Source organism: Mycobacterium alsense (assembly GCF_002086635.1).
Lineage (GTDB): Bacteria > Actinomycetota > Actinomycetes > Mycobacteriales > Mycobacteriaceae > Mycobacterium > Mycobacterium alsense.
In genome coordinates this window covers 1-56,108 of sequence record NZ_MVHD01000036.1, presented here as the reverse complement: position 1 = coordinate 56,108, position 56,108 = coordinate 1, and the positions used below count along the sequence as shown (strand labels likewise).

Here is a 56,108-nt window from a genome sequence, read left to right as displayed (position 1 = left end):
CCCCGTGACAATGGTGACCGTGGCGACGGCGCGGGCTGGGGGGCCGCATTGCCCGGGCCGTGCGCGTCGGCGGGCCGCTCGCGACCGGGTGTCGCGAGGCGCGCCGTCGCCGCTTCCGTCGGCTGGCGCGGCGGGGCCTGCAGCCGCGCGGTGCCGGCGCCCGACGGCGCGCCCGGGGCCGGCTCGCGCGCGGGCCTGGGTTCCGGCGGGCCGGGGCGCACGGGCCGCGGCGGTTCCAGCGCGCCGGGGTGGGTGGGGTCGTGCGGCGCGCGTGGCTTCGCGGCGACCAGGCTGGCCGCGGCGACCGGCGGCCGGGCGGCCCGCCCGTTGAGGGTGGGTCGCTTGCGCTCGTCGGGCAGGTCGATCTCGCCCAGCCCCAGCTTGTTCTGCAGGCGCCTGGCCCAGCGCGGGGCCCACCAGCAGTCGTCGCCGAGCAGCTTCATCACCGAGGGCACCAGGAACATCCGGACCACCGTCGCGTCCAGCAGCAACGCCGCCATCAATCCGAACGCGAGGTACTTCATCAGCACCAGGTCGGAGAACACGAACGACGCGGCGACCACCGCGAGCACCAGCGCGGCGGCGGTGATCAGGCGGCCGGTGGTCGCGGTGCCGATCCGGATGGCCTCGGCGGTGGACATGCCGCGTTCGCGCGCCTCCACCATGCGCGAGACCAAAAACACCTCGTAGTCGGTCGCCAGGCCGAATCCGACCGCGACCACCAGCGCGATCAGCACCACCATCAACGGCGTCGGGGTGAAGTTCAGCCACGTGGCGAAGTGCCCGTCGACGAAGATCCACGTCAGGATGCCCAGGGTGGACCCGAGCGTCAGCGCGCTCATCACCACGGCCTTGATCGGCAGCACGAACGAGCCGAAGGCGAGGAACATCAGCACCGTCGTGGCGCCGAGCAACAGCACCAGCATCAGCGGCGCCTTGTCGAAGAGGCTGTGGATGCTGTCCTGCTCGAGCGCGGGCGTCCCGCCCACCAGCAGGTTGAGGCCCTTCGGCGGGTTTGTGGCGCGCAGTTCGGCGATCTTCTTGGCGGCGTCATTGCGGTTGGACAACCCGTTCTGGATCACCCGCACCGAGTCGTCCTTGGGCTGCGACGTCCCGTTCGGCCCGTTGACGCAGGGGTTGCCGGCGATGGTCGGGCACGGCCGCTCCTGCCAGGTCTTGTCGGTGAACCCGGTGATCGGCGCGAGCCGGTTGCGGATGTCGGCCACCTGCTGATCGGTGACCTTGGTGTGGTTGTCGCTTTCGATCACGACCGTCAGCTGCTCGGTCCGGTAACCGGGGAAGAGCTTGTCGAAGTGCTCCTGCGCCAGGCGGACGGAGTTGTTCGGCGGCAGGTACTTTTCGCTCATGCCGCCGAACGACAGGTTGCCCAGGGGAATGACCAGCAGGATCATGCCGACGGCGATCGGGACGGCGAACGCCAGCGGTCGCTTCATCACGAAGTTGACGAGCTTGCCCCAGAAGCCGGCCTCGACCTCTTCCCGGGTCTTGGTCTTCTGCAGCCGGTCCGCGAGCCAGTTGAGGTAGGCGCGCGACACCTTCCAGTTCCGCAGGAAGGGAACGCGGAACGCGGTCCGCACGCCCAGGGCGTCGACGTGGCGGCCGAGGATGCCCAGGCTGGCGGGCAGCAGCGTGATCGACAGCAATGCGGCGAGTCCGACCGCGGCGAAGATGGCGTAGGTCAACGACTTCACGAACCCCTGCGGCAGGACCAGCAGGCTGGCGCTGGAGGCGATGATCAGCACCGCCGAGAAGGTGACGGTGCGCCCGGCCGTCATCACGGTTCGCCGCACGGCGGCCTCGGTGTCGTAGCCTTCGGCGATCTCCTCCCGGAACCGGCTCACCACGAAGAGGCCGTAGTCGATGGCGATACCGAGGCCGATCAGCGAGACCACCGGCTGGGCGAAGTAGTGCACCGGCCCGAACAGGGCGACGAACCGCAGGATGCCCAGCGCGCCCGCGATGCTCAGCCCGCCCACCATCACGGGCAGGCCGGCGGCGATCGCGCCGCCGAACACCAGGAACAGCACCACCGTGACCGCCGGCAGCGCGAGCACCTCCATGCGGCGCTGGTCGGTGGCGATCGTGCCGGTCAACGCGTTGGCGATCGGCTCGAGGCCGGCGAGTTGCACGGTGCCGCCGTCGAGCTTCTGCAGGTCGGGCGCGATGGCCTTGTAGTTGTTGAGGATCGTGTCGTCGTCGTCTCCCTTCAGCGGGATGGACACGAACGTGTGCTTCTTGTCCTCGGTCGCCATCCCCTTGATCAGCGGGGGCGCGTCGGCGGGGTTGGACACCGCCAGCCAGCCCGCCCAGCCGACGACCTGGCCGGGGTGGTCTTTCTTGAACTTGTTGAGCTCGTCGACGACCTTCTGGCGCCACGTCGGGTCGTCGACGGTCTTGCCGTCGGGGGCGGTGAAGGTGGCGACGATGTGGCTGGTGCGGTCGCGGCCGTAGGTCTGGTCCCCCAGCACCGAGGCCTTGACCGATTGGCTGCCGTCGTCGTAGAAACCGCTCTGCGTGACGTGCTTACCCAGGCTCATCCCGAACAGGCCGCCGCCGAGGCACAGGGCCACCATGACCCCAATCACGATGTACCGGTAGCGGTACACGGTTCGACCCCACCAGGCGAACACGTAAGCTCCTTACTGGATCAGTAGCGACCCGCGCATCGGATTCCCAGTCTCACACACGCGTGGTCAACAAGGCGGACAGCGGCCGGAACGGCTGCAGCCATGCCCCCTGGTCAGGCAGCGAATCTAGGCCGATCCTCGGCAACGGCTCCCGGAACACACCGGCGATGTCTTCCAGGTCGACGAACTCCAAGGTATCCGACGCTAGCGCCCAACTGGCATGTTCGCGAAATCCGATCACCTGAACGGGCACGCCGGCGCGTGCGATTTCCTCCAGCGGTTGACGGAAGGCCTGACCGTCGGCCGAAGCCACCACCAGCGCCGCCAGGCCCTCCTGATGCCGCAGCGCGATGTGGGCGAGCATGTCGCGGTCGACGTCGCTGTCCTCGTCGATCTTCGGCTTGGCGAAGACCGCGAACCCCACGTTGCGCAAAGCGTCCACCCACGGCCGGACGACCTCGGCGCTGCCCGGGGCGATGTTGGTGAAGACGGTGGCCTCGGGTTCGATCACGACGCCCGGGCGGGCGGAGCTGACCTCCGCCGTGCGCCCCAGCAGCCAGCGGCCCAGGGCGTCGAAGCGCGGGCGCTCCAGCCCGGTGGGCCGACGGCCCAGGATGGATCCCAGCCCCATGTCCAGGTTGGGGGCGTCCCAGACCAGCAGCACGCGCCCGGCCGGTGCTTGAAAGCTGCCGAGGCCCTCGGCCGACAGCACCGCCGGCGAGTCCAGGGGTGGTGCTTCTGAGGTCGCGGCTTCTTCCGTCAGGCTCATCCCTTTGCCTTTTCCAGCTTTTGCCAGATGAATTCGTTCACGACGCTGCCCGCGTCGCGAGCCTTGGACTCGTACTTGGTGGCGGGGCGCGCGACGGAGACCGGCAGCCGGTCGCCGGGCCGGGCGCGACGCAGCCTCGGTTCGGCGTCCCCGACCTCGCCGATGTGTTCGGCGTAGCCGGGATGATCCGTCGCCGCGTGCAGGACACCACCAGGGAGTAGCCGGTCGGCGATCAGACCAATCGTGCCCGGTTGCAAGAAGCGGCGCTTGTGGTGACGGGCCTTGGGCCAGGGGTCGGGAAAGTAGACGCGGACGCCGGTCAGCGTGCCCGGCCCGATCAGGTCCAGCACGTCGATCGCGTTCCCCCGGATCAGCCGGATGTTGCCGACCCGGTCGCGGTCGATCGCGCTCAGCAACTGCGCCAGGCCGCGCCGGTAGATTTCCACCGCGATGACGTCGACCCCCGGCTCGTCCTTGGCCATCGCCAGCGTGGATGTGCCGCTGCCGCAACCGATTTCGAGCACCACCGGCGCCTGGCGGCCGAACCATGCGCGGGTGTCCAGCCGCTCCGGGCGCTGGTCCGGCCCCAGCGTGAGGCCCAGCTCGGGCCACAGCCGCTCCCACGTCTCGCGCTGGGCCCCGGACAGCCCGGAACGCCGCGAGCGGAAGCTCGAGGCCGGGAGGTGGCGCGGTTGGGGGGTCGGGACCATGGCGCCTCCATTTTGTGGTCCAGTTTGTGGTCCGGTTTCTGGCCCGGCTCCTGGTCCCGTTTTTGAGGCACCCTCCGCTCGCGCATCGGGACACGTCCCGACCCCGGGTAGCGCATGCATTTGTCCATCGTGGCGCATGAATCGCCGATGTAGCCGCCCCAGGTCCAGATTGATACCCAACAGTTGCCTTCGGCCGGTAACGCACGCATGGTGGCTCGCATCTCGGCGACGTAGATGCCACGATTCGATAGGTTTCGCGTCCGGTGGGGGACCGGACGGTAGCTGCCGGTGACTGCAGGAGGGCACGAATTTTCGTCGACGAGCTGGCGCGCTTCGCCGCCGACCGCGCCGACCCGCGTCTGGCGGCGGTCGCCGAGCGGGCGGCCATGCCGTTGCGGGTGGCCGTTTGCGGGCGCCGCGGAGTCGGTCGCCGCACGGTGGCGCGCGCCCTGGGCCGCGCCCCGGCGATCTCGGTAACGGGCCGCCCCGAGGCCGACGTGGCCGACGTGGCCGACGTGGCCGACCTGGCCGACGTGGCCGTTTACGTCACCACCGAGGTCGTCAAACCCGAGGACACCGAGGCGATCGCGGCGGCGGCCGCCACCGGGTGCCCGGTGCTGGTCGCGCTGAACAAGTCCGACCTGGCCATGCTGCACCGGGCGGACCCGCGGGCGCGCTGCGCGGACTTCGCGGCGCGGGTGGGCGCGCCCGTCGAGCCGATGAGCGGCCTGCTCGCGGTCGCGGCGCTCGACGGCCTGGACGCCGCGGCCTGGGCGGCGCTGCGGGCCGTCGCCGCCGCTCCCGGCGGCGCCACCTGCCTCGACGGTTCGGCCGACGGGTTCCTGGCGGCCCGCCTCCCGGTCCCCGCCGACACAAGGCGGCGCCTGCTCGACGGCCTGGGCGTGTTCGGCACCGCCCTGAGCGTCGCCGCGCTCCAGCGGGGTGGGACGCCGGCGCGGGTGTGTGCGCTGCTGCGCCGGTGCAGCGGCGTCGACGCCGTCCTGAAGGGGATCGCGGTCGCCGGCGCGGGGGCGCGGTACCGGCGGGTGCTGCGGGCGGTCGCGGAACTGGAGGCCCTGGCCGTCCGCGACGGGACCGTGGGCGACTTCTTGGCCCGCGACGACACCGTCGTCGCCCGCATGGCCGCCGCCGTCGAGCTCGCCGAAGCCGCGGGCCTCGGCCCCCTCGACGGCGGCGATCCGGGCGCGCACCTGCCCCGCGCGCTGCGCTGGCAGCGCTACGGACGCGGGGGTGCGCTCGGTGCGCTGCACCGCGCCTGCGCCGCGGACATCACCCGGGGATCGTTGCGGCTGTGGTCGCGGGCCCACGCGCCGGGGGGGTGCGAGTGAGCGCCAAAGATCCCGCCGCCGAGGTGGACGCGCTGGTCGCCGCGATCGGGCCCCACCTGGACCCGCCCGCCATCCACCGGCGCGACGTGGTGCTGGTGACGGGGCCGTGGCTGGCCGGCGTCACCGCGGTGGCCACGGCGCTGCGCGAGCGGCTGCCGCAACACAAGTTCGTCGAGTCCACGGATCTGGGGCCGGGCGACGCGCCGACCGCGGTGGTGTTCGTGGTGTCCGCGGCGGCGCAGCTGACCGGGTCCGACTGCGCGCTGCTGGATGCCGCCGCCGACCACACCGACGTCGTCGTCGGCGTGGTGTCCAAGACCGACGCACACCTCAACTGGCGCGAAGTGCTCGCCGCCAATCGCGAAACCCTGGCCGCGCACGCGCCCCGCTACGGCCGGGCGCCCTGGGTCGGCGCGGCCGCCCGCCCCGACCTCGGCGAGCCGGACGTCGACGAGCTGGTGCGGACGGTCGCGGCCCGGCTGGACGACGCCGACAACCCGCGGCGAAACCGGTTGCGCGCGTGGGAATCGCGTCTGCGGACCGTCGCGCGGCGTTTCGAGCGCGACGCCCAGGGCGCCGGCCGGAGGGCGCGGGTCGACGCGCTGCGCGAAGAGCGCAGCGCGGCCCTGCGGCGGCGGCGCCAGTCGAAGACCGAGCGCACCATCACGCTGCGCGGCCAGATCCAGCAGGCCCGGGTCCAGTTGTCCTATTTCGCCCGCAATCGGTGCTCGTCGCTGCGCGGCGAGCTGCAGGAGGACGCGGCGGGCCTGTCGCGGCGCAACATGGCCGCCTTCGAAGAGCACGCCCGCGGACGGGTCGACGAGGTGGTGGCCGAGGTGAGCGACGGGACCGCGCACCACCTCGCCGGCGTCGCCGAGGTGTTGGGCGTTCCGGAGGCGCTACCCGCGGTCGAAGGCGCCGGGCCGGCGCCGACGGTCGAGGTCCTCCCGCTGCCGCTGAAATCCCGGCGCCACGAAACCTGGCTGATGATGGTGCTGGGCGCCGGCTTCGGGCTGGGCGTGGCGCTGACCCTCAGCCGGCTGGTCGGCGGGCTGACCTCCAGGCTGAGCCCCGCGGTGGCGGTGGCCGGGGCCGCGGGGTGCGTGGCGATCGGGCTGGCCGTCACGTTCGTGGTCGTCCACATCCGCGCCCTGCTGCTCGACCGCGCGCTGCTGGACCGCTGGGCGGGCGACGTGACCTCGTCGCTGCGCTCGGCGGTGGAGGAGTTGGTGGCCACCCGGGTGTTGGTCGCCGAGTCGGCGCTGAGCACCGCGCTGCTCGCCCGCGACGAGGCCGAGAACACCCAGGTGGCCGACCAGGTGTCGGCCATCGACAGCGAACTTCGCGAGCACGCCATCGCCGCGGCGCGGGCGGCGGCCGCGCGGGACCGGGAGATGCCGACTGTCCTGGCGGCGCTGAATGCCGTGCGTGCAGAACTCGGAGAACCGGGTATTCCCCCACCCGACGACCCCGGCCCGGAAACGGATGGGGACGAAACGGAAAAACACGCTTCGAGGAGCGCGAATGGCGATGCCGACTGACGTTCGGCCGGGTTTCTGAATCGTTGTTGTGAGAAGGCTTATACCCGCCCGAGACCTCCCCGACAAGTCGATCACGATAACCTGTTGTTAACGCCACCAAGTAAACAGTGTGTGGGCCGAGGCATACCGAGACGTACTCAGATATACGAGGCACTACCAACCACGAGCCGAGTAAGCAGGCAGAAGAAACCAGGAGAGTTCGATGACTTCAGCGACCGTTCCGGGTCTGGACACCGCGCCGACGAAACACCAGGGGCTGCTGTCGTGGGTGGAGGAGGTCGCCGAGCTCACCCAGCCGGACCGGGTCGTCTTCGCTGACGGTTCCGACGAGGAGTGGAAGCGGCTCACCGACCAGCTCGTCGAGGCGGGCACCTTCAAGCGGCTCAACCCCGACAAGTACCCCAACTCGTTCCTGGCCCTGTCCGACCCGTCCGACGTCGCCCGCGTGGAGTCGCGGACCTTCATCTGCTCCGAGCGCGAGATCGACGCCGGGCCGACCAACAACTGGATGGACCCCGCCGAGATGCGGTCCACCCTGACCGACCTGTACCGCGGCTGCATGCGCGGCCGCACCATGTACGTGGTGCCGTTCTGCATGGGCCCGCTCGGCGCCGACGACCCCAAGCTCGGCGTCGAGATCACCGACTCCGAGTACGTCGTCGTCTCGATGAAGGTGATGACCCGGATGGGCAGGGCCGCCCTGGAGAAGATGGGCGACGACGGGTTCTTCGTGAAGGCGCTGCACTCCGTCGGCGCCCCGCTGCAGCCCGGGCAGAAGGACGTGCCGTGGCCCTGCAACGACACCAAGTACATCACCCACTTCCCCGAGACCCGCGAGATCTGGAGCTACGGCTCCGGCTACGGCGGCAACGCGCTGCTGGGCAAGAAGTGCTACTCGCTGCGGATCGCGTCGGCGATGGCCCACGACGAGGGCTGGCTCGCCGAGCACATGCTGATCCTCAAGCTGATCTCCCCGGAGAACAAGGCGTACTACTTCGCCGCGGCGTTCCCGTCGGCGTGCGGCAAGACGAACCTGGCCATGCTGCAGCCGACCATCCCGGGCTGGCGCGCCGAGACCCTCGGCGACGACATCGCCTGGCTGCGGTTCGGCAAGGACGGCCGGCTGTACGCGGTCAACCCCGAGTTCGGTTTCTTCGGCGTCGCGCCGGGCACCAACTGGAAGTCCAACCCCAACGCGATGCGCACCATCGCCGCCGGCAACACCGTCTTCACCAACGTCGCGCTCACCGACGACGACGGGGTGTGGTGGGAAGGCCTGGAGGGCGAGCCGGACCACCTGATCGACTGGAAGGGCAACGACTGGGTCATCCGCGAGACGGAAACCAAGGCCGCGCACCCGAATTCGCGCTACTGCACGCCGATGTCGCAGTGCCCGATCCTGGCGCCGGAGTGGGACGACCCGCAGGGCGTGCCGATCTCGGGCATCTTGTTCGGCGCCCGCCGCAAGACGACGGTGCCGCTGGTGACGGAGGCCCGCGACTGGCAGCACGGCGTGTTCATGGGCGCCACCATGGGCAGCGAGCAGACCGCGGCCGCCGAGGGCAAGGTCGGCACGGTGCGCCGCGACCCGATGGCGATGCTGCCGTTCCTGGGCTACAACGTCGGCGACTACTTCCAGCACTGGCTCGACCTGGGCAAGAACTCCGACGAGTCCAAGCTGCCGAAGGTGTTCTTCGTCAACTGGTTCCGCCGCGGCGAGGGCGGCAAGTTCCTGTGGCCGGGCTTCGGTGAGAACAGCCGCGTGCTGAAGTGGATCGTCGACCGCATCGAGCACCGGGCCGGCGGCCAGGACACCCCGATCGGTGTCGTGCCGACCCCCGCGGACCTCGACCTGGATGGCCTGGACGTCGCCGGCGAGGACGTGGCCAGGGCGCTGGAGGTCGACGCCGACGAGTGGCGCCAGGAGCTGCCGCTGATCGAGGAGTGGTTCGAGTTCATCGGCGAGAAGCTGCCCACCGGCGTCAAGGACGAGTTCGAGGCGCTCAAGCAGCGGCTGGCCGAATCTCAGTAGCGCGGCCGGCGGTCGGCAGCTAACCCGAACCGCTTGACACCCGTCAATTTTCGTGGCGGTACAGTCTGCGCATGCAGATTCGCGAGTATCTCGGCTCCGCCAAGCCCGCCGTCATCCTCCATCCGTCCGGCACGGTCGTCACCTTCGACGAGCTGGAGGCCCGCGCCAACCGCCTGGCGCACTACTTCCGGCGGGCCGGGCTGGTCGAGGGCGACGCCGTCGCGATCCTCATGGAGAACAACGAGCACATCCACGCGGTCATGTGGGCGGCGCGCCGCAGCGGCCTGTACTACGTGCCGATCAACACCCACCTGACCGCGGCCGAGGCCGCCTACATCGTGGACAACAGCGCCGCCAAGGCCATCGTCGGCTCGGCGGCGCTGCGCAAGACGTGCGAGAACCTGGGCGAGCACCTGCCCGGCGGCCTGCCCGAGCTGCTGCTGATCGCCCTGGACGAGGAAGACGCCGATTTGGACGGCTGGCAGCGCTACCCGGAATGCGTTGCGGATCAACCCGATACACCCATCGACGATGAGATCGAGGGCGACCTGCTGCAGTACTCGTCGGGCACCACCGGCCGGCCCAAGGGCATCAAGCGCGAACTGCCGCACGTCTCGCCGGCCGAGGCGCCCGGCATGATGTCGGCGCTCGTCGGCTTCTGGATGACGCCCGACTCGATCTACCTGAGCCCGGCCCCGCTCTACCACACCGCGCCGTCGGTGTGGTCGATGACCGTGCAGGCCGGCGGCATCACCACGGTGGTGCTGGAGAAATTCGACCCCGAGGGCTGCCTGGCCGCCATCCAGCGCTACCGGGTCACCCACGCCCAGTTCGTCCCCGCCCACTTCACGCGGATGCTGAAACTGCCTGCGGAGGTGCGGGATTCGTACGACGTCTCGTCCCTGCGGCGGGTGATGCACGCGGCGGCGCCCTGCCCCGTGGAGATCAAGCAACGGGTGATCGAGTGGTGGGGGCCGATCGTCGACGAGTACTACGCCTCCTCGGAGGCGCACGGCTCCACGCTGATCAGCGCCGAGGAATGGCTGGCTCACCCGGGGTCGGTCGGCAAGCCGATGGCGTGCGTGGTGCACATCCTCGACGAAGAGGGCAACGAGCTGCCCCCGGGCCAAGCCGGCGAGATCTACTTCGAGGGCGGTTACGCCTTCGAGTACCTCAACGACCCGGACAAGACGGCCAAGTCGCGCGACAGGCACGGGTGGGCAACCGTCGGCGACGTCGGCTACGTCGACGAGGAGGGCTACCTCTACCTGACCGACCGGCGGCATCACATGATCATCTCCGGCGGCGTCAACATCTACCCGCAGGAGGCGGAAAACCTTCTGGTGACCCACCCGAGGGTCTTGGACGCGGCGGTGTTCGGCATCCCCGACGACGAGATGGGGCAGAGCGTCAAGGCCGTGGTGCAGACCGTCGACCCGGCCGACGCCACGGACGAGTTCGCGGGCGAGCTCCTGGCGTGGCTGCGGGATCGCTTGGCGCACTACAAATGTCCGCGGTCGATCTCCTTCGAGGCGCAGCTGCCGCGTACCGACACCGGCAAGCTCTACAAGGGCGAGCTGGTCAAGAAGTACTCCGGGTGACACTGCGCGTCGTCGACCTGACGGAGCCGGCCCCGGCCGGGGAGGCGATACCGCCCGGCGTGGTGATCGCGACGGGCCAAATGGCCGGCGCCTCCGAATACTGGCTGCAGCACGCGACTTTCACGCTCACCGAAGACCGCACCGACGACCGACGGGTGATCACCGTCGCCTCGGTGCCCGACGCGCTGGCCGAGCTGACGCACCGCTGCGCACGCTGGCCGCACGCCAGCAGCGTGTGCGACGACGTGTTGCGCTGCGTCGATCCCGGCGGCCCGACGCTGGCGGGCGTGGTGAGCGAGTCCCTGGCGTACTCGACGCTGCAGGCCGGCCCGGAGTTCGCGCGCTGGCTGGACGAACGGGGCCCGGCGCGCATGCCCGACATCGCCCACCCGGTGCTGGCGCACCGCGACGGCGACGTCCTGCGCATCGAATTCAACCGGCCGCAACGGCACAACGCGTTTTCCACCGACGCGCGGGCTGCGCTGCTCGAGGCGCTGACCGTCGCGCAGCTGGACCCCTCGGTGACCGGGATCGTGTTGAGCGGCAACGGTCCGTCGTTTTGCAGCGGGGGCGACCTCGCGGAGTTCGGCACCTTCGCCGACCCGGCCAGCGCCCACCTGGCCCGCACCCGCCACAGCCCCGCCCTGGCGCTCGACGCGCTGACCGCCCGGCTCGGCCGGTCCTGCCGCGCCGAGGTGCACGGCATGGTGATGGGCAGCGGGCTGGAGATGGCCGCGTTTTGCGGATGGGTTGCGGCGCGCGATGATTCGGTGTTCGGGCTACCCGAATTGGGCCTGGGTCTGATCCCCGGTGCGGGCGGTACCGTCAGCGTGACGCGCAGGATCGGGCGTTGGCGCACGGCGTACCTGGTGCTGTCCGGGCACACGATCGGCGCCGACGCGGCGCGGTCCTGGGGCCTGGTGGACGCGACTCATGTCGGCCAAGAGCGGGTTGCTCAGTAGCCCGGGTACGTGGTCGTCGGCGTCGACGGGATGGTCAACATGACCGCCGTGACTATCGCGAACCAGATGATGGCGATGACGCAGGTGGCCGCGCCGGCGACCGCGCCGATGATGGCCCACTTCTTCGCGTTGTCGGCGGCCTCCTGTGCCTCGCCGTAGCGGCCCTGGGCCCACAGCCCGGAGACCTTCGTGGAGTAGACGATCGAGACGATCCCGAACGGCAGGCAGCACAGGACGGTCACCAGGATCGCCCACACCAGGTGGTTGTCCGGCTCGCCCCGGGCCGGCCAACCCGGCTGCGGGACAGGCCAACCCGGCTGCGGGGGCGGGTAGCCCGGCCACGGTTGCTGCCAAGCCGGCGGCATTGGCTGCCGCCAGTCGGGGGAACCTTCGTACGGCCCCGGGGGATAACTCATGGCCACCGCCCTTCCCTGGTTCCCCTGGGTCCGGCAAATATAGCGCCGGGCACCGTTGCCGGCGGCAGATTCGCTAGAGGCCGCCCCGGGCGACCAGCTGCGCGGCGATCACGTTGCGCTGGATCTCGTTGGTGCCTTCGCCGACGATCATCAGCGGCGCATCGCGGAAGTAGCGTTCCACGTCGTATTCGGTGGAATAGCCGTAGCCGCCGTGGATTCGGACGGCGTTCAGGGCGATCTCCATCGCGGTCTCGGAGGCGAACAGCTTGGCCATCCCGGCCTCCATGTCGCAGCGTTCGCCGCTGTCGTAGCGCTCGGCGGCATAGCGGGTGAGCTGACGGGCGGCGGTGAGGTTGGTCGCCATGTCGGCGAGGTAGTTTCCGACGGACTGGTGTTTCCAGATCGGGCGCCCGAAGCTTTCGCGCTGCTGGGCGTAGGCCAGCGCGTCCTCGAGCGCCGCCGTCGCCACCCCCAGCGCCCGCGCGGCCACCTGGATGCGGCCCGTCTCGAGGCCCTTCATCATCTGCGCGAAGCCCTCGCCCGTCCGGCCGCCGAGGACCGCCGACGCCGGCGCGCGGAAGTCGTCGAACGACAGCTCGCAGGACTCGACGCCCTTGTAGCCCAGCTTGGGCAGGTCCCGCGACACCGTCAGTCCCGGGCCGTGTTCGACGAGCACGATCGAGATGCCCTTGTGGCGCGGTGTCGCGTCGGGGTCGGTCTTGCACAGCAGCGCGATCAGGCCCGAGCGGCGCGCGTTGCTGATCCACGTCTTGGAGCCGTTGATGGTCAGGCCGCCCGAGCCGTCGGGCAGCGCGGTCATGGCCATGTTCTGCAGGTCCGAGCCCCCGCCCGGCTCCGTCAACGCCATGGTGGCGCGCAGCTCGCCCGTCGCCATCGACGGCAGGTAGGCCCGCTTCTGCTCCTCGGTGCCGAACAGGGTGAGCAGCTTGGCCACCACGGTGTGCCCGCCCATCGCACCGGCCAGGCTCATCCACCCGCGGGCCAGTTCCTCGGTGACGCGCACATAACACGGCATCGACACCGGCGAGCCGCCGTACTCCTCGGGAACGGCCAGCCCGTAGATGCCGATCTTCTTCATCTGGTCGATCCACGCCTCGGGGTAGGTGTTGGCGTGCTCGAGCTCGCGGACGGTGGGTTTGACGTCGCGGTCGACGAACGCCCGCACCGTGGCGACCAGCATCTCCTCTTCGTCAAAGTCGTCGCTTTGCGCTGTGCTCACCTGTGCCATATTGGCCCGGTGGCTTTTGCGCGTGTACACGAGGGCGGCCCTTTCTTCGACGACCTCTCGGTGGGCCAGGTCTTCGACTGGGCACCGGCGATGACGCTCTCGGCGGGACTGGCCGCCGCGCACCAGGCGATCATCGGCGACCGGCTGCGCTTGTCCCTGGACAGCGACCTGTGCGCCGCGGTGACCGGGACGCCGGGGCCGCTGGCGCATCCCGCGCTGGTGTGCGACGTGGCGATCGGGCAGTCGACGCTGGCCACCCAGCGGGTCAAGGCCAACCTGTTCTACCGCGGCCTGAGGTTTCACCGCTTCCCGGTCATCGGCGACTCGCTCTACACCCGCACCGAAGTTGTTGGGCTGCGGGCGAATTCGCCCAAGCCGGGCCGGGCGCCGACCGGCCTGGCGGCGCTGCGCATGATCACCATCGACCAGGCCGATCGGTTGGTCCTCGACTTCTACCGGTGCGCCATGCTGCCGGCCGGCCCGGACTGGGATCCCGACAGGGACGGATCGGGGGCCGCCGGCGACGACCTGACGGCCGTCGGCGCCGACGCGCCCGGCCCGGCCCACGATCCGACCGCGCAGTGGGACGCCGACGCGTTCCGCGACAAGGTGCCGGGTCCGCACTTCGACCCGGGTCTGGTGGGCGCGGTGCTGCGCAGCGGCGCCGACGTGGTGACCAGCGCACCCGAGCTCGCCCGGCTCACGCTGAACGTCGCCGCGGTCCACCATGACGCGCGCGCCGGCGGGCAGCGCCTGGTCTACGGCGGGCACACGATCGGGTTGGCGCTCGCGCAGGCCAGCAGGTTGTTGCCCAACCTGGTGACCGTCCTGGGGTGGGAGTCGTGCGATCACACCGGCCCGGTACGCGAGGGCGACACCCTGTACAGCGAGCTGCACGTGGAATCCGCGCGTCCGGCCGACCGGGGCGGGGTGCTGGGGCTGCGGTCGGTGGTCTACGCGGTTCGCGAAACGGCGGAGGCGCCGGATCGGCCGGTGCTCGACTGGCGCTTCAGCGCGCTGCAGTTCTAGCCGGCGTCGGGTGCCGCGGTGGGGGCCGCGGGTTGAGCCACGCGCACAATGGTGGGCGTGAGCTCGGCCGCGGCGAAGTGGGGCAGCAGCGGGCTGGCCTATCTGACCGGGCCGCCCGACGGGCCGCCCGACTTCTCCCGCGCCAACGTGCTGGCCCGCGCCGAGGAGGTGGCCGCGGGCGTCGGTCACCGGCTGGGCATCGCCGTCGACGCGGCCGCCCTGCTGGCCGGGCGGGCCGCGCTGCTGGGGCTGACGCGCCGGGGCCGGGTGTCGGCGGGCGGCGCCACCCGGTTGCTGGCCGCCATCGATGGCTGGTGCGCGATCACGCTGTCGCGCCCCGACGACGTCGCCGCCGTGCCCGCGCTGCTGCAGGCCGACGACGTGCCGGCCGACCCCTGGCCGGCGCTGCGGCGCTGGGCCGCAAAGCGTTCGGTTTCGGAGATCACCGAGCGGGCGGTCCTGCTCGACATCCCGGCGGCCCGCCTCGGCGAGGCCGCGGCCCGCCCGCCGCGAACGGGCCGGCTCGGCCGAAGGGCGGCCGCGCGCGGGTGGGCCGGGCTGTTGGTGGCCGACCTGTCGTCGATGTGGGCCGGGCCGCTGTGCGGCCGGCTGCTGGCCCGCGCCGGGGCGACCGTCGTCAAGGTCGAAAGCCCGCGCCGCCCGGACGGGACCCGCGGCGGCGACCACGCCTTCTTCGACTGGATCAACGCGGAAAAGCTGTGCTACAGCGTGGATTTCGACGACCAGGCCGCCGAGGTGCGCGAATTGCTGTCCGTCGCCGACGTCGTGATCGAAAGCTCGCGCCCCGCGGCGCTGGCGCGGCGCGGGCTCGGGCCGGACCACCTCGCGCCGCGCGCCGGCCGGATCTGGCTGCGGATCACCGGCCACGACGACCCGAGGCCGGCGTTCGGGGACGACGCCGCGGTGGCCGGGGGCCTGGTGGGCGCCGGCGGTCCGGCGGGGCCGGTGTTCTGCGCCGACGCCATCGCCGACCCGCTGACGGGACTGGAGGCCACCCTGGCCGTGGCGGAATCGCTCGCCCGGGGCGGCGGCGAACTGATCCACCTGTCGATGGCCGCCGTGGCGGCCGGCTACGCGGCGCTGCCGGCGGCGGGACCGGCCCCGGAATTCCCCGCGGTCCCGGCGCCGCCCCCGCGGGTGCCCCCGTCCGCGGGCCCGGCGCCCGCCCTGGGCGCCGACAACGAGGCGGTGCGCCGGTTGGTCTCCGAAAGGGCCTGTCTGCCATGCTGATTCACCGTGCCACCCTGCTGGACGGTAGGACGGTCGACATCCGGGTCGGCGCCCAGATCGAGGAGGTCGGTGACGATCTGGTCGCCGGCCCCGGGGAGGGTGTGCTCTACGCCGGCGGCGGAACCGTGCTGCCGGGGCTGCACGACCACCACGTGCACCTGCGCTCGGCGGCGTCGGCGCTGAACTCGTTCTTCGTCGGGCCCCCGGGCGTCACCACCAAGGACCAACTGGCACAACTGCTGTCGAACGCGACTCCCGGCCCGGACGGGTGGATACGCGCCGTCGGCTATTACGAGTCGGTCGCCGGGGAACTGGACCGCACCGCGCTCGACGCCCTCGTGCGCGACGTCCCGGTGCGCATCCAGCACCGCAGCGGTGTGCTGTGGATGCTCAACTCCGAGGCGCTGGGCCGCGTCGGTTTGGCCGAACATCCCGACGGGCGGCTGCGCAGCGCCGACCGGGGCTGGTCGGACGCGCTGCAGCAGCGCGAGACCGACCTGGCCGAACTCGGCCGCCGGATCGCGGCGACCGGCGTCACCGGCGTCACCGACGCCACCCCCGACCTCGACGCCGACGACATGGTGTCGCTGCTGGTGGCGCACCGCCGCGGCGAATTCCGGCCGCGGCCGAGCTTTTTGGCACCCGGCAAGAAGATCCTGCACGACGACCGTCTCGACCTGGACTCCCTGTCGGCCTGGATCGCCGACCAGCACGGCGACGGTCGACCCGTTGCGGTGCACTGCGTGACCGCGGCCCAGCTCGTGGTCACCATCGCCGCCCTGCGCGCGGCCGGCAGCCATCCGCGGGATCGCATCGAACACGCCGCGGTGGTGCCCGACGAGAACGTGAGTGACCTCGCCGAGCTCGGGGTCACGGTGGTGACGCAGCCCAACTTCGTCGCCGAGCGCGGCGATCAATACCTCGACGACGTCCCCGCCGCGGAGCACCGTGACCTGTGGCGGGTCGCTTCCCTGTTGGACGCGGCGGTGCCGGTGGCGCTGTCCACCGACATGCCGTTCGGTCACGGCGACCCGTGGACGGCGATGCGCGCCGCGGTGTACCGCACCACGCCCAGCGGCTCAATCCTCGGTGAGAGCGAATGTGTCTCGGCGACAAAGGCTTTGACGATGTTCCTGGGATGCCCGGATCAGCCGGCGCGCCCGCGGACCGTCGAAATCGGGCAGCCCGGGGACCTGTGCGTGCTGACCGAGGCGCCGGCGACGGCGCTGGCCGAGCTGGACGCCGGCATGGTGGCGGCCACCGTCATCGGCGGCGAACTCGTCTACTTCGCGATGTGATCGAGCGCGGCGCGCAAGCTGTCGCACTGGCTGTCGAAAAATCGCCGCGACACCCGTGCCCTCGGTGCCAACGTGTCGAAGCCGTGGAAGGCGCCGGGGACGACTTCCACGCGGCAGCGCACGCCCGCCTCGGTCAGGCGCCGCGCGTAGGCGAGGTCCTCGTCGTGGAACAGGTCGTGCGTACCGACGCCGATCCAGGCCGGCGGCAGCCCGCTCAGGTCGTCGCGGCGGGCCGGCACGGCGACCCGCGGGTCCGCGCCGCCGAGGTAGGCCGTCCAGCCGAACCGGTTGCTGCGCGTGCTCCAGAGGCGGTGGTTGGGGTCCGCACCGGTGGCCGAACTGCGGTCGTCCAGCATCGGGTACACCAGCACCTGGAACACCGGGCTGATGTCGCCGCGGTCTCGCGCCAGCAGCGCCAGCGCCGCCGCGAGGCCGCCGCCGGCGCTGGCGCCGCCGATCGCCACCCGGTCGCGGTCCACCGCGGGCAGGTCGGCCAGCCAGGTGAGCGCCGAATAGCAGTCCTCCAGGGCCGCGGGATACGGGTGTTCGGGCGCCAGGCGGTAATCCACCGACGCGACCGTCACCCCGAGCCTCGCGCTGAACCGCCGGCACAGCCGGTCGTCAAGTCGCGCGGTGCCCATCACGTAGCCGCCGCCGTGGATCCACAGCAGCGCGGGGGTGGGGGCACCCGCTTGCGGGGCTGGCTCGTCCACGCCGGCGGGCCGGAACAGGCGGACACCGGCGCCCGATCCCATTGTCATCACCTCGACGCCGGGCGCGTCGCGGCCGCGGGCGCGGCGTTCGCCGAGGGCGCTGAAAGCCCGCAGCAGCGGCAGGGTGCGGGGACCGATCAGGTGCCGCGGGGCGATGCGGGCGATGCGGCGCAGGTCGGGGTGGACGCCGTCGTTTCGAACGTCGTCATCGTGTCGCACGTCGTCATCGTGTCGCGCGTCGTCGGTCGGCATCCGCACAGTATCCATCCGGGTCCGCGGTGGCCCGGCGCGGGCCGGGTTAGCCGATCGAAGATCGGGGTATCGATCGGGTTGATCGAAATGCCGGTCCATCCCGTGGATATCAGCATGCCGGCGACGCGGGCCCAACATCCCCACCGATGCGAGAGGCGTGACATGCTGGGGCATCTCTACGATCGGGCGCTCGGAGGCGAGAGATGTTGGGTCCGTCACGAGGACGGCGAGGTCCGGCCCCTGCCGGCCCACCGGTGGCTGGGCGAGCGCTGTCCCGACGGCGCATCCCGCGACGCCCACGACGACGCCTTCGACGACGCCGTCACCCAGATGTGTACCGGGCCGACGATAGAGCTCGGCTGCGGGCCGGGACGGTTGGTCGCCAGGCTGATCCGGCGGGGGATACCCGCGCTCGGTATCGACCGGTCGGCGACGGCGATCCGCCTGGCGGGCCGCGGCGGCGCGCCGGCGCTGCTGGGCGACGTGTTCGAGCCGCTGCCCGGAACGGGCCGGTGGCAGACGGTCCTGCTGGTCGACGGGAACGTCGGCCTGGGCGGCGACCCGCGGCGGATCCTGGGGCGCGCCGCCGAGCTGCTGGTCAGCGGCGGGTGTTGCATCGCCGAGTTCGAGACCGAGGTCATCGGGGTCCACGCCCGCTGGGTGCGCCTCGAGATCGGCGGGGACGTGGGGCCCTGGTTCCGGTGGGCATCGGTGGGGGTGGACAGCGCCGCCGCGCTGGCCGCGCAGGTGGGCCTCACGCTGACCGGCGTCCGGCTCATCGCCGGCCGCGTGGTCGCGAGCCTGGTGGCCTGGTGAGCCGCCGGTGACCCTTCCGCGGTTTCGCAGCCCGCTGCGCGGCCCGTGGCTGACGTCGGTGTTCGCGGTGGTGCTGCTGGGCACGCTGCCGATCGTCGCCGTCACCGGGCTGCTCTCCTACATCGCCTACGCCCCCCAGTTGGGCCAGGCCATCCCCGGCGACGTCGGCTGGCTGCGCCTGCCCGCCTTCACCTGGCCGGCCCGCCCGTCGTGGTTGTACCGGTTGACGCAGGGCCTGCACGTGGGACTCGGCCTGGTCATCATCCCGGTGGTGCTGGCCAAGCTGTGGTCGGTGATCCCGCGGCTGTTCGCGTTCCCGCCCGCCCGCTCGATCGCCCAGGCGCTGGAGCGCCTTTCGCTGCTGATGCTGGTCGGCGGGGTGTTGTTCGAGATCGTCACCGGGGTCCTCAACATCCAGTACGACTATGTCTTCGGGTTCAGCTTCTACACCGCCCACTACTTCGGGGCCTGGGTGTTCATCACCGGCTTCCTGATGCACATCGCGCTCAAGCTCCCACGCATGGTGCAAGGGCTGCGGTCGCTGCCGCTGCGGGAAGTGTTGCGCACCAACCGAAGTGACACCCGACCGCAGCCGCCCGATCCCGACGGCCTGGTGGCGGCCGACCCGGCCGAACCGACCATGAGCCGGCGGGGCGCGCTGGCGCTGGTCGGCTCCGGCGCGCTGCTGGTCGGGGTCCTGACCGTGGGCCAGACCCTCGGCGGCGTCGCCCGGAGTACCGCGCTGCTGCTGCCCCGTGGGCGGGGCCGGGGCGACTTTCCGGTCAACAAGACCGCCGCCGCGGCGGGCATCGCGCCCGAAGCCGTCGGCGCCGGCTGGCGACTGACCCTGCGCGGGGGCGCGACCGAGGTGGTGCTGGACCGGGCCGAGCTGGCCGGTTTGCCGCAACGCACCGCGCGGCTGCCGATCGCGTGCGTCGAGGGATGGTCGACGGTGCAGAGCTGGAGCGGGGTCCGGCTGGCCGAGCTGGCCCGGCTGGCGGGCGTGCCCGCGCCGCGCGCGGCACGGGTGGCGTCGCTGCAGCGAGGCGGTGCGTTCGGCGCGGCGGCGTTGCAGGCCAACCAGATCGGCGATCCCGACGCCCTGCTGGCGCTGCGCGTCAACGGCGCCGACCTGTCGCTGGATCACGGGTATCCGGCCCGGATCATCGTTCCGGCGCTGCCCGGCGTGCACAACACCAAATGGGTGTCGTCCATCGAGTTCGAGCCGAGCTGAGATGCCGTCATTCTCAACGCGTTTCGCGGCGATCTACGGGTCCCGCCCGCTGCACCTGCTGACGATGCTGTCCGGGTTCGCGTTGTTGGGCTACCTCCTGGCCACCTTCCAGCCGGCGACGCTCTGGAACCCCGGCACCTGGTGGCAGTCGATCGCCGTCTGGCTGGCCGCGGCGGTGATCGCCCACGATCTCCTGCTCTTCCCGCTCTACGCGCTGGCCGACCAAGTGCTGTCCGCGAGCCGGCTGAACGTCAGCGCCCGCAACCACATTCGCGTGCCCGCCCTGGGCGCCGGGCTGACGCTGTTGATCTTTCTGCCGGGCATCGTCGAGCAGGGCGCCCCGACGTATCAGGCCGCCACCGGGCAGACGCAGCAGCCGTTTCTGGGCCGGTGGCTGCTGCTGACCGCGGCGATGTTCGCGGCGAGCGCTATTTGCTACGCCGCGCGGCTCGCCGTGACCCAGAGGCGTGCGACACACCGCCTGGAGAGCAAACAAACAAAACAAGCTGCACACGTAGTCAACGAGGATTAGCAACCGTCCGAGGGCGGCGACCGGCACCCGGGCGGCCGCGACTAACGGAATCGTCGGTTTTGCTGACGCCCCCGGGGGTACAGTCCGGTGCATGGCTGCGAAGCGACCCCGCATGACGCCCTGCGTGAGACGGTTGCTGCGGGCCGGCCCCGCCGACTACATGCTGGCCCTTAGCGTGGCGGGTGCTTCGCTGCCGGTCGTCGGAAAGAGCCTCGAGCCCCTCGGCGGCGTGACCGCGATGGGCGTCTGGGGCGCCCGGCACGCGCCGCGAGCCCTGTCCACGATGGCGAAGGACTGGCTCACGCCCGGGACCAACGACGCGCGCCGCCGCGATCGGGAGGGCACCCGCGAGGCCTCCCTCGCCGCGCTGCGGGGCGTGGTGTCCGCGGCGGAGCTCGACGCCGAATGGCCCACCGCGGAGCGGATCCCGCCGATCTGGGACGCGCTGCGCCAGCGACGCTACCTCTACCGCCGTGGCGTGCACTACGGCGACAACCAGGCGCAGGTGCTCGACGTATGGCGCCGCAAAGACCTGCCCCCGGAACCCGCGCCGGTGCTCATCTTCGTCCCGGGCGGTGCCTGGGTGCACGGGCGGTGCATGGGGCAGGGATCCGCGCTCATGTCGCGGCTGGCCGAGCAGGGGTGGGTGTGCCTGGCGATCGACTACCGCGTCTCACCGCGCCACCGCTGGCCGCGCCACATCACCGACGTCAAGACCGCCATCGCGTGGGCGCGCGCCAACGTCGACAAGTTCGGCGGCGATCGCAATTTCGTTGCGGTGGCGGGCTGTTCGGCCGGCGGGCACCTGGCCGCGCTCGCGGGGCTGACCCCCGGCGACCCCGCGCACCGCGCCCAGCTGCCCGAAGGCGCCGACGCCTCCGTGGACGCGGTGGTCGGCATCTACGGCCGCTACGACTGGGAAGACCGTTCCACGCCCGAACGCGACCAGTTCGTCGACTTCCTGGAGCGGGTGGTCGTCAAGCGGTCGATCGCCCGCCACCCCGAGGTGTTCCGCGACGCGTCGCCGATCGCGCGGGTGCATCGGAATGCCCCGCCGTTCTTGGTGATTCACGGCAGCAAGGACAACGTGATCCCGGTCGAGCAGGCCCGCACGTTCGTCGATCGGCTGCGGGCGGTGTCGCGTTCGACGGTCGGCTACCTGGAACTGCCCGGCGCGGGCCACGGCTACGACCTGGTCGACGGCGAACGGGCGGGCGCGGCGGCCCACGCGGCGTCGCTGTTCCTCCACCAGGCCTACCGCACCAAGACACAGATTGGCGCGAAAGAGGTCATCTGAGCTCCCGACGCTGAGTATGGTCCCTCTATGGGTAAGGGGCGGCGGTGAAAAGGCTCAGCGGCTGGGACGCGGTACTGCTGTACAGCGAGACGCCCAACGTGCACATGCACACCATCAAGGCTGCCGTGATCGAACTGGCTCCGGACCGGCGTGACTTCGACATCGACGCGTTCCGCGCGGTGATCGGCGGCCGGCTGAACAAACTCGAGCCGTTCTGCTACCAGCTCGTCGAGGTCCCCGGGAAATTCCACCATCCGATGTGGCGGGAGAGCTGCGAGGTCGACCTCGAATACCACATCCGGCCCTGGCGACTGCCGGCTCCCGGCGGTCGCCGCGAACTCGACGAGGCGATCGGGCAAATCGCCAGCACCCCGCTCGACCGGAAACGCCCGCTGTGGGAGATGTACTTCGTCGAGGGCCTGGCCAACCACCGGATCGCGGTGGTCGGCAAGATTCACCACGCCCTCGCCGACGGCGTCGCGTCGGCGAACCTGATGGCCCGCGGGATGGATCTCCAGGGCGGCGCGGACAGCGAGCGGTATCTGCCGGACCCGCCCCCCACCGCCCGGCAGCTGCTGGGGTCGGCGTTCGCGGATCATCTCCGCCACATCGGGCGCATCCCCGCGACCGTCCGCTACACGGCGCAGGGCCTGGGCCGGGTGCGCCGCAGCTCCCGCAGGCTCTCGCCGGAGCTGACCCGGCCGTTCACGCCGCCGCCGAGCTTCATCAACCACATGATCACGCCGGAGCGCAGGTTCGCGACCGCCACGCTGGCGCTCGCCGACGTCAAGGAGACCGGCAAGCGCCTCGGCGCGACGATCAACGACATGGTGCTGGCCATGTCGAGCGGCGCGCTGCGCACGCTCCTGCTGCGCTACGACGGCACCGCGGAACCCCTGCTGGCCTCGGTGCCAATGAGTTTCGACTTCTCGCCCGAGCGGATCTTCGGCAATCGCTTCACCGGGGTGTTGGTGGGTCTGCCGACCGATTCCGACGACCCGCTGGAGCGGGTGCGGTGCAGCCACGAGAACGCCATCGCCGCCAAGGAGAGCAATCAGCTGATGGGGCCGGAGCTGGTCAGCAGGTGGGCCGCCTACATGCCGCCCGCGCCGACGGAGGCCTTCTTCCGCTGGGCGTCCGGCCGGGACGGGCAGAACAAGATCCTGAACCTGAACATCTCCAACGTGCCCGGTCCCCGCGAGCGCGGCCGGGTGGGCGGCGCGCTGGTCACCGAGATCTACTCGGTGGGCCCCCTGACCGCGGGCAGCGGCCTCAACATCACCGTGTGGAGCTACGTCGACCAGCTCAACATCTCGGTGCTCACCGACGGCGCCACCGTCAAGGACCCGCACGAGGTGACCGAGGCGATGGTCTCCGACTTCGTCGAAATACGAAGGGCCGCAGGACTTTCCGAGGAACTCACGGTCGTCGACACCGCGATGGCGCCCGCCTGAGATTCGGCGCGGGGCAAGAGGGGAAACGGCACTCTCGGCTGGTGTTAATGCCATTCTGATCGGCCGTTACCATCGGTCGCAGAACAGCCACCCATTGAAGAAGGAGCCGGGCAGCACTGTGAGCACTGGGAGCGAAGAGGCCAACGAACCCGAAGTTCTCGTCGAGCAACGGGATCGCATCCTGATCATCACCATCAACCGGCCGAAGGCCAAGAACGCGGTCAACGCCGCCGTGGCCAGGGGATTGGCCGACGCGATGGACCGGCTCGACGGGGACCAGGGCCTGTCGGTGGGCATCCTGACCGGAGCGGGTGGCTCGTTCTGCGCGGGCATGGACCTCAAGGCGTTCGCGCGCGGCGAGGTCCCCGTCGTCGAGGGCCGCGGCATGGGCTTCACCGAGCGCCCGCCGGCCAAGCCGCTCATCGCGGCGGTCGAGGGTTACGCCCTGGCCGGCGGGACCGAGCTGGCGCTGGCGACCGACCTGATCGTGGCGTCCAGGGACGCGGCGTTCGGCATCCCCGAGGTCAAGCGCGGGCTGGTGGCCGGCGGCGGGGGGCTGCTGCGCCTGCCCGAGCGCATCCCGCCCGCCATCGCCATGGAGCTGGCGCTGACCGGGGAGAACTTCAGCGCCGAGCGGGCGCACGCCCTGGGCATGGTCAACGTGCTCGCCGAGCCCGGCGGTGCGCTGGCCGCCGCGATCGAGCTTGCGGAGAAGATCACCGCCAACGGCCCCCTGGCGGTGGCGGCCACCAAGCGGATCATCGTCGAATCTCGCAGCTGGAGCCCCGACACGATGTTCGCCGAGCAGGGCAAGATCCTGATGCCGGTGTTCTCGTCGAACGACGCCAAGGAGGGCGCGATCGCGTTCGCCGAGAAGCGGCCCCCCCGCTGGACGGGCACCTGAGACCGCGGGCCCGTATCCCCCGCGGGTTACACTACGGCTTAGATCTGTAAAGGCGAGAAAGTCCGAGGATGAGCATTTCGCTGCTGCTCGAGATGGCTGCGTCGAGCAACCCCGACCGCACCGCCGTCGTCGACGGCGATTTGCGGTTGACGGCCCAGGGGCTCAGCGATCTGGCCGACGGCGGCGCCGGCGTCATCGCGGCATCGGGCGCCAAGCACGTGGCCTACGTCGGCACCGGCGGCGCGATGCTGCCCGCGCTGATCTTCGCCTCCGCGCGCGCCGGTCTGGCCTTCACCCCGCTCAACTACCGGCTGTCCGCCGACGGGCTGCGGGCGCTGATCGAGCGGCTGCCCGAACCGCTGGTGATCGTCGACGGCCGCTACCGCGAGATGGTCGGGGACGCGACCGACCGGGTGCTGGGGTCCGACGAGTTTTTGACGGCGGCGCGCGACCGCGGCCCCACGCCGGAAATCCCTGAGTTTCCCGACCCCGAATCGGTTGCCATCGTGTTGTTCACGTCGGGCACCACGTCGCAGCCCAAGGCCGTCGAACTCTCACACAACAACCTGACCAGCTACGTGACGGGGACCGTCGAGTTCGAGTCGGCGGACGAGAGCGACGCCGGGCTGATCTGCGTGCCGCCGTATCACATCGCCGGGGTGGGCGCCGCGCTGTCGAACCTGTACGCCGGCCGAAAGATGGTGTACCTGCCCAACTTCGACGCCGACGAATGGGTGCGCCTGGTCAACGCCGAGAAGGTGACCACCGCGACGGTGGTGCCCACCATGCTGGACCGCATCGTCACCGCGCTGGAGACGGGCGGCCACGAGCTGCCGTCGCTGCGTAACCTGGCCTACGGCGGCTCGAAGGTGGGGCTACCGCTGGTGCGGCGCGCGCTCGAGCTGCTGCCGAACGTGGGCTTCGTCAACGCCTACGGGCTCACCGAGACCAGTTCGACGATCGCGGTGCTGACGCCCGACGACCACCGGGAGGCGCAGTCGGCGTCGGCGCCCCACGTGGCCAAGCGGCTGGGATCGGTGGGGCGGCCGGTGCCGGGCATCGAGCTGCAGATCCGCGACGAGCGCGGCGGGGTGCTCGGGCCGGGCGAAACCGGCGAGCTGTTCGTGCGCGGCGAGCAGGTGTCGGGGCGCTACACCGGGATCGGCTCGGTGCTCGACGAGGAGGGCTGGTTTCCGACCCGGGACATCGCCCTACTCGACGAGGACGGCTACCTGTTCATCTCCGGACGCAGCGACGACACCATCATCCGCGGCGGCGAGAACATCGCGCCCGCGGAGCTGGAGGAGGTGCTCATCGAGCACTCGCACGTCCGCGACGTCGCCGTGGTCGGCGTCGAGGATGCCCAATGGGGCCAGGCGATCGTCGCGGTGGTGGTGCCGGCCGCGGGCATCGATCCGGACCCGGAGGAACTGCGCGAACATGTCCGCAAGAGCTTGCGCGGGTCGCGCACCCCCGACCGGGTAGTGTTCCGCGACGAGCTGCCAACGACCCCCACCGGCAAGGTACTTCGCCGGGAGATCATCGACGAGCTAGCCAAGACGCTAAAAGGGATGAGTGCATGATCAAGAACGGAACCCGCCTCGCCAGCCAGGTGTGTGACACCCAGGTCATCGTGGTCAGGAGCGCCGACAGCCTCGACGACCTGCGCTGCGGCGGGGCGCCGATGGTGCCGATCGGCGGCGAGCGGTCGGGCGAGTTGGACCCGGCGTTCGCCGACGGCACGGTGATGGGCAAGCGCTACGTCGACGAGACCGGCGCCGAGGTGCTGGTGACCAAGCCGGGCGCGGGCAGCCTCAGCGTCGGCGAAACCAAGCTTCAGCTCAAAGAGGTCAAGCCGCTGCCGGCCAGCGACTAGCAGCCCCGGCTAGGGCCCTTGCGGCCCGTCGGCTCCGGCGGCCCCCAACAGGAGCCCGCCATTGCCGCCGGCGCCACCGGGGCCGCCCGGGCCGGCGGCGTTCGCGCCGCCTTCGCCGCCGTCGCCGCCGTTGCCGATCAGGCCCACCGCATTGCCACCCGGCCCCCCGGCGCCGGGGGCATTGAAGATCGACTGCCCGCCCGTGCCGCCGTGACCGCCGTTGCCGAACAGCGACCCACCGTTGCCGCCCGCGCCGCCGCCGCCTCCCTGCGGTGCGATGAACCCGCCGCCGCCGGTTCCTCCCGCGCCGCCGTTTCCGATCAGGTGGGCGCTCCCGCCGTTGCCCCCGCTCTTGGCCTGGGTGCCGTTGCCGCTGTCGCCGCCATCGCCGAACAGCTGACCGCCCGCGCCGCCGGCACCGCCCACGTTGCCGGTGTTGCCGTCTCCGGCGTCGCCCCCGTGGCCCCCGGTCCCCCACAGCAACCCGCCGGTGCCGCCATTGCCGCCGGCCCCACCGGAGCCGGTGGTGCCCTGATTGGCGAAGCCGCCGCCTCCGCCGGCGCCGCCGCTGCCGAACAGCCCTATCGCGTTACCGCCGGCGCCGCCGGTGCCCCCGCTGCTCGCGCCGATAAAGTCGTTGGCCCCTCCCATGCCGCCCCGGCCGCCATTACCCCATAGCAGGCCACCGCTACCGCCCATGCCGCCGGTGCCCGCGGGGCTCCCGGCGACGTTGCCCTGACCGCCGGTGCCGCCGGCGCCACCGTTTCCGAACAACCCGGCGGGCCCGCCGTTGCCGCCGTTTTGGCCCGCGGCGCCGGACCCGCCGTTGCCGCCGGTGCCCCACAGGATCCCGCCGGCGCCGCCGTTTTGCCCCGTCCCGGCCGCCCCGTTGGTCCCGTTCCCGATCAGCGGGCGGCCCAGCAGCAGCTCCGTGGGCGTGTTGATGACGTCGAGCACGTCTTGCGCGGCGATCTGCAAAGGCGACACGCTGGCCGCCTCGGTGGCCGCATAGGCGCCCGCGCCCGCGCTCAACGCCGCGACGAATTGCTGGTGGAACGCCGCGGCCCGGGCGCCGACGGCCTGGTACCCCTGGGCGTGGGCGCCGAACACCGCGGCCACCGCCGCCGAGACTTCGTCGCGGCCCGCGGCGATCAGCTCGGTGGTCCGGGTGGCCGCCGCCGAGTTGGCCCGGCTCAGCGCCGAAGCGATGCTCTCGAGATCCGTGGCCGCCTCGGCCAGCAGGTCGGGTTGCGCGACGAGAATTGACATTTCCGCACCTCCGATGCCCGGCGGTTAGGGGCCGGCCTGCCCGTCGGGTCCGGGCACCCCGAGCAGCAGCCCGCCGGCGCCGCCCGCGCCGGGAATTCCGCCGACCCCGGCGCTGTTGCCGCCGGCGCCGCCGTTGCCGACGAGTTGCGCGTTCCCGCCGTCGCCGCCGAAGGCCTTGTTCAGGCTGGCACCGCCGTCGCCCCCGTTGCCGCCGTTGCCGAAGACCGCGGAGTTACCACCGCGCCCGCCCTGACCGCCGTTGAACGCGGCGGTGACGCTCTGGCCCCCGTTGCCGCCGTCCCCGCCGTTGCCGACCAGGCCGATGGCGCTGCCGCCGGCGCCGCCCTTGCCGCCGAAACCGACTCCGGTGGCCTGCCCCCCGTCGCCGCCGCGACCACCGTCGCCCCACAAAGTGCCGCCGTTGCCCCCATCGCCGCCGGGACCGCCGAATGCGCCGACCCCGCCGGCGCCGCCATGGCCGATCAGGCCGGCGTTGCCGCCGTTGCCGGCCTTCAGGCCCTGGCCGGCGCCGCCGGCCCCGCCATCGCCGCTGAGCAGGCCTCCGTTGCCGCCGTCTCCGCCGGCGCCGATGAGGGATCCAATTTGACCGGGGCCGCTGCCGGCGTTCCCGCCTGCGCCGCCTGTGCCGTTCAACAGCCCGCCGTGGCCACCGTGACCACCGTTCCCGGACGTCACGTTGACCTGGGACGACACGCCGCCGGTGCCGCCGGCGCCGCCATTGCCGAACAACCCGATCGCGTCGCCGCCCGCGCCGCCATTGCCCGACATATTGAGGAAGGAGGCGGCGTTGTAAGCGCCACCCGTGCCGCCCCGGCCGCCGTCACCCCACAGCAGCCCGCCGCTCCCGCCGGCGCCGCCGTTGCCGGCGGGAACTCCGGCGGTGGTGCTCAGACCTCCCGCCCCGCCCGCGCCGCCGTTGCCGATCAGGCCCGCCGGCCCGCCGTTGCCGCCGGGTTGGTTCGCCGCGCCGGACCCGCCGTTCCCGCCGTTGCCCCACAGGATCCCGCCGGCGCCCCCGTTCTGGCCGGTGCCGGGCGCGCCGTTGGCGCCGTTACCGATCAGCGGGCGGCCCAACAGCAGCTCGGTGGGCGTGTTGATGGCGTTGAGCACGTCCTGCTGCACGGCCTGCCAGGGGTTGGCCGCCGCCGCGGCGTTGGCCGCCTCTGTGCCGGCATATGCCGCCGCCGCCGCGTTCAACGTCTGCACGAATTGGTCGTGAAAACTTGCCACTTGGGCGCTGAGGGCCTGATATCCCTGACCGTGAGCGGCAAACAGGACCGCAACCACTTCCGACACCTCGTCGGCGCCCGCGGCCAGCATCTGTGTGGTCCGCGCCGCCGCCGCCGAATTAGCTTGGCTGAGCGCCGAACCGAGGTTCGTCAGATCCGCGGCGGCCACCGACACCACGTCGGGTCGCGCAATCAGGAAAGACAATTCATACCTCCACCAGTCGCTTTACCGTAAGGAGCAATGCGGTGCGGCGGCGGCTAGGGACCGGCGTGCCCGTTCGCTCCGGGGATTCCGAGTATCAACCCGCCGTTGCCGCCGAGCCCGATCGTCGCGCCGACGCCGACGCTGCTGCCGCCCGCGCCGCCGTTGCCGACGAATTGCGCGCTGCCACCGTCGCCGCCGCTGCCCTTGTTCGGGCTGGACCCGCCGTCGCCGCCGCTGCCGCCGCTGCCGAAGACGGCGCCGTTGCCGCCGTGCCCGCCCTGACCGCCGTTGCCGGCGGCCAAGCCGCTCTCGCCACCGGTGCCGCCGGCCCCGCCGTTGCCGAACAGCCCGATGGCGCTGCCTCCGGCGCCGCCGTCGCCGCCACTGCTGAAGGTGGACGACCCGCCGTTGCCGCCGCGCCCGCCGTCGCCGAACAACGTGCCGCCGCTGCCGCCGGCGCCGCCGTCCCCGCCGGCCCCGCCGGCCCCACCGGCGCCGCCGTTCCCGATCAGGCCCGCATTTCCACCGTGGCCGGCGCCTTTGCCGAAGCCGGCGCCGCCGTCGCCGCCATTGCCGCTGAGCAGCCCGCCGGCGCCGCCATCGCCGCCGACACCGGGGAAGGAGCCCTGCGTTCCCGCGGCGCCGCCGGCGCCGCCGTTGCCGTTCAGCAGGCCGCCGTGACCGCCGTGCCCGCCGGACCCGGCGCCGCCCACCAAGCCACCGACAGCTATGCCACCGGCGCCACCGGCCCCGCCGTCGCCGAACAACCCGATCGCGTCGCCGCCCACCCCCCCGGCGCCGGCCGCGCCGACGGTGGCGCCGTTGTAGACACCGCCCGCGCCGCCCGGGCCGCCGTTGCCCCACAGCAGTCCGCCGGCGCCCCCGGCGCCGCCCCTGCCGGCCGCCACCGAGTTGGTCACGCTCAGGCCGCCCGCCCCACCCGCACCGCCGTTGCCGAACAACCCGGCCGCCCCGCCGTTACCACCGGACGAGTTCGGCGCGCCGGATCCGCCGTTGCCGCCGTTGCCCCACAGCAATCCGCCGGCCCCGCCGTTTTGGCCGGTGCCCGCGATCCCGTTGGCGCCGTCGCCGATCAGCGGGCGACCCAACAGCAGCTCAGTCGGTGTGTTGATCGCGTTGAGCACGTCCTGCTGCACGACCTGCCACGGGTTGGCCGTGGCCGCGGCGTTGGCCGCCTCGGCGCCCGCGTAGGCGCCCGCGCCCGCGTTCAGCGCCTGGACGAACTGTTGATGAAACGCCGCCACCTGGGCGCTCACGGCCTGATAGCCCTGGGCGTGCGCACCGAAGACCGCGGCCACCGCCGCCGACACCTCGTCGGCGCCGGCCGCCAGTAGCTCGGTGGTCTGGGCCGCCGCGGCCGAGTTGGCCTGGCTGAGCGTCGAACCGATGCCGGCAAGATTCGTGGCGGCCACCGACACCACGTCGGGTTGTGTGATCAGGAAAGACATTTCCACCTCCAGTTAGCCGGTTAGCCAGTTAGCGAGCGCAGATCAGGGCCCCTGGCGCCCGTCGGCGCCGGGCACGCCGAGCAAGAGCCCTCCGGCGCCACCGATCCCGCCCGCCCCGAGGTAGCCGGTGCCGCCGGCCCCGCCATTGCCGATCAGCTGGGCGTTGCCGCCGTTCCCGCCCACCGATCCGCCGAAGGTGGTGCCCACCCCGGCGTCGCCACCCCGGCCGCCGCCGCCGATGACGCCGCCGTTGCCGCCCTGGCCGCCGAAACCGCCCTTGCCGAAACCCTGGGCGCCGCCCCCGCCGTCGCCGCCGTTGCCGAAGAATCCAACGGCGTTGCCGCCCGCGCCCCCCTGGCCGCCATTCCCGTAGGAGGATTGCCCGCCCATGCCACCGTGACCGCCGTTGCCCCAGAAGGTTCCGCCGGCTCCACCGCTGCCACCGTCGCCGCCGTTTTCGAAAAGGAGGGTCTGGTCGGCGGGACCACCCGCTCCGCCGGCGCCGCCGTCGCCGATGAAGCCGGCGGCTCCGCCGGCGCCGCCCACCTTGCCGCCCGTGCTGTTGCCGCCGGCGCCGCCGTTGCCGCTCAGCATCCCGCCGGCGCCGCCGTTGCCGCCGAAGTTGCCGCGCGTGGCGAATCCGGCGTTGCCGCCGCGGCCGCCGTCGCCGTGCAGCATTCCGCCGTGGCCGCCCTGGCCGCCCGCGCCGGCAACGCTGTTCTGCATATCGCCGAGCTGACCGGAACCGCCGTCACCACCGGCGCCGCCGTTGCCGAACAACCCGATGGCGTCCCCGCCGCGGCCGCCGGTGCCTCCCGTGGTGGGGGACAGGGCAAACCCGCCGACGCCGCCAGGCCCCCCGTTGCCGAACAGCAGTCCGCCGGTGCCGCCGGCCCCACCGGGGCCGGCGGACTGGAAGCCGACGGCCTGCCCGCCGGCCCCTCCCGCGCCGCCGTTTCCGAACAGCCCGGCGGGCCCGCCGTTGCCGCCCGGCCCTCCGGGCCCGGCGCCGGTCGCCGGCTTGCCCGTCCCGCCGTTGCCGCCGTTGCCCCACAACAGCCCGCCGGCCCCGCCGTTCTGCCCGGTCCCGGGCAGCCCGTCGGCGCCGTTGCCGATCAGCGGTCGGCCCAACAACAGTTCGGTGGGCGTGTTGATCGCGCCCAGCACTTGCTGCTGCAGGGCCTGCCAGGGGTTGGCCACCGCCGCGGCGTTGGCCGCCTCGGCGCCGGCATAGGCGCCCGCGCCGGCGTTGAGCGCCTGGACGAATTGCTCGTGAAACGCCGCCACCTGGGCGCCGAGCGCCTGATACCCCTGACCATGAGCGGCAAACAGGGCCGCGACCGCCGCCGACACCTCGTCGGCGGCGGCGGCCAGCACCTGGGTGGTCTGGGCCGCCGCGACCGAATTCGCCTGGGTCAGCGTGGAACCGATCCGCGCCAGGTCGGTGGCGGCCACCGTCACCAGGTCGGGCTGTGCGATCACGAATGACATCGCTACCTCCGGCGAACTATGGGCTCGCTCGCCGGGACAAAGCGATCATCGAGCTTGCGTTAAGGCCAGATCGTAGCGCGTTGTCCCGCCGTGTCGCCGGGTTTAGCGAAACCTTTTGCCGGACGGTGCGGGGGCACGAAAAGGGCGGAAAAAGGCGGAAAAGGGAGGGGAAAAGCAGCGAGAGGCGAGGGAGCGGGTAACGAACGGCGAGGGGACGGGGCCCTAGCCGGGAATCCCGTTGCGGATGACGAATTCCCTTGCCTTGATGAGGAATTCGAGTTGCTCGCCCACCTGGCGCAGCGGGTCGGTGCTGCGGGTGGAGCGGGACAGCACGACGGCGCCCTCCAGCGCGGCGATGGACATCACCGCCAGCGAGGCGGCGTCGGCGTCGTCGAAACCGTCGTTGGAGAAGGCGCGGGTCAGCGCGGTACACCAGCGGCCGAGGATGGCGCCGGCCTCGGCGGACAGCTTGGGGTCGGCGTCGTCCGAGCCGATCGCCGCCGCCACCACCGGGCATCCGGCGGCGAAGTCGCCGTCGGTCAGCAGGCGCTCCCAGAAGGTGACGAACTCGCGCAGCAGCGCCCGGGCGCCCCAACCGGCGGCGTCGTCGATCATGGTGGTGATCGAGTCGCCCGAGTAGCGCAGCGCCTCGGTCAGGATTTGGTTGCGCCCGTGCGGAAAGTGGTAGTAGACCGAGCCGCGCGGGGCGCCGCTGCGGGCGAGCACCTCGTCGATGGTCACGCCGGCCGCGCCGCGTTCGCGCATCACCTGGGCGGCGCTGACCAGCATCTTGGTGCGCGTGTCGCAGCGCCTGGTCCGGGTCGCGTCAGCCTTGGCGTCGGTGCTTGTCGGCACTGTCGTACCTCCCGTGGGCTCGCGTCATGCGGCTTGCGTGTGGCGGTGTACCGGCCAGTGCATGTTACGCGGGCTGAACCGGAACGGCCGCCGCTTGAAGTCGGGCAGCTCGCGGGTGAACTGGTAGCCGGCCACGTTGAGCTCGATGATCCACATTTTTCTCTCCCGGCCTGTGTGAGGCCCATGATTATGCTAAGAAGCATATGAGACAGCGGTCCAGTAAGCAAATTTTATTCCCTAACTAAGCCGCGCAGCTCTAGAAATGGCGGTGCCGGCGCGCCAGGGACCCGGCCACGGCGGCCTCCACCACGGGGTTTCTATGCTCTCTTGCATAACAGCGAGCATGCAAAAAGCACCCGGCGCCCTGCGCGCGGGTGCTTGTTGCGTCGGTTCGGCGCGACGGCCGGTCAGTCGACCGTGTAGCCCATCGGCATGAGCACGCTCTTGTGCTGGGTGAAGTGCTCGACGCCCTCCGGCCCGTTCTCGCGGCCGATGCCGGAGTTCTTGTAGCCGCCGAACGGGCAGCACGGATCGAAGGCGTACCAGTTGATCGCGTACGTCCCGGTGCGGATCTTCTCGGAGATCTCGATGCCCTTGGGCACGTCGGAGGTCCACACGCTGCCGGCCAACCCGTACACCGAGTCGTTGGCGATCTTGATCGCGTCCTCCTCGGTGTCGTAGGGGATGATCGACAGCACCGGGCCGAAGATCTCCTCCTGGGCAATCGTCATCTTGTTGTCGACGTCGGCGAACACCGTGGGCTGCACGAAGAAGCCCTCGTCCAGGCCCTCGGGGCGGCCGCCGCCGCAGACCAGCCGGGCGCCCTCCTCGATGCCCTTGGCGATGTAGCCCTCGACGCGGGCGCGCTGCTTCTCGTTGATCAGTGACCCGATCTGGGCGGCCGGGTCGGACGGCGGGCCCACCGGCAGCGCCTGCACGAAAGCGCCTACCGCGTCGACGATTTCGTCGTAGCGCGAGCGCGGCGCCAGGATGCGGGTCTGGCCGACGCAGGCCTGCCCGGTGTTCATGATCCCGGAGAACACCATCATCGGGACCGCGGAGGCCAGGTCGACGTCCTCGAGGACGATCGCCGCCGACTTGCCGCCGAGCTCGAGGGTGCACGGCTTGAGCATGTCGGCGGCGCGCCGGCCGATCTCCTTGCCGACGCTCGAGCTGCCGGTGAAGGTGAACATGTCGACGTCGCGGTTGGCCGTCAGCGCCTGCCCGGTCTCGATCCCGCCCGGCACCACCGACAGCACCCCCTCGGGCAGACCGGCCTCGGCGAGCACCTCCGCCAAAGCGTTTGCGGTCAAAGGGGTTTCGGCCGCCGGCTTGAGCACCACCGTGCAGCCGGCCAGCAGCGCCGGGCCCAGCTTGTTGACCGCCAAAAACAGCGGCACGTTCCAGGCGACGATCGCGCCCACCACGCCGATCGGTTCGCGGTGCACGATGGTCTGGCCGTAGGCGCCGTTGCGGACCTCGCGCCACTTGACCTGGTCGACGGCCGGTCCGGCGAAGAAGTTCATCGCCCCCAGCGAGCCCATCCAGTGCATCGTCTCGATCGTGGTCGGCGGCTGACCGGTCTCGTCGGCGAGCAGCTTGGCGAACAGCTCCTTGCGCTCCTCGAGCAGCTTGACCGCCGCGGCGAGGACGGCCGCGCGTTCCTTCGGCGGGGTCGTGGGCCATGGGCCGCTGTCGAACGCGGCGCGGGCGGCGGCGACCGCGGCGTCGACGTCGGCCGCGGCCGCCATCGGCACCTTGCCGACGTACTCGCCGGTGGCCGGGCAGTGCACCTCGATGACCTCGGAAGTCGACGGCTCCGCCCACTTGCCGCCGATGAAAAGCTTGTCGTATTCGGTCGCAGCCTGCGTCTGGATGTCGCTCATGGCGCCACCCTACCCAAGCGGACGCAAAACGAGAACATGTTCCATTATCGGGGCGAGAGCACCAGCGCGAGATTGCTGACCAGCAGCTCGCGCAGCCCCGGCACCGACGTCAGCCACCACGCCCATCGCGGGTGGTAGCGCGGGAATGCGGCCACCGCGGCGCCCGTGCTCGCCGCCCAGCTCAGACCGTCGGCGGCCGACACCGCGAACAACGACGATCCGTAGTCGTTTTTGGCCGGATGGCCGTGCTTGCGGGCGTAACGCGCGGCGGCCCGCGCGCCGCCGAGGTAGTGGGACAGGCCCATCTCGTGGCCCCCGAAGGGGCCCAGCCACACGGTGTAGGAGAGCACGACCAGCCCGCCCGGCCTGGTCACGCGCAGCATCTCGGCGCCGAGCCGCCACGGCCGGGGGACGTGCTCGGCCACGTTGGAGGACAGGCAGATGTCCACCGAGTCGTCGGCGAACGGCAGCGCCATGCCCGACGCCCGGACGAACTTCGCCGATTCGCGCGCGAAAGCCGGTCCCGCGGCGTGCATCTCGTCGGGGTCGGGTTCGACGCCGAGGTACCGGACGCCGGCATCGCCGAACGCCGCCGCGAAATAACCCGGCCCGCCGCCGACGTCGAGCAGCGTGCGGCCCGTCGGGGGCCCGCCGTGCGTGGCGCGCCACAGGTCGCCGACCATCGCCGCGGTGTCGGCCGCGAGTTCGCCGTAGAAGCGCGCCGGGTCGGAGCCCTCGTAGCGAAACGCCGACAGCAGCCGCAACGAGCGGCGCAGCGTCGCCCGCCGCGCGAAAACGTCGGTGACGGCCACCGGCCAACCCTACGGCGGCGAGACCGATGCCTACTGCGGCGGCAAAGCGGGTACTGAGGGGTTCAGGGACGAGCGCGGCGTGACGTCGGCGCAACTGCGAGGAAGGTGGCTGAGGCAGGGAATGGACGTACCCGGTTGGCTTTGGGCCCTCACCATCCTCGGCATCGCCGGGCTGCTGGCGTTCGACCTGGTCTTCCACGTCCGTCGGGCGCACGTCCCGACGCTGCGGGAGGCCGCCGTCTGGTCCGCCGCCTACGTCGGCGTCGCGCTGCTGTTCGGCGTCGGCGTGCTGGTGTTCGGCCCGCGCGAGGCGGGCCCCGAGTACTTCGCCGGTTACGTCACCGAACAGGCCCTCTCGGTCGACAACCTGTTCATCTTCCTGGTGATCATGGCCGGGTTCCGGGTCCCGCGCGAGGATCAGCAGAAGGCGCTGATGTTCGGGATCGTCGTGTCCCTGATCGTCCGCACCGCGTTCATCTTTCTCGGTGCCGCGCTGATCAACGCCTTCGCGTGGATCTTCTACCTGTTCGGGCTGATCCTGTTGATCGCGGCCGGCAGCATCCTGCGGCCGGACGACCGCGCGGATTCCCGCAAAGCCGACAACGTCGTCATCCGGATCGCCAAGAAGTTCCTGCACACCACCGAGCACTACGACGGCGACAGGCTGTTCACCACCGTCGACGGCCGGCGCGCGATGACGCCGATGCTGTTGGTCATGGTCGCGATCGGCGGCACGGACATGTTCTTCGCGCTCGACTCCATCCCGGCGATCTTCGGCCTCACCCAGAGCGTCTACATCGTCTTCACCGCGACGGCGTTCTCGCTGCTGGGCCTGCGGCAGCTGTACTTCCTCATCGAGGGCCTGCTGGACCGGCTCGTCTACCTCTCCTACGGGCTCGCGGCGATCCTCGGTTTCATCGGCGTGAAGCTGATCCTGCACGCCCTGCACGAGAACAACGTCCCGTTCGTCAACGACGGCGAGCCGGTGTCGGTGTTCGAGATCAGCACCCAGCTGTCGCTGGCGGTGATCGTGGCCGTTCTCGTCGTCACCGTCGTCGCCTCGTTGCTCAGCCCCATGGGCAAAGCCCACACCGCGATCGCCAACGCCCGGCGCCACGCGACGGCCTACCTCGACTCGGAATACACCCACGATCCCGCCGAACGCGAACGCATCTTCCGCAAGCTGCTGAGCGAGCGCGATCAGATACTGGCGCTCGGTCCGAAGTATCGCCAGCTGGTCCGCGACGAGCCCGGCCTCATCGACCTGCTCGACCGCGCGGCCGCCAATCATGACGAAGCCGTCGACCGTGGCGAGGCCGCGCCGTTCACCAGAATGGGGCTGACTTCCTGACCGCCGGCACCACGCTCGAGGAGCCGCTGTGTAGGGTTGCGCCCTGGTGTTCGATTACCTGCTCGACGTGCTCGGCAACTCGTGGTGGGCCTATCCGCTGATCCTGTTCTCCTGCACGTTCGACGCCGTCCTTCCGATCCTGCCGAGCGAGACGGCGCTGCTGACCGGGGGCATCCTCGCCGCGGACGGCTCGATGCTGCTGGCAGGGGTGATCGCAATGGCGGCCATCGGCGCGTTCGCCGGCGACAACATCGCCTACTGGATCGGGCACTCGGCCGATGACTGGGCCCGCCGCTGGATCGCCCGCGGCGACAGGGGCAAGCGCAGCCTGGAATGGGCGCACCGGGAATTGGAGCGGCACGGTGGCCCGCTCGTCATCGTGGCGCGGTTCCTGCCGGGCGGCCGCACGGCCACCACGATCGCCTGCGGCGTGCTGGACTTCCCCTACCGCCAGTTCCTGGCGTACGACGCGGCCGGCGCCGTCGTGTGGGCGACGTTCACCACGCTGATCGGTTACCTCGGCGGCAACGCCTTCGCCGACAACACGATCGCGGCGTTCGCCGTGTCCTTCGGCGCGGCGCTCGCGCTGGCCGGCGCGATCGAACTGATTCGGTGGCTTCGCCGGCGGGCCGTGGTTTCCCGATAGGCTGGCCATCGATGTCTGCTCTCCGCTCGGTCCTGCTGTTGTGCTGGCGCGACACCGGGCACCCGCAGGGCGGCGGCAGCGAAACCTACCTGCAGCGTGTCGGCGCGCAGCTGGCCGCCTCGGGGATCGCCGTCACGCTGCGCACCGCGCGCTACCCGGGCGCGCCCAGGTGCGAGGTGATCGACGGCGTGCGCATCCAGCGTGCGGGCGGCCGGTACTCGGTATACGTGTGGGCGCTGCTGGCCATGGGCGCCGCGCGCGTCGGTCTCGGACCGCTGCGCGGGGTGCGGCCGGACGTGGTCGTCGACACCCAGAACGGCCTGCCGTTCCTGGCCCGGCTGGTGTACGGCCGGCGGGTCGCCGTGCTCGTGCACCACTGCCACCGTGAGCAGTGGCCGGTGGCCGGGCCGGTGCTGGGCCGCATCGGCTGGTTCGTCGAGTCGCGGTTGTCGCCGCGGCTCAACCGGCGCAACCAATACGTGACGGTGTCGCTGCCGTCGGCGCGCGACCTGGTCGCGCTCGGGGTGGCCAACGACCGGATCGCGGTGGTGCGCAACGGCCTCGACGAGGCGCCCGCGCAATCGCTGTCCGGCCCGCGCTCGGGCGCGCCGAGGGTCGTGGTGCTGTCGCGGCTGGTGCCGCACAAGCAGATCGAAGACGCGCTGGAGGCCGTTGCCGCCCTGCGGCGGCGGAATCCGGCGATGGCCGGGCTGCACCTCGACATCGTCGGCGACGGCTGGTGGCGGCGCCGGCTCGTCGACCACGCGCGGCGGCTCGGCGTGTCCGACGCGGTGACCTTCCACGGCCACGTCGACCACCTGACCAAACACCATGTGCTGCAAGGCTCGTGGGTGCACGTGCTGCCGTCCCGCAAGGAGGGCTGGGGCCTGGCGGTGGTCGAGGCGGCCCAGCACCGGGTGCCCACCATCGGCTATCGGTCCTCGGGCGGCCTGTCGGACTCCATCGTCGACGGCGTGACCGGGATCTTGGTGGACAGCCGCGCCGAGCTTCAGGATCGCCTCGAGGAGCTGCTCGTCGACCCGGTGCTGCGCGACCAGCTCGGCACCAAGGCGCAGACGCGCAGCGGCGAATTCTCCTGGACGCAAAGCGCCGACGCGATGCGCGGTGTGCTGCGGGCCGTGCGGGCCGGCGAGTTCGTCAGCGGCGTCGTCTAGCCGCGAGCCCGCCCACCGCGCCCATGCTCAGCGCCGCCAGCCACGCCAGGTGCGCGACCAGCGTGGCCGTGCGCCGCGCGGGCGGGACACCGGCGGTGTCGCCGCCGACCCGGTAGAGCGCCGGCCCGCCGTCGCGGCGCACCGGCGTCAGGGCGCCGACGGTGCGGGCGGCGGCGCCCATGTCCCCGGCGCTGTCGGACTCGACGACCAGCCAGCCCACGCCGGCGCGGGCCAGGGAAGCCGGGTCGGACCCGGCGAGCAGCAGGCCCTGCACCGCGCGGGCGCGGTCGCCCTCCCCGGGGACGACGACCCCGGAGATCGCCAGGTCGCCGGTGCTCAGCACGTCGGCGCGCACCCAGCGCGGCAGCGGGTCCAGCACCGGCGCAGGCCCCGACCACCAGAACAGCCGCATGGTGCCGGCGGGCAGCACCGCGACCGGGCGCGGGTCTCGGTTGATCGCCGCCGCCACCGCCCCCCACCCGGGCGGGTAGCGCACCGGGGCGACCTTGCCCCACGCCCCCCACGCCAGGTCCGGCAGCGAAAGGATCAGCGCCAGGCAGCAGGCCAGCGCCGCCGCGCGCGACCCGAGCCGCCGCCGCAGCGCCAGCACCGCTCCGGCGCCCGCCAGCGCGTACCCCGGTACGGCCAGCGCCACCCACTTCTGCCCGTCGCGCAGCACACCGAAGCCGGGCGCCGCGTCCACCAGCGCGCGCAGCGCGTGCAGGCCCGGGCCGGTGGCGAGCGCGGCCGGCACCAGCACGGACACCGCCGCCAGCGCCAACAACGGCACCGCCGCGCGGCGGCGCGCCACCACCGGCAGCCCCGCGACCACCACAACCAGCAGCACCACGGCCGAGGACAACGCGAAAAGCGTTGTCCGCGAGGCGGGTACGGCCTCACCGTTCCAGATGCCGCCGAGGCTGGCCAGGCTGCCGAGCGTGCCCAGCCCGGGCTCGGCGCGCGGCGCGAAGGCGTCCACCCCGATCGCGTTCGCCGCCGCGTGCGCGCGCAGCGACGAGCCCAGCAACGACGCCGTCAGCCAGGGCGCCGCCGCCACCAGCGCGGCACCCAGCGTCACCGCGGCGCACCACCGGCGCGAGCGGCCCTCACCCGCGGCGGCGACGCACACCAGCGCCACCGCCGCGGCGAGCAGCAGGCCCGTCGGGGTCAGGCCGGCCAGGGCGATCCAGAAGGCCAGTTCGAACGGCGAGCCGTCCGCCGTCCGCACCCGGAGCATCGCCGCCGCGACCCAGGGCAGGCAGCCGTAGCCGACCAGCAGGCTCCAGTGGCCCTGCAAAAGCCGTTCGGCGACATAGGGATTCCAGATCGCCACCGTGCACGCGACGAATTGGCCGGGCGCGCCCGCGTCGGGCAGCGCGGTGGCGGCCAGCCGGGCCGCGCCCCATCCCGCCAGCCACAGCCCCACCACGAGCAGCGCCTTCACCACGACACCGCCGTCGATGACATGCGAGGCCAGCGCCACCGCGAAGTCCTGGGGCGTCGCCCGCGGCGCGGCCGTCAGCCCCAGGGCGGTGTCGGACAGATACGACCGCGGCGTCGACACCGCGTCGCGCAGCAGCAGATAACCCGGCGCCAGGAGCGGCGCGACCACCAGGAGCGCCAGCGACAGCGCGTACCCCGGCCGGGCCCAGCGCATCCGAAGGGGCTAGGGCCGTTCCGGCGGGCCCGTCGGCCCAGGCGGCTCCGGCGGCCCCGTGTCCGGCGGCCCCGGCTCGGGCGGCTCGACCGGCTCGTCGGCGCCCAGGGTGGGGGCCTCCGGATCGGCCGGGGCAGGCGGCCCCGGATCATCCCGCGGAGCGGGCCGCTGGGTGGGCAGCTTCTCCGTCTCGGCCTCGGCGCCGGGCACCGGTTCGTCGAGCCCGCGACCGAAGAATTCCTGATCGCCCCGGTCCAGCCCCGGGTCGGTCAGCGCGCTCTCGGTCCGCAGGCTGAAGGAGGCCAGCACCGCGCCGCCGACCAGCGCGATCAGGCCGACCGCGGTGAACGTGATCGGCAGCACGCGCGACCACAGCGCCAGCCGGTCGCGCTCGTCGCGGGCGGCATTGACCTGGGACTCGACGGTGTCTTCGTTGGTCGTGACCTTGTAGTCGACCAGCGTCATCTCGGGCTTGAGCGGGTCGCGGGCGAAGTAGTGGTTGGCGTGCTCGGTCTCCTTGACGATGGTGCCCGACACCGGGTCCACCCAGAAGGTCCGCTGCGCGGCGTAGTAGCGCGTCATGGTGATCTGCTCGGCCGGGTCGCCGCCCTGCACGCCCCACATCGCCGCCGACGTCGTCTGCTTGGCGTCCTCCTGGCCGGCCAGCAGCGACGGGTACGTGACGGGGGCCACCAGCTTGCCGTCGGCGTTGTAGCCGACGTTCTGCGTGAAGCGGTAGGTGGTCAGCCCGTTGACGTCTTCCTGGGTGTCGTAGTTGACGTCGAAAGGCTTCTGCGCGATGGGGTCGAAGTAGGGGTACGTCTTCTTCTCGGTGTGGAACGGGAACCGGTAGGCCAGGCCGTCGTGGCGCAGCGGCATCGCGGTGGGCGGGTTCTCGTCGTTGAAGGCGCGCGGCTTCTGCACCGACCCACCGGTGTGGGTGTCGTCGGAGACGGCCGTCGCCGTCTTGCGGTTGAGGGTGACGGTGTCGACGATCGCCAGCAGCAGCCCGCTGTCCTTCTGCTTGTCGGTGCGCCGCACGGAGGTGCCGACCTGCAGGGTGACGACGTCGGCGTTGGCGGGGGACTCGACGCTGACCTGCTGCTGGGACACCAGCGGCACGTTCTGGTTGACGACGAGGTGGTCGGTGGCCAACGACGCCGCGTCGAGGGCCTGCATGGCGGTGCCGTCGCTGACGAGCGTGGCGTCGATGTCCAGCGGCACCTTGGTGATCCGGCTGCTCGTGTACGTGGACAGCAGCAGCGCGGCAATCAGCAGGGCCGCCCCGAGTCCGATGATCGCGCATGCGGCGAATCGCAACATGACTGCTCGGTTCACGTGGCTGTGCCCTCCTCGTGGATCCCTCGTGGCCGCTTCGACCTGACCAAGCAGCGTGGCAAGCCCGTTCGACCCTAACAGCAGAATTTAAGGCCCCGGCTTACCAACCCGGCGAAGCGATCGCCCCCGCGGCGGATACCCGATCCGCCCGCTACCACACGACAGGCACACTGTTGAACGTGACCGATGGGCAGCGCGTGGGCGGGATCCGCAGCTTCCTGCCCGCCGTGGAGGGCATGCGCGCATGCGCGGCCATGGGCGTCGTGGTCACCCACGTCGCCTTCCAGACCGGCCACTCCGGCGGCGCCGCCGGCCGGCTGTTCGGCCGCTTCGACCTCGCCGTGGCGGTGTTCTTCGCGCTGTCGGGGTTTTTGCTGTGGCGCGGGCACGCCGCCGCCGCAAGGGGATTGGGACCCGACGGTTTCCGCGGCCCGCGCACCGGCCACTACCTGCGCTCGCGGGTGGTCCGCATCATGCCCGCCTACGTGGTGGCGGTCGTGGTGATCCTGACCCTGCTGCCCGACGCGGATCACGCCAGCCCCACCGTGTGGCTGGCCAACCTGACGCTCACCCAGATCTACGTGCCGCTCACCCTGACCGGCGGCCTGACCCAGATGTGGAGCCTGTCCGTCGAGGTCACCTTCTATCTGGCGCTGCCGGTGATGGCGCTGCTGGCCCGGCGCCTGCCGGTCGGCGCCCGGGTGCCGGCGATCGCCGCGCTGGCGGCGCTGAGCTGGGCGTGGGGCTGGGCGCCGCTGGACACCGGCTCGGGGACCAACCCCCTGAACTGGCCGCCCGCGTTCTTCTCCTGGTTCGCCGCGGGGATGCTGCTCGCCGAGTGGGTGCACGGCGGGGTGGGCCTGCCGCACCGGCTGGCACGCCACCGGGTGGTGATGGCCGCGGTGGCGGTGGCGGCCTACCTGGTGGCGGCGTCGCCGCTGGCCGGTCCGGAGGGCCTGGTGCCCGGCACCGCCGCGCAGTTCGCGGTGAAGACGGCGGCGGGCTCGCTGGTGGCGTTCGCGTTGGTCGCCCCCCTCGTGCTGGACCGGCCCGACACGCCCCACCGCGTGCTGGGCAGCGCCGTCATGGTGACGCTGGGGCGGTGGTCCTACGGCCTGTTCGTGTGGCACCTGGCCGCGCTGGCGATGGTGTTCCCGGTGCTCGGGACGTTCCCGTTCACCGGCCGGATGCCGATGGTGTTGGTGTCCACGCTGATCTTCGGCTGGGCGATCGCCGCGGTCAGCTACGGCCTGGTCGAGGCGCCCTGCCGGGAGGCGCTGCGCCGCTGGGAGAAACGCCGCGAGCCGGCCGAGGAACGACGGGTCATCGACGCTGAGGCGGAGGCAATCGCGCCATGACGTCGGCGCGCACCGCGGATCGACGCGCCTTGCCGGCGTCGTCCCGCAACGGGGCGTCGACGAATTCGACGATGTGCGGCACCTTGTAGCCCGAGATGCGTTCGCGCAGAAAGGCTTTCACGTCCTCGGCGTCCAGCGTCGACCCGTCGGCGGTGTGCACCAGGGCGTACGGTACCTGGCCCAGGTCCCCGGCGTTGGGATCGGGGACCCCGACGACCAGGCAGGACATCACCTCCGGGTGCGCCGACAGCGCGTTCTCGATCTCGGCGGGGTAGACGTTGCGGCCCCCGACGGTGAACATGTCGACCCGGCGGTCCGACAGGTACAGGAACCCGTCTTCGTCGAAATGGCCGAGGTCGCCCAGCGAGTCCCAGCCGTCGCGGCTCTTCGCGGTGACCCCGACGTAGCGGTAGGTCGGCGGGCTGCCGGGGGCGGGGCGCATGTAGATCTCGCCGACCACCCCGGGCGGGCAGGGATTGCCGTCGTCGTCGAGCACCTTCATCTCGCCGGCGACCACGACGCCGACCGAGCCGCGGTGCGTCAGCCACTGGTCGCCGGAGATGAACGTCAGCGCCTGTAATTCGGTGCCGCCGTAGAGTTCCCACACCTTCTCCGGGCCCAGCAGGTCGATCCAGGCCTGCTTGACGGATGGTGGGCACGGCGCCCCGAGGTGCCAGAACCGGCGCAGGGACGACAGGTCGTAGGCCCCCGGGTTCGCGTGATAGACCGGCAGCGTCCGCTGCATGATCGTCGGCACCGTCGTCAAAAACGTCACCCGGTGATCGGTGATCAGCCGCAGGAAATGGTGCGGGTCGAAGCGGCTCATCAGCACCAGGTGGTGGCGCATCAGCAGCGCGATCGTCGCGGTGGTGAAGCCGGTGTTGTGGCTCAGCGGCACCGACACCAGCGTGGTGTCGCCCTCCTGCGCGCCCAGCGGGTAGCCGATGGCGGCCGGTATCCGGCTGTCGCCGCCGGACTCGATGAGCTTGGGCCGCCCGGTGCTGCCGCCGGAGCCCATCGCCTTCCACACCGGCGAGACCGCCTCGGGCAGCGCGGCGTCCGGCAGCGCCGGGTCGGGAACGAAACCCGCTGGCACACTTGGCAATTCGCGATGCTCGCGGCCCACCAGCAGCGCGGGTGGCCGCAGGTCCAGCAGCCCCTGCAACTCCGCGTCCGGCAACCGCGCGGACAGCGGCTGCGGCACCGCGCCCAGCTTCCAGCACGCCACCGCGGCCTGGATCCACTCGACGGAGTTCGGCAGCACCATGGTGACGTAGTCGCCGACCCCGACGCCGCGCTCGGCGTAGGCGCGGGCCAGCCGGTTCGTCGAGGCGTCGAGTTCGGCGCGGGTGAGCGTCAGCCCGTCGCAGCTCACGGCGGGCTCGTCGGGGGCGAGCCGGGCAAGCCGGGAAACCTGGGTGCCGATCGGCGGGACCGGCTCACTCATATGCACCCTGACGCTCGAAGATGCGCCGCGGGTTGTCGACCAGCATGGCGCGCAGCTGCTCGTCGGTGACGCCGCGCTGCTTGAGGGCGGGGATCACGTCGTTGTGGATGTGCAGGTAATGCCAGTTCGGCGCCATCTGCGGCAGCAGATCCTCGGGGAGCGCGTCGAAGTAGCAGTTGGCGTCGTGGGAGAGCACCATCTTGTCGGCGTGGCCGCGCTCGCACATCGTCGCCACGATGCCGACCCGCTCCTCGAACGGCAGGATCACGTCGATGCCGAAGCGGTCCATGCCCAGGTAGGAGCCGGCGGAGATCAGCTCCTCGAGGTAGCCGACGTCGGTGGAATCGCCGGAATGCCCGATGATCACGCGGCCGAGGTCGACGCCCTCCTCTTCGAAGATGCGCTGCTGTTCCAGCCCGCGCCGCAGCCCCGCGTGGGTGTGGGTGGAGATCGGGACGCCGGTGCGCTTGTGCGCCTGGGCGACGGCGCGCAGCACCCGCTCGACCCCGGGGGTGATGCCGGGTTCGTCGGTGGCGCACTTGAGGATGCCGGCCTTGATGCCGGTGTCGGCGATGCCCTGCTCGATGTCGCGGACGAACATCTCGGTCATGATCTCGGGGCCGTCCAGCAGCCCGCCGGGGCCTTCGTAGTGGAACCGGAAAGGAACGTCGTTGTAGGTGTAGAGCCCGGTCGCCACAACAATATTCAGCCCGGTGGCCGCGGCGACGCGCGCGATGCGCGGGATGTAGCGGCCCAGCCCGATCACGGTGAGGTCGACGATCGTGTCCACCCCGCGCGACTTGAGTTCGTTGAGCCGGTTGATGGCGTCGGCCACCCGCCGCTCCTCGTCGCCCCACGCTTCGGGATAGTTCAGCGCGATCTCGGTGGTCATGATGAACACGTGCTCGTGCATGAGCGTCACGCCGAGGTCGGCGGTATCGATGGGCCCGCGTGCGGTATTGAGTTCTGACACGCGTCCGATGCTAGGTCGATTCGGTGCCCGACCGACAGAGGCGATTTGTCCGGTGGGTCCCGACCGCGCCGCCACTGCAGTAGCGTCACCGCCATGTTGCTCAATCCCCACCGGCTGCAGCGGCGCTACCCGGATCGTCGCTCGGGGGAGATCATGGCCGCGACGGTGGACTTCTTCGAGTCCCGGGGCAAGGGCCGGCTGAAGGCCGACGACCACAACCGGGTCTGGTATTCCGACTTCCTCGACCACGTCGGGCGCGAGCGCATCTTCGCCTCGCTGCTGACGCCGTCGGAATACGGTGCGGGCGACTGCCGCTGGGACACCTACCGGATCAGCGAGTTCGCCGAGATCGTGGGCTTCTACGGGCTGAGCTACTGGTACCCGTTCCAGGTCACCGCCCTGGGCCTGGGCCCGATCTGGATGAGCGACAACTCCGACGCCAAGCGCAAGGCCGCAGCGCAGCTGGAGGGCGGCGAGGTGTTCGCGTTCGGGCTCTCCGAGCAGACGCACGGCGCCGACGTCTACCAGACCGACATGATCCTCACGCCTTCGGAGCAAGGCTGGGTCGCCAACGGCGAGAAGTACTACATCGGCAACGCCAACGTGGCCCGGATGGTCTCGACGTTCGGCAAGATCGCCGGCTCTTCAAAAGACCCGGAGTACGTGTTCTTCGCCGCAGACTCCCGCCACGACCGCTACGAGCTGATCAAGAACGTGGTGAACTCGCAGAACTTCGTCGCCAACTACGCGTTGCGGGACTACCCGGTCACCGAGGCCGACCTGCTGCACCGCGGGCCCGGCGCGTTCCACGCCGCCCTCAACACCGTCAACGTCTGCAAGTACAACCTGGGCTGGGGCGCCATCGGCATGTGCACCCACGCCATGTACGAGGCGGTCACGCACGCGGCCAACCGGTCCCTGTACGGGACGCTGGTCACCGATTTCTCGCACGTGCGACGGCTGCTCACCGACGCCTGTGCGCGGCTGATCGCGATGAAGCTGGTCGCCACCCGCGCCTGCGACTACATGCGCAGCGCGTCGGCGGCCGACCGCCGCTACCTGCTGTACAGCCCGCTCACCAAGGCGAAGATCACCAGCGAGGGCGAGCGCGTCGTCACCGCGCTGTGGGATGTCATCGCCGCCAAGGGCGTCGAGAAGGACACCTTCTTCGAGGCCGTCACCCGCGAGATCGGCCTGCTGCCCCGGTTGGAGGGCACCGTGCACATCAACATCGGGCTGCTGGGCAAGTTCATGCCCAACTTCCTGTTCGCGCCGAGCACCGAGCTGCCCGCGATAGGCCGCCGCGACGACGCCGCCGACGACACGTTCCTGTTCGCCCAGGGACCCACCGGGGGGCTGGGCCGGGTGCGGTTTTCCGACTGGCGGGCGCCGTTCGAGGGCTTCGCTCACCTGCCGAACGTCGCGCTGCTGCGCGAGCAGATCGATGTGCTCACCGAGATGCTCGCCAGCGCCACTCCGGATGCGTTGCAGCAGAAGGACATCGACTTCGCCTTCGCCGTGGGTCAGCTGTTCGCGACGGTGCCCTATGCGCAGCTGATCCTCGAGGAGGCCGGGATTTCGGGCGGGGCCGGATTGTCCGACGCGCTGATCGACCAGATCTTCGCCGTGCTGGTGCGCGACTTCAACGGCTACGCCGTGGAACTCGCCGACAAGCCCGCCACGACGGACGAACAGGCCCGGCTGGCGATGCGGATGATCCGGCGCCCGGCCCACGACCCGGCGCGCTACGACCAGGTCTGGAAGGAGCACGTCCTGCCGCTCAACGGCGCGTACCGGATGCGCCCGTGATTGCGGTGGCGGTGCCGTGCGAGCACTCTTGACTGTGACGCAGGTCACCGTAGAATGACCAGTGGTCATCGACCGGTGAGGAGGCCGCCATGCCGACAGTGACGTGGGCGCGCGTGGACCCCGCGCGCCGCGCGGCGGTGATCGAGGCCGCGGAAGCCGAGTTCGGCGCGCACGGGTTTTCGGGCGGCAGCCTGAACGTCATCGCGCGGCGGGCCGGGGTCGCCAAGGGCAGCCTCTTCCAGTACTTCGCGGACAAGCGGGACTTGTACGCCTTCATCGCCGACATCGGCAGCCAGCGGGTGCGCGCCTACATGGAGGACCTGATCATCAGGCTCGACCCGACCCGCCCGTTCTTCGACCACCTCACCGACCTGCTCGACGGCTGGGTGGCCTATTACGCCGAACACCCGCACGAGCGCGCGCTGCACGCCGCGGCGACCCTCGAGGTCGACACCGAGGCCCGCGTCAGCGTGCGCAACGTCATCCACCGCCACTACCTCGAGGTGCTGCGGCCGCTGGTGCACGCCGCGCAAACGCGCGGCGACCTGCGCCCCGACGCGGACACCGACGTGTTGCTGTCGCTGTTGCTGATGATCTTCCCGCACCTGGCGCTGGCCCCGTACATGCGCGGCCTGGATCCGATCCTCGGGCTCGACGAGCCCACCCCGGAGCAGCCGGCGCTGGCCGTGCGCAGGCTGGTCGCGGCGCTGAAGGCGGCGTTCGCGAAGGCGCCGCAACCCGCCGACCCTCACCCCACCCCAGTCCCGAAATGATCTGAAGGAGGTCACCATGACACGCACGAGTTCGGGGTCCATGGTCAAGGGCGGCCTCAACTGGGACAGCTTGCCGCTGCGGCTGTTTGCCGGCGGCAACGCGAAGTTCTGGAATCCCGCCGACATCGACTTCTCCCGCGACCGCGCCGACTGGGAGCGGCTGACCGACGACGAACGCCACTACGCCACCCGACTGTGCGCCGAGTTCATCGCCGGGGAGGAGGCGGTGGCCGAGGACATCCAGCCGTTCATGGCCGCGATGCGCGCCGAGGGCCGGCTGGGCGACGAGATGTACCTGACGCAATTCGCGTTCGAGGAGGCCAAGCACGTGCAGGTCTTCCGGATGTGGCTGGACGCCGTCGGCGTCACCGACGACCTGCACTGCTATCTGGACGACATCCCCACCTACCGCACGATCTTCTACGAGGAGCTGCCGGCCTGCCTGGGCGCCCTGAACACCGATCCGTCGCCGGCCGCCCAGGTCCGGGCGTCGGTCACCTACAACCACATGGTGGAGGGCATGTTGGCGCTGACCGGCTACTTCGGCTGGCACAAGATCTGCGTGGAACGCGGCATCCTGCCCGGCATGCAGGAACTGGTGAAGCGCATCGGCGACGACGAGCGGCGCCACATGGCGTGGGGCACGTTCACCTGCCGGCGCCACGTCGCCGCCGACGACGCCAACTGGGACGTGTTCGAAACGCGCATGAACGAGCTCATGCCGCTCGGGCTGCGCCTCATCGAAGAGGGCTTCGCCCTCTACGACCCGATGCCCTTCGGTCTTTCGACGGAGGAGTTCATGGCCTACGCCGCCGACAAGGGGATGCGGCGCTTCGGCACCATCTCCAGCGCGCGCGGGCGGCCGGTCGCCGAGATCGACCTCGACTACACCCCCGTGCAGCTGGAGGACACGTTCGCCGACGAGGACGAGAAGGCGCTGGCCGCGGTTTAGCGCGCTCCGCCTAGCTGATTCGCCGCTACTCGACCTTCTTGCCGCCGGCGGAGGAGCCGGTGTCGGCCGATCCGATCCAGACGGTTTTCGCGTTGCAGAATTCGCGGATGCCCAGGCCGGCGAGTTCGCGGCCGTAGCCGGAGCGCTTGACGCCGCCGAAGGGCAGTTCGGGGTGGGACACGGTCATGCCGTTGATGAAGACCTGCCCGGCCTCGATGTCGTCGATGAAGCGCTGTTGTTCGGCCTCGTCGTTGGTCCAGGCGTTGGAGCCGAGCCCGAAGGTGGTGGCGTTGGCGATCTCGATGGCCTCGTCGATGTCACCGGCCCGGTAGACCGAGGCGACCGGGCCGAACACCTCCTCGGAGTACAGGGCCATGTCCTTGGTGATGTCGGTGACCACCGTGGGCGGGTAATACCACCCGGGCCGGTCGAGGCGCTGGCCACCGCAGCGGATCACCGCGCCGGCCGCGGCGGCGTCTTCGACCTGCTTGGCGACCTCGTCGCGGCCGGACTCGGTGGCCAGCGGGCCCACGTCGGTGTCGGGATCGGTGGGGTCGCCGACCTTGAGCGCGGCCACCGCCTCGACGAACTTGTCGACGAACCGTTCGTAGATGTCGGCGTGGGCGATGAAGCGCTTGGCGGCGATGCAGGACTGGCCGTTGTTTTGGGTGCGGGCGGTGACCGCGGTCTTGACGGCCTCGTCGAGGTTGGCCGAGGGCATCACGATGAACGGGTCGCTGCCGCCGAGTTCGAGCACGGTGGGTTTGATCTCGTCGCCGGCGATGGCGGCCACCGATTGGCCGGCCGGTTCGCTGCCGGTCAGGGTGGCCGCGGCGACCCGAGGGTCGCGCAGGATGGTCTCCACGGCGCTCGAGGCCACCAGCAACGTCTGGAAGCAGCCCTCGGGGAAGCCGCCGCGGGCGATGACGTCGGCGAGATACAGCGCGCATTGCGGCACGTTGGAGGCGTGTTTGAGGATGCCGACGTTGCCGGCCATCAGCGCCGGCGCGGCGAAGCGCACCGCCTGCCACAGCGGGAAGTTCCACGGCATCACCGCCAGCACCACCCCCAGCGGCTGATACCGCGTGTAGGCCTTGGTCGCGCCCACCTTCGCCGCGTCCGCCGGCTCGTCGGCCAGCAGCCGCTCGGCGTTGTCGGCGTAGAAGCGAAAACCCTTGGCGCACTTGAGTACTTCGGCCTTCGCCGAGGCCAGCGTCTTGCCCATCTCCAGGGTCATCAGGGCGGCGGTTTCGTCGGCCTCCTTTTCCAAGAGGTCCGCGGTCGCGTTTGCCCACCCCGCGCGCTGGGCAAAGGTGGTGTTATGGCGGTAGTCCTGGAACCGGGCGTATGCGCGGGCGATGGCCGCGTCGACTTCTTCGTCGGTTGCCGGGGTGAAGGTTTTTACCGTCTCGCCGGTAGCCGGGTTGATGGTGGCGATGGGCACGCTGACATCCTTCGCGTTGGTGTTGGTAAGAGGTCCAACACCCAGCCTGCCACTATCGTTCCCTCGAGGGAGGTGTGAGGATGAGCAAGGCCGCGGAGCTGATGGTCAAGTGCCTGGAAAACGAGGGTGTCGCCGTGGTCTTCGGGTTGCCCGGCGAGGAGAACATACGTTTCGTGCAGGCGCTGGCCGCCTCGGACATCCGCTATGTGCTGACCCGCCACGAACAGGCCGCGGCGTTCATGGCGGAGATGTACGGGCGCGTCACCGGCCGCGCGGCGGTGGTGTCGTCCACCCTGGGGCCCGGCGCGATCAACATGCAACTCGGCGTCGCCGACGCCACCACCAACAGCACCCCGATGGTCGCGATCTCCGCGCAGGTGGGCCAGGACCGCGAGTACAAGGAATCCCACCAGTACGTCGACCTGGTATCGATGTACGCCCCGATCACGCGGTGGGCCGCCGGCATCCCCACCCCCCGCGCCATACCCGAGATGTTCCGCAAGGCGTTCAAGCTCGCCGAGAGCGAACGTCCCGCCGCGGTCTACCTGGCGGTACCCGAGCACATCGACGCCGACGTCACCGACTACCCCGACCTGGCGCCGTTGCCGCGCAACGTCGTTCGCGCCGAGGCGCCCGCGGCCCGCCAGGTCGAGCGGGCCGTGGACATCCTGCGCAACGCCCGCCGGCCGGTGGTGCTGGCCGGCCACGGCGCCGCCCGCGGCGACGCCACCGCCGCCCTGGTGCGGTTCTCCACCGAGTTCGGCATTCCGGTGGCCAACACCTTCCACGGCAAGGGCGTCATGCCCGACGACCACCCCAACAGCATCGGCACCCTGGGCTTCATGCGGCACGATTACGTCAACTTCGGGTTCGACCACGCCGATGTGGTGCTCGCCGTCGGCTACGAGCTGCAGGAATTCGACCCCGTCCGGATCAACCCCCACGCCGACAAGAAGATCATCCACATCCACCGGTTCCCCGCCGAGGTCGACGCGCACTACTCCGTCGACGTCGGGATCGTCGGCGACATCAGCGCCTCACTCGACGCCCTCACGGAAGCGCTCGAGGGCCACGCCTTCGCGGCCGAGCCCGAGGTGCCCGGCTGCGGCCTGCTTGCCGAGGAATTCGCCCGGGGACAACAGGATTCGCGCTACCCGCTGGCGCCGGCGCGGGTGGTCGCCGACACCCGCGAGGCGCTGGGCCGCAACGACGTGGTCCTGGTCGACACCGGCGCCACCAAGATGTGGATGGCCCGGCTCTACCCGACCTACGAACGGAACACCTGCCTGATCTCGAACGGCTTGTCCACCATGGCCTTTGCGCTGCCGGGGGCGCTCGGCGTCAAGCTGGCGCGCCCCGAGGCCAAGGTGCTGGCCGTCGTGGGCGACGGCGCGTTTTTGATGAACTCCCAGGAAATCGAGACCGCCGTGCGGGAGCGGATACCGCTGGTGGTGCTGATCTGGGAGGACGGCGGCTACGGCCTGATCGAGTGGAAGATGGACCTCGAACTCGGCGAGCACCACTACGTGAGGTTCTCCAACCCCGACATCGTGGGGTATGCGGAAAGCTTCGGCGCCAAGGGATATCGGATCAACAGCGCCGCGGAACTGCTGCCGACGCTGAAGGCCGCGCTCGACGACGACGGCGTCTCGCTGATCTCCTGCCCGGTCGACTATTCCGACAACCTGCGATTGACCGACCGCCTCGGCGAGCTGGACGAGACGCTGTAAGACGCCTCGGGGGGGCCACGGGACAGTCGGCGAATCCGTCCGGCTCGGGATAGGCGTAGGAGTAGAACGCTCCCTCATCGGCCCCGCCCGACCAGAAACCGGCGCTGCTCAGCTCGCGTGAATACCCTTCCACCATCACCCAGTCGCCGCAGTTGGGCGCGCCGCCCGGATGGTGGGGGCGGGCCGCCCCGAGAACCGCGTGCAGGCGAGATTCATTGCGCCCCAGAAGAAATGGACCGGGCTGGCCTTGCCGACGAAACTCGACCGGGAATCGTGGATGGCTGACCAACGGCGCGTGCGCCAACCGGATCTTGCCGACGATTTGCGTCCACATGTGCAGCGTATCCCGGGTGGGTGTCCACTCGTCGACCCGCAGCGCGGGCCACACGCAGTCCGTCGGGCACCCATGGTTCCTCCCTGCGTCGCGGCGTCGGTGGTGAGGGGATTGACCCGGACCCGCGGCGGGAAACGTCGGCGGGCGACTAATGACCGCACCATCCCGAGTCGCGGGTCATGATGGAAAGATGGCGCAGCGTGATCGCGACGAATCCGGTCGGCCACGGAGTGCCCGACCGCGCGACGCCCTGGGGCGACCGCTTCCGCCGGGCAGTGCGGGCGTTCCACGCATTCCGGACGACCTGGCGCTGGCGCCGACCGATACCCTGGCCTATGCCCAGGATCTGCTGGATCGAGGCCTCGCATTCAACGCGCACGAGGTGCTCGAGGCCGCCTGGAAGAACGGTCCGGCCCACGAGCAGACACTCTGGCAAGGCCTGACACAGCTCGCGGTGGGGATCACCCACGTCCAGCGGGGCAACCGCAAGGGGGCCAGCGCGCTGCTTCGTAGGGCCGCCGCCCACCTGGCCCAGGAGGATCCGCCGGCACCGCACGCTATCGACGTCGCCGGGTTGGTGGAATACGTCGATGCGCTGATCAAGGACCTCGCGGCCGGGGTCGATGTCACCGCGTCGCGGCTACGACCCCGCCTGGTGGTCTGAATGTGTGGTAGCCGCAGTAAGGCTGGCGTCGCGGCAGAAAGCCTGACCGTTCTCGAGCTTTCGGCGATGCGCTGGTAGTGGATACGGTGTGTTACATGCGTCGCGTGGACTACGTGATCCAGTATGTCGAGTCGCTCGAGCGGTCGGTGGCGTTCTACCGCGACGCGATCGGGCTCGAGGTGCGCATCGAGGGCGACGGCTACGTCGAGTTCGCGATGGACAACACCAAGTTCTCGCTCTTCGAACGCTCAAAGCTGCCGGGGCTGATCGGTCGCGAAGGCGGCAACGCACCGTGCGGCGAGATCGGCTTCCTGATCGACGACGTCGATCGGGAAGCGGAGCGGTTGCAGGGGCTCGGTGTCGAGATCCTCAGCGGGCCGGTGGATCGGCCATGGCGCGAAAGGACGCTGCACATTGCCGACCCCGACGGCAACATCATCGAATTCGCGCAGAAGTTGCGCTGACTCCGGGCAGGTTGACGAGATCTGCCTATCGGGACGAAGGTTGCCACGGTCCCTGCGAAGCCAGGTGATGTCACCCGCGACAGCGTTGGCGATGACGACATGGTCGGCCTTTCCGCGCAGATCGAATCAGACAGGGCCACAGGCGATCTGCACGCGCGGTCCAGACGGCCTCAGTGCTGCTTGACCACCGCCCGGGGCGCGGTGCGCCACACCCGGCGGCCGTCCGGGTCCTCCCGGGGCGGGTCCAGGAGCAACACGGTTCGACCCTCGAGCCACACCGGATGCACCCACTCACCCAGCTCGATCCGCTCGCCGGGCCCCGGCCGGCGATGGTCGCCGTCGCGGGCGTGGTCGAGGGGTATGAGCCCGCGCAGCTCGTCGAGGGTGGCCTGGCCGGGAAGCTCGTAGAGGCCCGGCAGGGTGATGAACAGGCCGTCGTTGCCCGACAGATGCAGCCCGACCGCGGCCAACGCGCCCAGCACCCCGTCCTGGGTGCCGCCGTGTCCGGAAAGATGCACGCCCAGACTCGCCGCGAGTTCGCGGGCCTCGTTGGTGCGCAGCACTTCTCGCTTGGCGCGACGACCGAAATCCACCAGCGCCGACGCCGCACCGTCCAGCTCACGCGGGATCGCGACGACGAGCCCCGGGTCGGCATCGGGTGGGCAGACGCGCTCGAGGAACCGCGCGGACAGCTCGATGACCTTGGCGAGCACCGCCCGTGGGTTCCCGTCGGCGCTGCGCCAGGCCAGGCAGGCGCTGGAATTGTGTGACGTGTAGGGGATTCGATCGTCGACGAGGAGCTGGTGGCGGGTCGCCCCCGCCGGGGCGCCCAGGCCCGCGTCGGCGAGCTCGCGCAGCAGCGCCCGTGCGCGGCGGCCCGTTCCGGGGCTGCGCAGGTCGTCGGTGTCGTCGATGCCGATCAGCAGATCCACCCCGGCCAGCGCCCGCTTCCCGGTCACGGGTTGACCACCAGCGCCGTGACGTCGCGCACCCATCGATCGCGGCCGAGTTGGGTTCCGGTGAGCTTCAGCGTGTTTCGCTTCGTCACGTTCAGGATGACCTGCTCGGTGAGCTCGGCGTCGGTCAGCGTCTGCGCGGGGTCGCGACCTTCGACGCGCACGCGGTCGACGCCGGCGGCGTTCGCGGCCCGCAGCACCGAGCGCACGGTGGGTCCCTGCTGGACCTGTGCGCCGCGCGATTGCGGTGTGGCGATCTGCACCTGCGGGAGGTTCCGCAATTGCGGCAACGTGAAGCGGCCGAGGACCCGCTGGTCCTGGCGCACGACGAGCGGCCTCGCGCCGCCGGTCGCCGCCCCCGCGCACGAAGCGACCCCGCTACCGACCACCGCCGAGGCCAAAACCGCGATGAGCAGCCGGAGGGCACTGAACCGCATGTACACAAATTAGTGCGGGGAAACGTCCTCATTCAAGGAGTCAATGCGGGTAATGTTCCGCAGGTGATGTCTTCGGCCCTCACCCGCCCGGTCAACCGCGTTGTCGCTCGAGAGGTCGTGTTCCCCGCAATGGCGGTGGTCGCGATCGTGGCGTACGCGGACGTCCGCATTCCGATGTGCCTGCCCGGGCATCGGGGCTTGATCTGGCTGACCCTTTTGGTTGGGGTTGTGTTGGCGACCCACCGGCGGGCGACGGTGGTCGCGGTCGGGGCGGCCTCGACGGTCGCGACGTTCGCGATGCATTTCCCGGGCGCGGGGGTCAGCGTGCGCTACGTGGCGGCCGCCGTCCTGCTGTACGCGGTGGCCGCGACACCCGTCGCCGGGACGCGGCGGTGGTTGGTGGTGCTCGCCGCCGCGCCGATTCACCTGGTCGCGCTCGCCGACTCGGGTGGGGTTCTGTTCGGGGCGTGGATGACCGAAAGGGCGTTGTTCCACTTGGGTTTCGGGCTGGCGGCGGGCCTGCTCGGTTGGGTGATCGCGGCCGCGACGCTCAAGGGGTGTGAACCATGACTTTACGGGTCGTTCCCGAGGGTCTGGCGGCGACCAGCGCGGCCGTGGAAGCGATCACCGCCCGCCTGGCGGCGGCGCACGCCGCGGCGGTCCCGACGATCTCGACGGTGCTACCGCCCGGGTCCGACCCCGTTTCGGTGCAGGCGGCGCTGCAGTTCAGCGCGGAGGCGGCTCAGCACGAAACGGCGGCGGGGCGCGGTGTCGAGGTGTTGGGCCGAGCGGGGGTGGGCGTCGAACACGCCGGCGCCAACTACGCCGTCGGCGACGCGGCAGCCGCGTCGACGTACGGGTGAGCATGCTGGCGCCGATCTGGATGGCGTTCCCGCCGGAGGTGCATTCGGCGTTGCTCAGCTCGGGCCCGGGACCGGGGCCGCTGCTCGCCGCCGCCCAGACCTGGACCGCGTTGAGCGTCGAATACCAGACCGCCGCGGCCGAACTCGGGGCGGTGCTGGCGGGGGCGCAACAGGTGTGGGAGGGGCCGACCGCGGCCGCATACGTCGCCGCGCACGGGCCGTATCTGGACTGGCTGGCGCTGGCCGGCATGCTCAGCGCCGAGGCGGGCGCGCGGCACGAGGCCGTGGCCGGGGCGTACGCCGCCGCGCTGGCGGCGATGCCGACCCTGGCCGAGCTGGCCGCCAACCACGCGATCCATGCGGTCCTGGTGGCGACGAATTTCTTTGGCGTCAACACCATTCCGATCGCGGTCAACGAGGCCGACTACGCGCGCATGTGGACCCAGGCCGCCACGACGATGAGCACCTACCAGGCCACCACAGAGGCCGCACAGGCCCGCGGCGGGGCCGGTGGCGGCGGCGGTGGCCTGGTAGGTGCTCATCGTCGTGGCGGCCTGGGTCCACATG

The 56,108-nt window shown here is 71.2% G+C and carries 49 protein-coding genes and 2 pseudogenes; 29 read left to right on the top strand and 22 right to left on the bottom strand.

Going from position 1 to position 56,108, the window contains the following annotated elements:
* The 3 genes from mmpL3 to trmB form a co-directional block, all read right to left on the bottom strand.
* Nucleotides 1-2,651, bottom strand: a 2,651-nt coding sequence (gene mmpL3 / locus BST11_RS18650; RefSeq protein ID WP_083139376.1) for a trehalose monomycolate exporter MmpL3, incomplete at its 3' end; no start/stop codon positions are given.
* 49 nt (nt 2,652-2,700) lie between these two features.
* A complete protein-coding gene (locus BST11_RS18645) occupies nt 2,701-3,417 on the bottom strand; it encodes an NYN domain-containing protein (RefSeq protein WP_083139368.1) in 717 nt (238 codons plus the stop codon).
* A complete protein-coding gene (gene trmB, locus BST11_RS18640; RefSeq protein ID WP_083139367.1) occupies nt 3,414-4,265 on the bottom strand; it encodes a tRNA (guanosine(46)-N7)-methyltransferase TrmB in 852 nt (283 codons plus the stop codon). The genes BST11_RS18645 and trmB overlap by 4 nt, the downstream gene beginning before the upstream one ends.
* Before the next feature lie 125 nt (nt 4,266-4,390).
* Here trmB and BST11_RS18635 point away from each other — a divergent pair, with 125 nt between their 5' ends.
* The 5 genes from BST11_RS18635 to BST11_RS18615 all read left to right on the top strand — a co-directional run bounded on the left by BST11_RS18635 (nt 4,391) and on the right by BST11_RS18615 (nt 11,612).
* Nucleotides 4,391-5,476: a hypothetical protein gene (locus tag BST11_RS18635; RefSeq protein WP_083139366.1), complete on the top strand. Its 1,086-nt coding sequence runs from the start codon at nt 4,391-4,393 to the stop codon at nt 5,474-5,476.
* Entirely contained in the window at nt 5,473-7,017 is a 1,545-nt protein-coding gene (locus tag BST11_RS18630) for a hypothetical protein (protein ID WP_083139375.1), read from the top strand. Before BST11_RS18635 ends, BST11_RS18630 begins: the two co-directional genes overlap by 4 nt.
* A gap of 202 nt (nt 7,018-7,219) precedes the next feature.
* Nucleotides 7,220-9,049 (top strand): phosphoenolpyruvate carboxykinase (GTP), encoded by a 1,830-nt coding sequence (locus BST11_RS18625; protein WP_083139365.1) that lies wholly within the window; start codon nt 7,220-7,222, stop codon nt 9,047-9,049.
* Between the two features lie 71 nt (nt 9,050-9,120).
* Nucleotides 9,121-10,650 carry a fatty-acid--CoA ligase FadD4 gene (gene fadD4, locus BST11_RS18620; protein ID WP_083139364.1) on the top strand — a complete coding sequence of 510 codons (1,530 nt, stop codon included), beginning with the start codon at nt 9,121-9,123 and terminating at the stop codon, nt 10,648-10,650.
* An 80-nt stretch (nt 10,651-10,730) separates the two neighbouring features.
* Nucleotides 10,731-11,612 carry an enoyl-CoA hydratase/isomerase family protein gene (locus tag BST11_RS18615; protein WP_244897702.1) on the top strand — a complete coding sequence of 294 codons (882 nt, stop codon included), beginning with the start codon at nt 10,731-10,733 and terminating at the stop codon, nt 11,610-11,612.
* Here the strand turns inward: BST11_RS18615 and BST11_RS18610 are convergent.
* Nucleotides 11,606-12,028 carry a CD225/dispanin family protein gene (locus BST11_RS18610; protein ID WP_083139362.1) on the bottom strand — a complete coding sequence of 141 codons (423 nt, stop codon included), beginning with the start codon at nt 12,026-12,028 and terminating at the stop codon, nt 11,606-11,608. The two genes, BST11_RS18615 and BST11_RS18610, sit on opposite strands and share 7 nt — an antisense overlap.
* 73 nt (nt 12,029-12,101) lie before the next feature.
* Nucleotides 12,102-13,229, bottom strand: a complete 1,128-nt coding sequence (locus BST11_RS18605; protein ID WP_244897701.1) for an acyl-CoA dehydrogenase family protein — start codon at nt 13,227-13,229, stop codon at nt 12,102-12,104.
* A 57-nt stretch (nt 13,230-13,286) separates the two neighbouring features.
* On the opposite strand from BST11_RS18605, the gene BST11_RS18600 reads away from it, so the two are divergent.
* Genes BST11_RS18600 through BST11_RS18590 form a run of 3 tightly spaced genes read left to right on the top strand, consistent with a single transcriptional unit; the run spans nt 13,287 to nt 16,855 of the window.
* Nucleotides 13,287-14,306: a MaoC family dehydratase gene (locus tag BST11_RS18600; RefSeq protein ID WP_142276428.1), complete on the top strand. Its 1,020-nt coding sequence runs from the start codon at nt 13,287-13,289 to the stop codon at nt 14,304-14,306.
* 48 nt (nt 14,307-14,354) lie between these two features.
* A complete protein-coding gene (locus BST11_RS18595; protein ID WP_083139361.1) occupies nt 14,355-15,557 on the top strand; it encodes a CoA transferase in 1,203 nt (400 codons plus the stop codon).
* The gene (locus BST11_RS18590; protein ID WP_083139360.1) at nt 15,551-16,855 is read left to right on the top strand and encodes an amidohydrolase family protein; all 1,305 of its coding nucleotides are present in this window, start codon (nt 15,551-15,553) and stop codon (nt 16,853-16,855) included. Before BST11_RS18595 ends, BST11_RS18590 begins: the two co-directional genes overlap by 7 nt.
* Here the strand turns inward: BST11_RS18590 and BST11_RS18585 are convergent.
* Complete coding sequence (locus BST11_RS18585) at nt 16,840-17,820, bottom strand: alpha/beta hydrolase (protein ID WP_083139372.1); 981 nt, start codon at nt 17,818-17,820, stop codon at nt 16,840-16,842. The genes BST11_RS18590 and BST11_RS18585 overlap by 16 nt on opposite strands.
* A 162-nt stretch (nt 17,821-17,982) precedes the next feature.
* Between BST11_RS18585 and BST11_RS18580 the strand changes: the two genes are divergently transcribed.
* From BST11_RS18580 to BST11_RS18545, 8 genes are all read left to right on the top strand, one after another.
* Nucleotides 17,983-18,636, top strand: coding sequence for a class I SAM-dependent methyltransferase (locus BST11_RS18580; protein WP_083139359.1), 654 nt, complete (start codon nt 17,983-17,985; stop codon nt 18,634-18,636).
* Nucleotides 18,637-18,643: 7 nt separating this feature from the next.
* Nucleotides 18,644-19,870 (top strand): molybdopterin-dependent oxidoreductase, encoded by a 1,227-nt coding sequence (locus BST11_RS18575; protein ID WP_083139358.1) that lies wholly within the window; start codon nt 18,644-18,646, stop codon nt 19,868-19,870.
* Nucleotide 19,871: 1 nt separating this feature from the next.
* Nucleotides 19,872-20,402, top strand: coding sequence for a hypothetical protein (locus BST11_RS18570; RefSeq protein ID WP_083139357.1), 531 nt, complete (start codon nt 19,872-19,874; stop codon nt 20,400-20,402).
* A gap of 91 nt (nt 20,403-20,493) precedes the next feature.
* Nucleotides 20,494-21,699, top strand: a complete 1,206-nt coding sequence (locus BST11_RS18565) for an alpha/beta hydrolase (RefSeq protein WP_083139356.1) — start codon at nt 20,494-20,496, stop codon at nt 21,697-21,699.
* Nucleotides 21,700-21,743: 44 nt separating this feature from the next.
* Entirely contained in the window at nt 21,744-23,153 is a 1,410-nt protein-coding gene (locus BST11_RS18560; RefSeq protein ID WP_083139355.1) for a WS/DGAT/MGAT family O-acyltransferase, read from the top strand.
* 118 nt (nt 23,154-23,271) lie between these two features.
* Nucleotides 23,272-24,057 carry a crotonase/enoyl-CoA hydratase family protein gene (locus tag BST11_RS18555; RefSeq protein WP_083139354.1) on the top strand — a complete coding sequence of 262 codons (786 nt, stop codon included), beginning with the start codon at nt 23,272-23,274 and terminating at the stop codon, nt 24,055-24,057.
* Nucleotides 24,058-24,125: 68 nt separating this feature from the next.
* Nucleotides 24,126-25,640, top strand: a complete 1,515-nt coding sequence (locus BST11_RS18550; RefSeq protein WP_083139353.1) for a class I adenylate-forming enzyme family protein — start codon at nt 24,126-24,128, stop codon at nt 25,638-25,640.
* Entirely contained in the window at nt 25,637-25,933 is a 297-nt protein-coding gene (locus BST11_RS18545; RefSeq protein WP_083139352.1) for a hypothetical protein, read from the top strand. Before BST11_RS18550 ends, BST11_RS18545 begins: the two co-directional genes overlap by 4 nt.
* Nucleotides 25,934-25,942: 9 nt before the next feature.
* Here BST11_RS18545 and BST11_RS28965 read toward each other — a convergent pair whose 3' ends face one another.
* From BST11_RS28965 to BST11_RS18510, 8 genes are all read right to left on the bottom strand, one after another.
* Nucleotides 25,943-27,202, bottom strand: coding sequence for a PE family protein (locus BST11_RS28965; protein WP_083139351.1), 1,260 nt, complete (start codon nt 27,200-27,202; stop codon nt 25,943-25,945).
* Nucleotides 27,203-27,226: 24 nt separating this feature from the next.
* Entirely contained in the window at nt 27,227-28,657 is a 1,431-nt protein-coding gene (locus BST11_RS18535; RefSeq protein ID WP_083139350.1) for a PE family protein, read from the bottom strand.
* 53 nt (nt 28,658-28,710) lie between these two features.
* On the bottom strand, nt 28,711-30,126 hold the full coding sequence (locus tag BST11_RS18530; RefSeq protein ID WP_083139349.1) for a PE family protein: 1,416 nt from the start codon (nt 30,124-30,126) through the stop codon (nt 28,711-28,713).
* A gap of 42 nt (nt 30,127-30,168) precedes the next feature.
* Nucleotides 30,169-31,617 carry a PE family protein gene (locus BST11_RS18525; RefSeq protein ID WP_083139348.1) on the bottom strand — a complete coding sequence of 483 codons (1,449 nt, stop codon included), beginning with the start codon at nt 31,615-31,617 and terminating at the stop codon, nt 30,169-30,171.
* Nucleotides 31,618-31,839: 222 nt separating this feature from the next.
* Nucleotides 31,840-32,406, bottom strand: coding sequence for a TetR/AcrR family transcriptional regulator (locus BST11_RS18520; RefSeq protein WP_083139371.1), 567 nt, complete (start codon nt 32,404-32,406; stop codon nt 31,840-31,842).
* Between the two features lie 90 nt (nt 32,407-32,496).
* Nucleotides 32,497-32,628: a hypothetical protein gene (locus tag BST11_RS28960; protein WP_264010280.1), complete on the bottom strand. Its 132-nt coding sequence runs from the start codon at nt 32,626-32,628 to the stop codon at nt 32,497-32,499.
* 251 nt (nt 32,629-32,879) lie between these two features.
* On the bottom strand, nt 32,880-34,358 hold the full coding sequence (locus tag BST11_RS18515) for an aldehyde dehydrogenase (RefSeq protein ID WP_083139347.1): 1,479 nt from the start codon (nt 34,356-34,358) through the stop codon (nt 32,880-32,882).
* Nucleotides 34,359-34,402: 44 nt separating this feature from the next.
* On the bottom strand, nt 34,403-35,170 hold the full coding sequence (locus tag BST11_RS18510) for a class I SAM-dependent methyltransferase (RefSeq protein ID WP_083139346.1): 768 nt from the start codon (nt 35,168-35,170) through the stop codon (nt 34,403-34,405).
* Between the two features lie 121 nt (nt 35,171-35,291).
* On the opposite strand from BST11_RS18510, the gene BST11_RS18505 reads away from it, so the two are divergent.
* Genes BST11_RS18505 through BST11_RS18495 form a run of 3 tightly spaced genes read left to right on the top strand, consistent with a single transcriptional unit; the run spans nt 35,292 to nt 38,342 of the window.
* A complete protein-coding gene (locus BST11_RS18505) occupies nt 35,292-36,521 on the top strand; it encodes a TerC family protein (RefSeq protein WP_083139370.1) in 1,230 nt (409 codons plus the stop codon).
* A gap of 46 nt (nt 36,522-36,567) precedes the next feature.
* Nucleotides 36,568-37,167 carry a DedA family protein gene (locus BST11_RS18500; protein ID WP_083139345.1) on the top strand — a complete coding sequence of 200 codons (600 nt, stop codon included), beginning with the start codon at nt 36,568-36,570 and terminating at the stop codon, nt 37,165-37,167.
* An 11-nt stretch (nt 37,168-37,178) separates the two neighbouring features.
* Complete coding sequence (locus BST11_RS18495; protein WP_083139344.1) at nt 37,179-38,342, top strand: glycosyltransferase family 4 protein; 1,164 nt, start codon at nt 37,179-37,181, stop codon at nt 38,340-38,342.
* On the opposite strand, the gene BST11_RS18490 is transcribed toward BST11_RS18495, so the two are convergent.
* Nucleotides 38,326-39,999 (bottom strand): MmpA family trehalose lipid delivery protein, encoded by a 1,674-nt coding sequence (locus BST11_RS18490; protein WP_083139343.1) that lies wholly within the window; start codon nt 39,997-39,999, stop codon nt 38,326-38,328. The genes BST11_RS18495 and BST11_RS18490 overlap by 17 nt on opposite strands.
* 9 nt (nt 40,000-40,008) lie before the next feature.
* On the bottom strand, nt 40,009-41,337 hold the full coding sequence (gene pgfA / locus BST11_RS18485) for a cell envelope lipid trafficking protein PgfA (RefSeq protein WP_158086801.1): 1,329 nt from the start codon (nt 41,335-41,337) through the stop codon (nt 40,009-40,011).
* A 142-nt stretch (nt 41,338-41,479) separates the two neighbouring features.
* Between pgfA and BST11_RS18480 the strand changes: the two are divergent.
* A pseudogene (locus tag BST11_RS18480) lies at nt 41,480-42,695 on the top strand (acyltransferase family protein).
* Here BST11_RS18480 and BST11_RS18475 read toward each other — a convergent pair.
* Together BST11_RS18475 and BST11_RS18470 are read right to left on the bottom strand one after the other, a co-directional pair.
* Entirely contained in the window at nt 42,661-44,142 is a 1,482-nt protein-coding gene (locus BST11_RS18475; protein WP_083139340.1) for an AMP-binding protein, read from the bottom strand. The pseudogene BST11_RS18480 and the gene BST11_RS18475 sit on opposite strands and share 35 nt — an antisense overlap.
* Nucleotides 44,135-45,115, bottom strand: a complete 981-nt coding sequence (locus BST11_RS18470) for a phosphotriesterase family protein (RefSeq protein ID WP_083139339.1) — start codon at nt 45,113-45,115, stop codon at nt 44,135-44,137. Before BST11_RS18470 ends, BST11_RS18475 begins: the two co-directional genes overlap by 8 nt.
* A gap of 93 nt (nt 45,116-45,208) precedes the next feature.
* On the opposite strand from BST11_RS18470, the gene BST11_RS18465 reads away from it, so the two are divergent.
* The 3 genes from BST11_RS18465 to BST11_RS18455 all read left to right on the top strand — a co-directional run bounded on the left by BST11_RS18465 (nt 45,209) and on the right by BST11_RS18455 (nt 48,649).
* Nucleotides 45,209-46,924, top strand: a complete 1,716-nt coding sequence (locus BST11_RS18465; protein WP_083139338.1) for an acyl-CoA dehydrogenase family protein — start codon at nt 45,209-45,211, stop codon at nt 46,922-46,924.
* An 89-nt stretch (nt 46,925-47,013) separates the two neighbouring features.
* Nucleotides 47,014-47,697 (top strand): TetR/AcrR family transcriptional regulator, encoded by a 684-nt coding sequence (locus BST11_RS18460; RefSeq protein WP_083139337.1) that lies wholly within the window; start codon nt 47,014-47,016, stop codon nt 47,695-47,697.
* A gap of 16 nt (nt 47,698-47,713) precedes the next feature.
* Nucleotides 47,714-48,649: a R2-like ligand-binding oxidase gene (locus BST11_RS18455; protein ID WP_083139336.1), complete on the top strand. Its 936-nt coding sequence runs from the start codon at nt 47,714-47,716 to the stop codon at nt 48,647-48,649.
* Between the two features lie 25 nt (nt 48,650-48,674).
* Here the strand turns inward: BST11_RS18455 and BST11_RS18450 are convergent, their stop codons facing one another.
* Entirely contained in the window at nt 48,675-50,093 is a 1,419-nt protein-coding gene (locus BST11_RS18450) for an NADP-dependent succinic semialdehyde dehydrogenase (protein ID WP_083139335.1), read from the bottom strand.
* Nucleotides 50,094-50,173: 80 nt separating this feature from the next.
* Here BST11_RS18450 and BST11_RS18445 point away from each other — a divergent pair, with 80 nt between their 5' ends.
* On the top strand, nt 50,174-51,823 hold the full coding sequence (locus BST11_RS18445; RefSeq protein ID WP_083139334.1) for an acetolactate synthase large subunit: 1,650 nt from the start codon (nt 50,174-50,176) through the stop codon (nt 51,821-51,823).
* A gap of 67 nt (nt 51,824-51,890) precedes the next feature.
* Here BST11_RS18445 and BST11_RS29300 read toward each other — a convergent pair.
* Nucleotides 51,891-52,039, bottom strand: a pseudogene (locus tag BST11_RS29300) (DUF5996 family protein); the annotation flags it as partial.
* A gap of 308 nt (nt 52,040-52,347) precedes the next feature.
* Between BST11_RS29300 and BST11_RS18435 the strand changes: the two are divergent.
* Nucleotides 52,348-52,821 (top strand): DUF309 domain-containing protein, encoded by a 474-nt coding sequence (locus BST11_RS18435; protein WP_083139333.1) that lies wholly within the window; start codon nt 52,348-52,350, stop codon nt 52,819-52,821.
* Between the two features lie 95 nt (nt 52,822-52,916).
* The gene (locus tag BST11_RS18430) at nt 52,917-53,285 is read left to right on the top strand and encodes a VOC family protein (RefSeq protein ID WP_067315642.1); all 369 of its coding nucleotides are present in this window, start codon (nt 52,917-52,919) and stop codon (nt 53,283-53,285) included.
* 170 nt (nt 53,286-53,455) lie between these two features.
* On the opposite strand, the gene BST11_RS18425 is transcribed toward BST11_RS18430, so the two are convergent.
* Complete coding sequence (locus tag BST11_RS18425) at nt 53,456-54,244, bottom strand: hypothetical protein (protein ID WP_083139332.1); 789 nt, start codon at nt 54,242-54,244, stop codon at nt 53,456-53,458.
* Nucleotides 54,241-54,678, bottom strand: a complete 438-nt coding sequence (locus tag BST11_RS18420) for a hypothetical protein (protein WP_083139369.1) — start codon at nt 54,676-54,678, stop codon at nt 54,241-54,243. The genes BST11_RS18425 and BST11_RS18420 overlap by 4 nt, the downstream gene beginning before the upstream one ends.
* Nucleotides 54,679-54,744: 66 nt before the next feature.
* Here BST11_RS18420 and BST11_RS18415 point away from each other — a divergent pair, with 66 nt between their 5' ends.
* From BST11_RS18415 to BST11_RS18405, 3 genes are all read left to right on the top strand, one after another.
* Nucleotides 54,745-55,248, top strand: coding sequence for a hypothetical protein (locus BST11_RS18415; protein ID WP_083139331.1), 504 nt, complete (start codon nt 54,745-54,747; stop codon nt 55,246-55,248).
* On the top strand, nt 55,245-55,541 hold the full coding sequence (locus BST11_RS18410; protein ID WP_083139330.1) for a PE family protein: 297 nt from the start codon (nt 55,245-55,247) through the stop codon (nt 55,539-55,541). Before BST11_RS18415 ends, BST11_RS18410 begins: the two co-directional genes overlap by 4 nt.
* 2 nt (nt 55,542-55,543) lie before the next feature.
* A partial coding sequence (locus BST11_RS18405) for a PPE family protein (RefSeq protein ID WP_211284734.1) occupies nt 55,544-56,108 on the top strand: 565 nt, incomplete at its 3' end.

Coding starts and splice junctions, on each gene's coding strand:
- BST11_RS18645 (WP_083139368.1), bottom strand. CDS start 3,417: ATGAGCCTGACGGAAGAAGCCGCGACCTCAGAAGCACCACCCCTGGAC.
- trmB (WP_083139367.1), bottom strand. CDS start 4,265: ATGCGCCACGATGGACAAATGCATGCGCTACCCGGGGTCGGGACGTGT.
- BST11_RS18625 (WP_083139365.1), top strand. CDS start 7,220: ATGACTTCAGCGACCGTTCCGGGTCTGGACACCGCGCCGACGAAACAC.
- fadD4 (WP_083139364.1), top strand. CDS start 9,121: ATGCAGATTCGCGAGTATCTCGGCTCCGCCAAGCCCGCCGTCATCCTC.
- BST11_RS18615 (WP_244897702.1), top strand. CDS start 10,731: ATGGCCGGCGCCTCCGAATACTGGCTGCAGCACGCGACTTTCACGCTC.
- BST11_RS18610 (WP_083139362.1), bottom strand. CDS start 12,028: ATGAGTTATCCCCCGGGGCCGTACGAAGGTTCCCCCGACTGGCGGCAG.
- BST11_RS18605 (WP_244897701.1), bottom strand. CDS start 13,229: ATGCTGGTCGCCACGGTGCGGGCGTTCGTCGACCGCGACGTCAAACCC.
- BST11_RS18595 (WP_083139361.1), top strand. CDS start 14,355: ATGGTGGGCGTGAGCTCGGCCGCGGCGAAGTGGGGCAGCAGCGGGCTG.
- BST11_RS18590 (WP_083139360.1), top strand. CDS start 15,551: ATGCTGATTCACCGTGCCACCCTGCTGGACGGTAGGACGGTCGACATC.
- BST11_RS18585 (WP_083139372.1), bottom strand. CDS start 17,820: ATGCCGACCGACGACGCGCGACACGATGACGACGTGCGACACGATGAC.
- BST11_RS18580 (WP_083139359.1), top strand. CDS start 17,983: ATGCTGGGGCATCTCTACGATCGGGCGCTCGGAGGCGAGAGATGTTGG.
- BST11_RS18570 (WP_083139357.1), top strand. CDS start 19,872: ATGCCGTCATTCTCAACGCGTTTCGCGGCGATCTACGGGTCCCGCCCG.
- BST11_RS18565 (WP_083139356.1), top strand. CDS start 20,494: ATGGCTGCGAAGCGACCCCGCATGACGCCCTGCGTGAGACGGTTGCTG.
- BST11_RS18550 (WP_083139353.1), top strand. CDS start 24,126: ATGAGCATTTCGCTGCTGCTCGAGATGGCTGCGTCGAGCAACCCCGAC.
- BST11_RS18545 (WP_083139352.1), top strand. CDS start 25,637: ATGATCAAGAACGGAACCCGCCTCGCCAGCCAGGTGTGTGACACCCAG.
- BST11_RS28965 (WP_083139351.1), bottom strand. CDS start 27,202: ATGTCAATTCTCGTCGCGCAACCCGACCTGCTGGCCGAGGCGGCCACG.
- BST11_RS18530 (WP_083139349.1), bottom strand. CDS start 30,126: ATGTCTTTCCTGATCACACAACCCGACGTGGTGTCGGTGGCCGCCACG.
- BST11_RS18525 (WP_083139348.1), bottom strand. CDS start 31,617: ATGTCATTCGTGATCGCACAGCCCGACCTGGTGACGGTGGCCGCCACC.
- BST11_RS18520 (WP_083139371.1), bottom strand. CDS start 32,406: ATGCTGGTCAGCGCCGCCCAGGTGATGCGCGAACGCGGCGCGGCCGGC.
- BST11_RS28960 (WP_264010280.1), bottom strand. CDS start 32,628: ATGTGGATCATCGAGCTCAACGTGGCCGGCTACCAGTTCACCCGCGAG.
- BST11_RS18515 (WP_083139347.1), bottom strand. CDS start 34,358: ATGAGCGACATCCAGACGCAGGCTGCGACCGAATACGACAAGCTTTTC.
- BST11_RS18505 (WP_083139370.1), top strand. CDS start 35,292: ATGGACGTACCCGGTTGGCTTTGGGCCCTCACCATCCTCGGCATCGCC.
- BST11_RS18495 (WP_083139344.1), top strand. CDS start 37,179: ATGTCTGCTCTCCGCTCGGTCCTGCTGTTGTGCTGGCGCGACACCGGG.
- BST11_RS18490 (WP_083139343.1), bottom strand. CDS start 39,999: ATGCGCTGGGCCCGGCCGGGGTACGCGCTGTCGCTGGCGCTCCTGGTG.
- BST11_RS18475 (WP_083139340.1), bottom strand. CDS start 44,142: ATGAGTGAGCCGGTCCCGCCGATCGGCACCCAGGTTTCCCGGCTTGCC.
- BST11_RS18465 (WP_083139338.1), top strand. CDS start 45,209: ATGTTGCTCAATCCCCACCGGCTGCAGCGGCGCTACCCGGATCGTCGC.
- BST11_RS18460 (WP_083139337.1), top strand. CDS start 47,014: ATGCCGACAGTGACGTGGGCGCGCGTGGACCCCGCGCGCCGCGCGGCG.
- BST11_RS18455 (WP_083139336.1), top strand. CDS start 47,714: ATGACACGCACGAGTTCGGGGTCCATGGTCAAGGGCGGCCTCAACTGG.
- BST11_RS18445 (WP_083139334.1), top strand. CDS start 50,174: ATGAGCAAGGCCGCGGAGCTGATGGTCAAGTGCCTGGAAAACGAGGGT.
- BST11_RS18435 (WP_083139333.1), top strand. CDS start 52,348: ATGGCGCAGCGTGATCGCGACGAATCCGGTCGGCCACGGAGTGCCCGA.
- BST11_RS18430 (WP_067315642.1), top strand. CDS start 52,917: ATGCGTCGCGTGGACTACGTGATCCAGTATGTCGAGTCGCTCGAGCGG.
- BST11_RS18420 (WP_083139369.1), bottom strand. CDS start 54,678: ATGCGGTTCAGTGCCCTCCGGCTGCTCATCGCGGTTTTGGCCTCGGCG.
- BST11_RS18415 (WP_083139331.1), top strand. CDS start 54,745: ATGTCTTCGGCCCTCACCCGCCCGGTCAACCGCGTTGTCGCTCGAGAG.
- BST11_RS18410 (WP_083139330.1), top strand. CDS start 55,245: ATGACTTTACGGGTCGTTCCCGAGGGTCTGGCGGCGACCAGCGCGGCC.